The organism is Streptomyces sp. NPDC127038, assembly GCF_042725875.1.
Classification (GTDB): Bacteria; Actinomycetota; Actinomycetes; order Streptomycetales; family Streptomycetaceae; genus Streptomyces.
Map to the genome: position 1 here is coordinate 1 of NZ_JBHXDQ010000022.1, position 45,944 is coordinate 45,944.

The following is a 45,944-nucleotide window of genomic DNA, read 5'->3' on the forward strand; positions in this document are numbered from 1 at the left end:
GCTTGTCGACGACCGGCAGCATCTCCTTGGGAGTGGCCTTGGTGGCCGGCAGGAACCGGGTGCCGAGGCCGGCCGCGGGAATGACAGCCTTGGTGGGCCGGGAAGTCACGTGGTGCTCTTCTCTCTGGTTCCGCACGTCAGGCGCCGATGAGGCCGCGCTCGCCGGTCGGCTGCAGGGGAATGCGTGCCTTGGCGAGAGTGGCGGGCGCAGGGGCGGGGGTCCGCTCGTTCAGGGGCAGTACGGCGGGGGACGGCTGCTGGCCGAGGAACAAGTGGCGCACGACGCGCTCCGCCGCGTTCCCGTCGTCGAACTGCACGAACCGCTCGCGGAACGCGGCGCGCAGCTCGGCGGCCTTGGCGCCGTTCCAGGCTCCCGAACGGAAGACCTCGATCAGCTGGTCCTCGTCGGTCGCGGTCGCTCCCGGGGTCTCGCCCGGCTCGCCGGAGAGAATGTCGAAGTAGACGCCCCGGGCCCGGCGGTAGACCTCCCAGTCGTCCGCGTACGTGACGATCGGGCGGTCGAGGCTCGCGTAGTCGAACATGATGGAGGAGTAGTCGGTGATCAGCGCGTCGGACGCCAGGCAGAGGTCCTCCACCACCGGGTACTTCGACACGTCCCTGATCAGACCCCGCTCCTGCAGCGCCTTCAGCTGAGGGTCGGCACCGTAGAAGTAGTGGGTGCGCACCAGCACGACGTAGTCGGGCCCCAGCTCACGGCAGAAGCGCTCCAGGTCGATGCGGGGCACGTAGCCCTTCTGGTAGTCGCGCACCGTCGGGCAGTAGAGGACGGCGGTCTTGCCCTCCTCGATGCCGAGTTCGCCGCGGATGCGCGCGACGTCCTCGGCGGTGGCCCGGAAGAAGACGTCGTTGCGCGGGTAGCCGTACTCGACCGCCTCGAACGCGCAGGGGTACACCCGCTCCCAGGTCTCCGTGGAGTGCTGGTTGGAGGTCAGGCTGAGGTCCCACTTGTCGGCCCGCTCGAGCATCTTGGCGAAGCTCATGTTCTTGGCGGCGGCCGGGTACTTCTGCTGGTCGATGCCCATCTCCTTCAGCGGAGTGCCGTGATGGGTCTGCAGGAAGACCTGGCCGGGGCGCTTGACGATGTTGTTCGGGAAGTTGACGTTGTTGACGAGGTACTTGGCCCGGGCCAGGACCTCCCAGTAGCGCGGCGAGTTGGCCACCACGTAGTCGACGCCCTCGGGGATGGTGTCCACAGCGTCCGGCCGCACGATCCACACACCGTGGATGTTCGGGGCGAGTTCCTTCGCCTTGTGGTAGATGGCCGCCGGGTTGCAGGCGACACCGCGGTTCCAGTAGGCCGTGTAGACCGCGAGGTTCTCGTCGATGGGGCGGCGCAGATGCAGCCGGTACAGCCGGTTGTACGCGGTCTTGCCGAGCTTCGTCTTGACCTTGACCGCCCGCTGGACCACCTGGTGCCGGGTGCTGGCGGCGGTCGTCACGGCCGCGTACGCGGTGTAGGAGCCGCGCTCCAGCAGCTGGAACCTGACGCCCTGCGAGCCCTCGGGCAGGACGAAGCCCTTCGGCTTGAAACGCTTGTAGTGCGTCGCCGAGAGCTTGAAGAATTCCGCCCGGTCCTTGGGGACGATGCGGTCCTCACGGGCGAGGGTGAACAGGAAGTGGCTGGCCGTGCGCTCGAACAGCATCGCGCGGACCGACTCGAGATGAGGGCGCTCGTCGAGGAACTCGAAGAGGCGGGCGTACTGTTCGAAGATCCCGAAGTGCTTGCGGCCGGGCGTGCGCATGGAGTTGCCCTGGCGGCGCTGGCGGTACTCGACGCAGACGTGGTCGGTGGCGGCGATGCTTTCCGCGGTCAGCATGGTCTTGTAGACCATGAGCGCGTCTTCGTAGATGCCGTCGGTGAAGATGAAGTTGTTGCCGACGTAGAACTCGCGGCGGTAGGCCCGGTTCCAGACGACGGCGAACATGGTCAGGAACTCGGGACGCTCGAGCGCGGTGAAGACGTCGGTTCCCGCGCCCGCGAGGAGTTCACCGGCGGCGCTTTCCTGGACGCGGTTGTTCCAGTAGGTGCGGACGTGGTTCAGCAGCAGGATGTCGGGGTCGCCCGTGACTTCGAGGCGGTCGGCTATCGCCTGCAGCGCGCCCTCGCCGAGGGTGTCGTCGCTGTCCAGGAACAGGATGTACTCACCGCGCGACTTCAGCGCACCGGCGTCCCGCGCCTTTCCGATGCCCCGGTTCTCCTCGAAGTGCACGGGTATGACGCGGCTGTCCAGGGCGGCGTATTCATCGATGATCCGGCCGCAGGCGTCGGGGGAATGGTCGTCGATAACGACTATTTCGAAGTCCCCGAAAGACTGCGAAAGAATGGAATCCAAGCATGCGCGCAGATATCCCTGAACTTTGTAGACAGGAACTACGACGCTTATTTTCGGCGAAGCGTTTCCATTCGCAACGGTCATGCTTGGGACTCCCGGACTGTCGGTCAAACTGAACTGCGCCCCGCTACCGGGGCTACGGTGCAGGGCGCAAGAGGCGCAAGGACGGCAAGATTAATGTTTGCCGAAGTCTACCGTACGCGGCCTCGCGGACCGGCCCCATCGTAGGCTCATCCGTTCCAGGTCAATGGGGGTGTGGCGAGCCTCACCGAGGCCCTGGCGGCGGTCAGACCAGGACCGCCTTGTAGTAGACGCTCGCCTTCTTGCTCTGGTCCGTGTCGGACGTGAAGGAGCTGAAACCGCTGCACAGGCGCAGTGCCTGCGGGTTGTTCGAGTCGGGGATCTGGATGGCCATCCCCTCGGGCTCGCGGTAGGAGAGCGTGTACCCGGCTTTGCTGAGCTTCTGCTCGGTGATGGTACCGGTGTTCCAGTCCAGAGATGTGATGTAGGTGTTGCCGTTCGGTGACACGGATCCGTTCGTTCCGTACGGCGAACCGGCCAGGAGGTAGAGGTAGCTGCCGTAGCTCGCGAAGCCCTGGAAGGTGTCGGTGTAGCCGGGCTGGAGATCGGCGGGCTGGGCGATGTCCGCGAGGGTGGTCCGGCTGCCGGACTTGAAGGCGGCCAGGTCGTACAGACGGAACCGGAAGGCGCCGCTCACCCGGCAGCGGACCGCGAGCCGGTTGTTGACCGGGTCGATGGCGCAGGTGGTGCGGTCGACGCCGTTTTCGAGGGTGTACTGGGTGAGTGCGGGGGAATCGGCGGTGAGCACCGTTCCGTTGGCGAATTCGAACCGGGCGAGCCGGTCGCCCCAGCCCGTGTACGTGGTGCCGTCGGAATTCAGGCTGCGGACATTGTGCGTCTCGGTCCAGACGTAGGCGCCGGAACCGGTGGCCTCGACGCCGATCTGCACACCGTGACCGAAGCCGCGCAGATACATGGTGCCGAGGATGTTGCCGGACGTGTCCAGGCGGGTCAGGCAGAGGTCGCCGTTGGCCTCGCGGTCGGCGCCCGAGTAGATCTGTGTCTCGCCGGGCAGTTGGAGTCCGCCGTCGACCAACTGCACCGTGAAGAGGTGCCCGTTGGTGTTGTCGAAGGCGAAGGACTGGAGTACGCGGGTGCTGCCCAGCGCTACTTCGCGCAGCAGCTCGGTGGACGCGGCGGTGAGGTCGAACCGCTTGCTGGCCGTCACCGAGCCGGGCGTGACGTCGTCCTGCGCGGCGCCGCGGGAACGTGCGAGACCCTGTGCCACCCCGATGGAGACGGCCGGAACGGCGGCCGCGCCGGCGACGATTCCAGCCGTACGCAGAAAGCGTCTGCGATCGAGCATGGTAATTGAACCCCCTGAAGAAAAGAGAAAAGCGCCACGGTCCGCGCCTTTGATGCGCAAATGGGACATGTTGCGTCAAAGGGGAGCTGGCTGGATTGCCGACGGGCCATTAAAGCACCCGGGAATACCGGTGCGGCAGAGATGGCAGTGGCGCGATTTCCCCTTGGTCATGGAGGCGCAAATTCTTCGCCAAGGGGTCCGTGGGATTCGCGGCCTGCATCGCGCTTTGCCTGAATTGACCCGGTTAAGATTCTGGTTAACCTCTGGTCCGCGTGTGTTCGTGACGCGTTGGCTTTGTGTGCCCCCATGTCATGAACCCGTCATTTTGACCGTTTATGGTCGATATTCGACCAGGGGTGGGGTTTCGTGATGCGTGCGTCATACAGACGCGGCTTCGTCGTAGCGGTTTCCAGCGTGCTGTTGTCAGGTCTGGTGTCCGCGCCGGCGTTCGCCGTGGTCGTCGGCGCGGCAAAGCCGAAGGACACGACCGTCAGTGTGTCCGCACGCAAGGGCGCGAAGGTGCCCGGGCAGCAGGCGGAACCGACGATGACCAGGGCGCCGAAGGTCTCTTGGCCGAAGGGGGTGACGGCCAGGGTCGATCTCTCGGCGGTCAAGCCCGGAAAGCCCAGGGCGGTGGCTCCCTCCGGTGCCGTGGTCGACGCCTCGGCCGGCAGCGCCGCGGCCGAGTCCGCCGTCGTCTCGGTCCAGACCCCGACAGCCGCGCAGATCATGAGCGCGGGAGTGCCTCCGCAGTCCGCGTTCACCCGCGCCCGGAAGGGCGCCGTCACCTCGGACAAGGGCGGTCCCGGCCTGGTTCCGTCGGCCCAGGCGCCCAAGGACCTGGACCTCCAGGTCCTCGACCGGGCCAAGGTCGAGAAGCTCGGCGGGATCGGCATGGGACTGCGCCTGACCCGCAAGGACAGGAAGGTCGCGCCCGGGCCGGTCGGCGTCACCATCGACTACTCCGCCTTCAAGAACGCCTACGGCGGTGACTTCGCCTCCCGGCTGCGGCTGGTGCAGATGCCCGCGTGCGCGCTCACCACGCCGGAGGCGCGCGGCTGCTCCCCGGACACCCGCCACTACGTCCCCGTCCACAACGACGTGAAGACGGGCAGGCTGACGGCGACGGTGTACGCCGACGCGGACCCCGCGACGACGGTCGGGACCGATGCCCCGACCTCGCAGCTTCCCGGGACCGAGGCCCCGACCTCGAAGCTGTCCGGCGCCCTGATGTCCGCGGCCGTCACGACGGCCACGGTCACCACGTTGACGACCAGCTCCTCCTCAGACGCCGGTGACTACCGGGCCTCCACGCTGAGCCCGAGCGGCAAGTGGGACGTGTCGACCGGTTCGGGTGCCTTCACCTACGACCTGCCGATCACCGTGCCGAAGGCGCCGTTCGGCGCGACGCCGGACCTGTCCCTCTCGTACAACTCCCAGTCGGTCGACGGCCGTACCTCCGCGACCAACAACCAGGCGTCCTGGGCGGGCATGGGCTGGGACCTGAGCACCGGCTCCATCGAGCGGCGCTACAAGAACTGTTCCCAGGACATCAACAACACGGTCGGCGACCTGTGCTGGCAGTCGCCGAACCACAGCACCGAACCGGACGGCGCCGAGTACACCATCAGCCTCAACGGTGTCGACTCGGCCCTGATCCAGGACGGCAACGGCACCGGTTCCTACCACGTGCAGGACGACCCGGGCTGGCGTGTGCAGCACCTGACCAACGGGCACGGCGCCGACGACGAGTACTGGGTGATCTCCACCCAGGACGGCATGCGCTACTACTTCGGCTGGGGCCGCGCCGAGCGCACCGGTGATGCCACGCACTCCGTACTGACCGTTCCCGTGGTCGGTGACGACGCCGGAGAGCCCTGCCACGACCAGTCCCCGGAGCCCTGCACCCAGGCCTGGCGCTGGAACCTGGACCGTGTGGTCGACCCCAACGAGGTCGAGAACGCGTACTTCTACGACAAGGACACGAACTACTACCGCTCGGTCGTCAACACCGACAAGGCCCGTCAGTACGACGCGGCGAGCTACCTGACGCGGATCGAGTACGGCTGGGCCTCCCAGATCCCCGGCGCGAAGCTGCCGGCGAAGGTCGAGCTGTCCCACGTCGGCCGCTGCGTGGAGCGGATGAGCTACGACGACCCGCTGGGCAAGGAGCCCCCGGCCTGCCCGGCGCTGTCCGAGAAGCCCGCTTCCTATCCCGACGTGCCCACCGACCTGATCTGCCGTGGTCCCGACAACGGCGACGACTGCAAGGGCAAGACGTACTACCCGACGTTCTTCACCACCGACATGCTGTGGGACATCAAGACCTACGTCAGCGACGACGGCACGACGTGGGACCCGGCGATGCAGTACCAGATGAAGTACGGGCTGCCGGACCCCAGCGGCGCTGTCGGCAAGACGCTTTGGCTGGACTACGTCCAGCGCAAGGGCTACGGCGACGGCAACGATCTGCGCCTACCCGTCATCAACTTCAACGGTGAGTGGCTGGACAACCAGGTCGGCTCGTCCACGCTCAACTTCCGCCGTGTGAACAAGGTGTACGGCGACCTCGGCTCGGTGACCAGCGTCACCTACGGACAGCCCGACGCCTGCGACATCAACAGCCTGCCCACCGAGTCCGGCAACACGCAGGACTGCTTCTGGCAGAAATGGTCACCGGAGGGTGACTCCACGACCCATTCGGGCTGGTTCAAGAAGTACGTGGTCACCCAGGTGTCCGTGGACCCGGGTGTGGGCAAGGGCGCCGGGGACGACGGCGACCCCGTACAGACCACGCGGTACGAGTACCACGGCGGCGCGGGATGGCGGTTCACCAACGACCCACTGGTCTCGGACTCCGACGAGACATGGTCGGACTGGCGCGGCTACCAGCAGGTCGAGGTCTTCACCGGCACCAAGAGCAACGCGGCCTCCACCTACTACTGGCTCTACCGGGGCCTGGACGGCGACCGCACCTCCAAGACGGACACCTCCGCGACCCGCAGCGTCACGGCCGTGGACGGTTTCGGCACCTCCTGGACCGACTCCGCCTGGCTGGCGAGCAAGACCCTGGAGTACTCGAAGCGTGACGGCGCCGGCACTTCCCACCAGCGCGTCCGCAAGGAGTACTGGGTCCACGACACGGCCCAGTACGACGGCCTGCCGGACGCCCGCTTCGTGCGCGACAGCCAGACCACGACCGACAACCTGACGTCCACGGGCTGGCGCGAGAGCGTCGTCAAGGACGAGTACGACGACACCAGCTCCACCAGCACCACCTACGGCCTGCCCCTGCGCACCAACGACTGGGGCCAGGTCGACACCGACGACAACCGCTGCACCACTTACGGCCGGGCTTACAACACGTCGAACTTCCCCGATTCCGACGTCAAGCGCTGGATGGTTTTCGAGGACGAGGAGCGTCACTACGACGCGGACTGCGCCGACCGCGCAGCGGCCAACCAGGACGCCTATCAGGTCACGCTCTACGACGGGTCCGCCTCGGTCGCGGAAAACGACGGCAAACTGGTGGACGGCAACGCGACTCAGACGATCGCCTCCACCGACGCGGCGCACTCCCGCACCACCCGGGCGGACTACGACGGCGCGGGGCGCGTCAGAGCCTCGTACGACGGCGAGAACAACAAGACCACGACGACGTACGCGCCGGAAACGACCTGGCCGGACGACGGGGTCACCGTCACCACTCCCGACCCCGACGGCAACGGCCCGGCCACCGCGATGTCCACCACGACGTGGTACTCGCGTCTGTGGGGCAGCCCGTACCGGATACTCGACGCCAACGGGCACACCACCCGGCTGGTGCACGACTCGGTAGGCCGTTACAGCCAGGTCTTCAAGCCGACGGAGATCGCGAACTACCCCGACGGCGCGCCGTCGATGAAGTTCACCTACACGATTCCGACCGCGACCAACAGCGACGGCGTCCCCGACGCGGTCACCGGCGCCCCACGGACCGAGTCCAGCACCCTCCAGTCCGGCACCACCTACGTCGAGTCCTATGAGTACTTCGACGGCCTGGGACGCGCTCGGGAGACCCAGGACCCCTCGCCGGACGGCACAGGCCGCACCGTGCTGTCCGTCCGGTACGACACGTCGGGCAACGTCACCGGAACCTCTGCCGACTTCTACCACTCCGCGGCCCCGGGCTCGGGCATGGTGCTGCCCATGGTCGCCGACCTGCCCTCGTACACCGACCCCGTCATCGACTGGGCCGGCCGGACAACCGAGAGCCGGGTCCTGGTCAACGGCACCCTGCAGGCGACGAGTCACACCCACGCCTACTACTACGGCGACCACACCACCATCGTTCCGGCGACCGGTGAGCGCCGCGACTCCTACACGGACGTCTTCGGTCAGGTCACTAAGGTCGTCGAACACGGGCCGGGCGGTCCGCAGACGACCTCCTACGACTACACCCGCAGCGGCCGGCTGAAGAAGGTCACCGACGCCAAGGGGAACACCACCAGCTACACCTATGACTGGCTCGGCGAGCGTACGGGGACCACGGACCCGGACACCGGATCGTCCTCGACCACATACGACGACAACGGCCAGACCGCCACGACGACCGATGCCGACCACGACACCCTGACGTACGCCTACGACACCTTGCACCGTCCGACGACGGTCAGTCAGGGCACGACACCACTGTCGAAACTGTCGTACGACACCGCCCCCGGCGGCGTGGGGGCGGCGGCGTCGTCCACGTCCTACGCGAACGGCAACGCGTACACCACGACGGTCACCGGGTACGACGACCGCGGTCGCGTGACGGGCAGAAAGTACACGATTCCCGATGACGGCTCCGGCTTCGCCGGGACCTATCAGTTCGGATACGGCTACGACCTCGCCGACCACGCGACCTCGGTGAGCTATCCCGCGCTCGGCGGGCTGCCGGCCGAGACCGTGACCACCAGCTACACGGATCAGGGTCTGGCGTCCCGGGTGGCGTCCCCGCTGGCTGTCTACCAGTCGTCCATCGGCTACGACCGTCTGGGACGGCTCGACGCCCGGACATTCGGCACGAGCGGCTCGGACGCCACGGTCAGCCGCGCCTATGCCTTCGACGACACCGACGGCAGCGGCGCGCTTTCCGGCATCAAGACCACCGTCACCTCGAACAGCACGAGCACGGCGCAGGACGATAGCTTCACGCGTGACCTCGGCGGCCAGATCACCGGCATCACCGACGGCGTGAGCAAGCAGAGCGAGTGCTACACCTACGACGAACTGAACCGGCTCTCCCACGCCTGGACCACGGAGGCGGCCGACCGTTGCGCGGGCGCTGCGGCCCCGGACCTCAGCAGCACACTCGACCCGTACGACAACACCTACACGTACGACGAGATCGGCAACCTCAAGGCGGTCAAGAGAACGACCGGCGCGGGATCCACACTCACCAGCTACAGCTACCCCGGCTACAACGCCGACGGTTCCACGTACACGGCGGGCCAGTCCCGGCCGCACGCGGTGACCAAGGCGGGCAACGACGCCTTCGGCTACGACGACGCCGGGCAGATGACCTCGCGCACGGTGGGGGGAGTCGGCTCCGACCTCCAGTGGAACGCCCAGAACCGGGTCAGCCGCATCACGCAGCACACATCCGGCGGCGACACGGTGTCGACCTATGTGTACGACACGGGCGGGAACGTCCTGCTGCGCACCTCCCCGCAGGAGAACGTGCTGTACCTGGAGGGCCATGAGCTGCACAAGTCCAGTGCCGGTATCAAGGCGACGCGCAGTTACGTCGCGGCAGGTGCCACGGTCGCGATCCGGGCCGCGGACACGTCAGCGAACGGCAAGCTGACCTGGCTCCTGGCCGACGACCAGGACTCCACGTCGCTGCTGATCGCCATGGACGGCACGGTCGTCCGGCGGAAGTACCAGCCGTTCGGTGAGGCGCGCGGCAGCGTGAACCTGCCCTCCTCTACGGACAGGGGTTTCCTCGGCAAACCCGAGGACGACTCCAGCGGCCTGTCGTTGCTCGGCGCGCGCATGTACGACGCGCACCTGGGGCGGTTCCTCAGCCCTGACGAACTCGACAAGCCCTACGCGCCGCAGGAAATGAACGCCTACAGCTACGGGGCCGACAACCCGATCGCGTTCATCGACCCCACGGGCCTGGACAACTGGTGGGCGGACCCCACCATGAACAAGCCGGTCCACAAGGGTGACAAGCCCATCAGCCAGAATCTGGCCAACGAGCAGGGCTTCGGCAACCTCTGCAACGCGAAGAACTGTTCCGGCTACAACCCCAAGGCCAAGCCGAGCTACCTCGAAAAGGCTGGGCAGGCGGTGTTGTCGGCTGCCGCGCTGTACGCCTCGGACAAGCACATCCTGGCCATCTCCGGGAAGAACTCGGTCTCCGGCGCCATCGCCGTCTCGGACGAGGACTGGGAGACGCAGCAGTACCTGGAGGCGTCCCGGAACGTACGCGACGCCATCTTGGCGCAACTGCAGGAGAGGCAGGCCGCCGGGGAGATCAGCAACAGGCAGCTGAAGAGTTTCGCCTCGGTCAGCGTGGCGTGGGACGAGAAGAAGAAAATGATCTATTGGGCCGCCTACAGCGCGCAGAACAGGGGGAAGGGCTCCATGTGCGCCGAGGACTTCTGTGACGCGGAAGCCGTGAAGCACGGCTCGGATCCGGACGATCTGCAGTACGCCGAGGCGGGACGCGGGCGTGGCGGCGAGGCCGACATCTGCGCCCGGTGCCAGGCGAGCCGTGAACTCGAGCAGTTCCGGGCTTCCGGTGCTCGTATGGCCAAGGACGGTCGCCACTACCTCGAGCAGATGGGGGAAGAAGGAGGGGTCGAGGCCGAGGCCGAGGCCATGGCTGAAGCGGAGGCCGAGGCGGAAGGCCTGAGCGAGGGATTCGCCATGGGGATGGAGGACGAGTGACGCTCTCCATTCCGTAGGTGAGGGTCCGACGGGCGGCGTTCAACTTGGCGCCGCCCGTCGTTCCCGGCGGATCCGCCGCGCACCGGCCTTCTAAGTGGCGTCGGAACCGTTGCGCAGCCAGCGCCGTCCAGGCGCGAGGACCGTCCCCGTGGCGGCGAACGACCACGCGCCGAAGCGGCCGGTGGGACCGGTCACCGGACGGGACACGATCTCCTCGAACCAGCCCGCGGCGATACGGGCCAGATCCTCCAGCGATCCGGTCGCCTCGAGCGGTGCGATGTCGTCGCTGGGCTCTGGCCTGTGGGTCGTGTCGTGCAGCCGGGAGCAGAAGAGACGATCACCGGCCACAGTCGCGCCCAAGGTCGCGAGGAGGCGTTCCCCTTCCTGGTCCAGAAGGTCCACGACCAGAATCAGAACCGGTTCCCCGTCGGCCAGCGTCGCCTGAAAGGCCGCCTCGTAAGGGTCGAGCCCGTCGTCCGTCTCCTCGGCCCCGCCGGAGGCGTCCGCGTCCTCCGGCGTGAAGACGAGAACGGCGGTCGACTCGGGCCGGCACTGCGGCCAGGAAAGCGCGGCCTCGCGCACGATCTCGGCAACCCTCTGGTGCGGGCCGCTCACGTCGTCGTCCACATCGAACCAATCGTCATCCACTAGATCAGCTTAGCGGCGGAGCCCCCTCCCCCTGACGTGCCTCCGGCCGTGGGAGGCCCGAGGCGGATCATCTGACGGCGCCCGGTCCACTCACTGGACCTCGGCAGGCCCTTCCTACCCGTTGGCGTAGATTGCTCCGCAGGGTGGGACGCGAAGCGCATGTGAGAGGGGCGGACGACAGGTGGCAAGCGCAAGACACGCCGTGAACGAAGCCCGCAGGATCATCGTCAAAGTGGGCTCCTCGTCGCTCACCACCGCCTCCGGGGGGCTCGACGCGGATCGGGTCGACGCTCTCGTCGACGTCCTCGCCAAGGCCCGCGACGGCGGCGAGAAGGAGATCGTCCTCGTCTCCTCCGGGGCCATCGCCGCCGGCCTCGCGCCGCTCGGACTGCGCCGCCGCCCCAAGGACCTCGCCCGCCAGCAGGCGGCGGCGAGCGTCGGCCAGGGCCTCCTGATGGCCCGTTACACGGCCTCCTTCGCCCGCTACGGCATCCGCGTCGGACAGGTGCTCCTCACCTCCGACGACACCAGCAGGCGCGCCCACCACCGCAACGCCTCGCGCACCCTGGACAAGCTCCTCGCGATGGGCGCCCTGCCTGTCGTCAACGAGAACGACACGGTGGCCACGGACGAGATCCGCTTCGGCGACAACGACCGTCTCGCCGCCCTCGTCGCCCATCTCGTACGCGCCGACCTGCTGATCCTGCTGTCCGACGTGGACGGGGTCTACGACGGCGACCCGAGCAAGCCCGGCACCTCGCGGATCGCGCAGGTGCGCGAGCCCGCCGACCTCGCCGGCGTCGAGATCGGCAGCACCGGCAAGGCGGGCGTCGGCACCGGTGGCATGGTCACCAAGGTCGAGGCGGCCAGGATCGCCGCGGCGGCCGGTATCCCGGTGGTGCTGACCAGCGCGGTCCACGCCGCCGACGCCTTCGCGGGCCGCGACACCGGCACCTTCTTCCACGCCACCGGCAAGCGGTCGGCCGACCGGCTGCTGTGGCTCCAGCACGCCTCCACCCCGCAGGGCGCCCTCACCCTGGACGACGGGGCCGTGCGCGCGGTCGTCGAGCGGCGCACCTCGCTGCTGCCCGCGGGCATCGCGGGCGTCGAGGGCGACTTCACCGCGGGCGACCCGGTCGAACTGCGCGACAGCGCCGGCCGGGCCGTCGCCCGGGGGCTGGTGAACTTCGACGCCAAGGAGATCCCCCAGCTGATCGGACGCTCCACCCGGGAGCTGGCGCGCGAGCTGGGCCCCGCGTACGAGCGCGAGGTCGTGCACCGCGACGACCTCGTCCTGCTCACCCCTTAGAACCTGCGCCCGGTCGTGTGACCGTGGGACACGCCGGAGGGACGGCGGACGTCACCGTGGCCCCATCCGCCCGACCTCGGCACCGGTGCCCCGGGCGCACCGCCGAAAACCGCTGTCCGGTACACCCGTAAACGGCCGAATCCCCCGCCCCCGGCGGTGGACGTTCCGTAAAACCGCCACACGGCGGCTTCTCACCTGCTCAACTTTGTGGCAGGGAGAGTCCGGGACCGGGTACGACCATCGGGTAAAGGAGGCCGTCGTGAGACGAGTGCGCCCTGGGGCGGCGGCGTCCCGCGGTGGTCCCGCCTCCCGTGCGATGGGCGAGGAGCGGGCCCTGACCAGCGTCGCGGCCGGCGACACCTACGGCGGCGAGCGGCCCGCCGACCAGCCCAGGCTCTGGCACGTCACGCTGAGCGTGTCCGGCGGCGAGGCCCCGCTGGCCGAGGTGCGGCGCGGTCTCGAACAGCTCGCCCACGACCACCCCTTCCTGCTGACCAGCCGGTACGCCAACGACCACGCGGAGATCCGCTACTGGGAAGAGGCCCGCGACCTGCACGACGCGGCGGCCGTCGCGCTGCGCCTGTGGGGCGAGCACCGCCAGACCGCCAAACTCCCGCCCTGGGAGATCGTCGGCCTGGAGGTCATCGACCGCGAGACCTACCACCAGCGGATCGCCGAGGGATACGGGCCGCTGCCCGCCACACCCGTGGGAGTTCATCCCTTTTGAGCCCGTCTCGCCGAATGGGACGACCGCGGAACCGGCCCGGCGGGCGCACTACCCTTCCCCCATGACCACGCTCTCGCCGTACGACTCCATGTCCCCGGTGGCCCAGGCCGCCTATCGCGCGAAGTCCGCCGCCGCCGACCTGGCGCCGCTGCCGCGGGCCGAGAAGGACGACGCGCTCCTCGCGATCGCGGACGCGCTGGAGGTCCGTACGAGCGAGATCGTCGCGGCCAACGCCAAGGACATCGCCAAGGCCCGCGAGGCCGGGACCGCCGAGAGCATCATCGACCGGCTCACGCTCACCCCCGAGCGGGTGCGCGCGATCGCCTCCGACGTCCGTGACGTCGTGGCGCTGCCCGACCCGGTCGGCGAGGTCGTCCGCGGCTCCACCCTCCCGAACGGCATCGACCTGCGCCAGGTCCGCGTCCCCCTCGGCGTCGTCGGCATCATCTACGAGGCCCGTCCGAACGTGACCGTCGACGCGGCCGCCTTGTGCCTGAAGTCCGGCAACGCGGTCCTGCTGCGCGGCTCGTCCTCCGCCTACGAGTCGAACACGGCACTCGTACGGGTCCTGCGTGACGCCGTGGGCGGCGCGGGACTGCCCGCCGACGCGGTCCAGCTCGTCCCCGGCGAGGGTCGCGAATCGGTCCGTGAGCTGATGCGCGCCCGCGGTCTGGTCGACGTCCTCATCCCGCGCGGCGGCGCCTCCCTGATCCGCACGGTCGTCCAGGAGTCGACCGTCCCGGTCATCGAGACCGGCACCGGCAACTGCCATGTGTACGTCGACGCCCAGGCCGACCTCGACATGGCCGTGGACATCCTGATCAACTCCAAGGCCCAGCGGCCCAGCGTCTGCAACGCCGCCGAGACCCTCCTGGTCCACCAGGACATCGCCGCGGAGTTCCTGCCGCGCGCCCTGGACGCCCTCGCGGACGCCGGGGTCACCGTGCACGCCGACGAGCGGGTCCTCGCCTACGCCAAGGACTCCCGGGCCACCGTCGTGGAGGCCACGGCCGAGGACTGGGACACCGAGTACCTCTCGTACGACATCGCCGCCGCGGTCGTCGACTCGCTCGACCGGGCCGTGTCCCACATCCGGCTGTGGAGCTCCGGCCACACCGAGGCCATCGTCACCACCTCGCAGCAGGCCGCCCGCCGCTTCACCCAGCTGGTCGACTCCACGACCGTCGCCGTGAACGCCTCGACCCGCTTCACCGACGGCGGCCAGTTCGGCTTCGGCGCCGAGATCGGCATCTCCACCCAGAAGCTCCACGCGCGAGGCCCGATGGGACTGCCGGAGCTGACGAGCACCAAGTACATCGTCACGGGCGACGGCCACATCCGCCGCTGAGGCCCCGGCGGGGCCGCCCCGGGCCCGTTGCCCCGGACCCCGGCGACGGCCCCGTACGGGCGTACGAGGCCTCGGGAGGCGTGCCCGGCGCGCCGCCGTGCGCCGGGGCGCGCGGCGGATCGTCCGCGGCCCGCGGTCCACTCGCGCGCGGGTCCCTCGTGCAGACGAATTTCCGTACCGTCTGCCCAAATTGACCCCTCAGGTCTACTCTGGATCCGTGCCGGAGGACGTGGGGGGCACGCCGTTCCCTGACGGCTGGGAGCCCGACGACGACCACGACCGCGGGGGCGCGGACGAAGAGTTCGCCTCCGTGGTCTTCGACGAGGACTTCGTACGGGCGGCGGCGTTCCACGAACCGACCGCCGTCGAGAGGCTGCTCGCCGCGGCCCAGGCCCGCGCGGAGGCCTCCGAGGCCGAGGCGCGCCGGGCGCACGCCCGCGGCTCCCGCGGCGAGGACGAGCGCTACGAGGACGCCTTCGGCCCCGACTTCGCCCACGATCCCGACCCGGACGACCCGGACGACTCCGAGGTCCTGGAGGGCCGCCACGGCTTCCCGGGACTGTACGGCCGGCCGTACGGCAAGCCGATCCGCTGGCACCGCCCCGTGGCCTGGGTCCTCGCCCTGGTCATGGGCATCGGCATGGTCGCCCTCGCCTTCACCGCGGTCTACCGGGGTGCCTCGTCCGGCGACCGGGACCAGGTCCCCTCACCCGCCTCCTCCGGACTCGAACAGGGCCAGGAGAAGATCATCGGCCCGGGCCCCTCCTCCTCCGCGACCCTTCCCCGCCCGGCGGTGTCGGCGGTCCCGCGGACCCCCTGACCCGGCCCCCTCCGCGGACGCGCGCACCCGCTGACCCGTCTCCTCCGCGCACGCGCGCACCGCCCTGACACGGGTCTTCCCGCCGGGGCGCTGGCGTGCGTCGCACAGCGTGACCGTCCTGGTGGGAACCTGTCAGAACTTGTCGCGCACGACAGCGTTTACCGGAGCCCCCGGAGACCTACTCTGAAGGTATGGGCGGGCCTGGAGACCCACCTGAGGGGACACCCGAGGGTGCTCCCGCCGGTGGCGAGGACGAGTACCGATCCGTCGTCTTCGACGAGTCGTTCGTCCGCGCTGCCCGCCTCCAGGAGTTCTCCGCCCGGGAACGGATGGCCGACCACAGCCCGGCCGTGCGCCGCCGTCCGCCCCTCCAGCGCGGGCTGTCCCGGCAGGCCCTGATCCTCGTCCTGCTGATAGCCGTCGCCTTCGGCACGGCGATCTACATGGGCGTACGGCACCCGTACCCGGCCGCCGTGCCCCAGACGGCCGAACCGCTGCGGATGACGGTGATCCCGCTCGCCCCGCAGACCCCCGTCCCCGGCTCCGCCAGTACCGACCAGCTGTTCGGCAGCAGTCCGGCCGCCCAGTTCCGGATCGGCGCCGAAGGCATCACCCTGCCCGCCGTCCGGCGCACCGCGCACTTCTCCGACAGCGAGGTCGTCACCGCCCTGACCACGGCCAAGGACTACCTCGTGGAGTCGTCCCTCGACCCGAGCGTCCTGACCGGGGGCGCCACCCGGCCCGTACGGATCCTGCTCGACCCGAGCCAGCTCGACCAGTTCGACCAGAGCTTCGTCCAGCCGGCCGCCGACGGACGGCACGCCCCGACCGGCTGGCTGATCCGCTTCGACGCGGCCCGTACGCAGCTCGCCGACAAGGGGATCCGGGTGCAGGGCACCCTCCAGGCCGCCGAGTCCGACGCGAACACCCTGGAGGTCGTCGCCGACCACACCTTCGTCTACGCGCTGAAGCCGGCGGGCGCGGACGCGCGGGCGAAGGCCTCCCTGTTCACCGTCCGGCGCGAGCTGACCTTCCGCTTCGACAGCGACGACCTGCGCCTGCACCAGGCCGAACTGGTCACGTCCTACGTCCAGGCCGGCCCGCTCGCCTGCTCGGACGACTCGGTGAGCCGGCTGCGGCCGCTGCTCGCGGGCCAGACCGCCAAGGCGGGCACTCCGGCCGGCACCGACCCGTACGCCACCGGAAGCGCCACCGCCGTGTGCGGTTCGCTGGCCGTCAGCGCGCAGCCGAAGGTGTGACCGGAGCGCCGGACGGAACCGCCCGGCGCTCCGACCGGTTCCGAGGACGGCGTCCGGCGCCCGGACCGGTTCCGGGGACTCGGGCCGGCACGCCGACCGGTCCCGGGAACGCCGTCCGGTCGCGGTGATCAGTTCTTGCCGTCGCCGTCCCCGCCGCCGTCCGTGCCCTTGCCGCCGGCGCGGTCCTCGGGCTCGGTGCGCCCGTCGCCGGTGTCGCCGCCGGAGGTGTCGGCCGTGCCGTCCTTGGGCGTGCCCGCCGCGAAGCCCCCGAAGCCGCGCCGTACCCGGCCCCCGAGGTCGCCCGCGCCGCCCGCGATGTCGCTGACCAGCTTCATCAGCGGGTCCTTGGAGCTCTTGACGTCGCTCGCGTAGCTGGCCGCCGACTGCCGGAAGGAGTCCGACACCGAGGTGTCCTTGTCCTCGTCGCGCCGCGGGTAGTGGCCGTCCATGATCCGCTGGTAGTCGCGGGACTCCGCCCACTTCTTCAGCTCGGCCGCGCGGACCGCGGTGAAGGGGTGTGTACGCGGCAGCACGTTCAGGATCTTCAGCACGGAGTCCCGCAGGTCGCCCGCGGACTCGTACTCCTCCGCCTGCTCCAGGAACGCGTCCACGTTCATCTCGTGCAGATGGTTGCCGCCCGCGATCTTCATCAGACCGCGCATCGAGGCCCGCAGGTCCTGGCCGGCCAGCAGCCCCGCCCGGTCGGCGGACAGTTCCGACTTGCGGAACCACTCGCGCAGCGCGGTCACGATCGCCATGATCGCGAGGTTCCCCAGAGGGATCCAGGCGACCCGGACCGCGAGGTTGGTGAGGAACAGCAGGATCGTGCGGTAGACGGCGTGACCGGACAGCGCGTGGCCGACCTCGTGGCCGACGACGGCCCGCATCTCCTCCTCGTCGAGCAGCTCGACGAGCCCGGTCGTCACGACGATGATCGGATCGTCCAGACCGATGCACATCGCGTTCGGCTGCGGGTCCTGGTTCACGTACATCGGCGGGACCTTCTCCAGGTCCAGGATGTAACAGGCGTCCCGCAGCATGTCGTTGAGGTGCGCGAACTGGGCGTCCGAGACGCGCACCGAGTCGGACAGGAAGAGCAGCCGCAGGCTCCGCTCGGGCAGCAGGCCGCTCAGTGCCTTGAAGACCGTGTCGAAGCCGCTGAGCTTGCGCAGGGCCACCAGGGCCGAGCGGTCCGCCGGGTGCTCGTAGGCCCGCGAGGAGATCCCCGCGAAGCGCCTGCGCTGCCTGCTCGGCACTTTCTCGTGCCCGTTCCGTTCGTGGCCGCCGTCTGACATGTGTTCCCCCATGTGCGTCTCCGTGCCCGATGTGCCCCCGAGGCAGGGCCCAGCCTAGGCGGAGATACCGTTGTCGGGCAGTACAGAGAAGGAGTCGTACGACATGGAGCACATCCCCGCAGCCGCGTGGTTCACCGAGGCCGCCGCGGCGGCCGACAAGCAGGGTCCGGGCAATCTGCTCCGCGTCGTGCTGATCGTCATGATCATCGGCGTGGTCCTGACCGCCTGGTTCCTGCTGCGCGGCTACAAGCGCGACGACTGAGGTCCGGCCGGAGGCCGGCGGCCGCGGTGCCGTACCCAACGGCGGAGTCGGCGTGTTCGCGGCGTAGGCGCCCGCATACGATGGGCCGACATCTTCATCCCGCCCTCCCCACCTCTCGATCCCGATCGAGCGGGGGGACCCTCATCGGATAGGTCTTGCCGAGATGAGCATCCAGCACACCGCCGCACAGTTGGCCACCGTCGTCGCCGAGGGCGAGAACGGCGGCAACCACGAGAGCCTCAGCCCGTTCCTGACCGGCGGCGGGGCCCTGTTCATCCTGCTTCTGCTGCTGTGGATCACCACGCGCTTCAACCGCGACCGCTGAGCCCCGAGGGCCCGCTCGGGGCCCCTGTCGGCCGGAGCCCCTCGGCCGGGCCGGTAGGGTCTGCACGCATGGGAGAGCAGGACATGCCTACCGGTCCGGCGAATGACACGGAGAGCGGCGCCGTCGGCGACGCCACGGGCGGCGCGGGCGCGGCGGCCGGCGGCGGCCCGAAGCGCCTGGCGACCGGCCCCGGCAACGGCCCCTTGAATCCGGGCAAGCGCCGGCTCGGCGTCATGGGCGGCACCTTCGACCCGATCCACCACGGTCACCTGGTCGCGGCCAGTGAGGTCGCCGCGCAGTTCCACCTCGACGAGGTGGTGTTCGTGCCCACCGGGCAGCCGTGGCAGAAGACCGACCGCATGGTCACCCCGGCCGAGGACCGCTATCTGATGACGGTCATCGCCACGGCCGAGAACCCGCAGTTCTCGGTCAGCCGGATCGACATCGACCGCGGCGGTCCGACCTACACGACGGACACCCTGCGCGACCTGCGCTCGCTCAACCCCGACGCGGATCTCTTCTTCATCACCGGCGCGGACGCGCTCGGCCAGATCCTCACCTGGCGCTACACGGAAGAACTGTTCTCCCTCGCGCACTTCATCGGGGTCACCCGGCCCGGTCACACGCTGACCGACCCGGGCCTCCCGGAGGGCGGTGTCTCGCTGGTCGAGGTTCCCGCGCTCGCCATCTCGTCCACAGACTGCCGTGCGAGAGTCGCCAAGGGCGACCCCGTCTGGTACCTGGTGCCGGACGGTGTGGTGCGCTACATCGACAAGCGTGAGCTGTACCGCGGCCAGTGAGCCGAGAGGGGCACCCGGTGAACGACCGATACGACGGATACGCGGGCGGCGACCAGCAGTACGAGCTCGTCGGCTACGACGAGTACGGGCAGCCGGTGTACCGGCCGGTCCCGCAGCAGCCCGCCCAGGGGTACGACGGCTACGACGCCCGGCAGCAGCAGGGCTACGGCTACGACCCCTACGCGACGGGCCGTCAGGAACCTGCCCGGCCCTACGACACGGGCAGCGGGCCGACCGTGTCGCCCTATGACACGGGCCGGCAGGAGACCGTGTCGCCTTATGACACCGGTCAGCACCGGACCGTGTCGCCCTATGACACCGGTCAGCACGAAACGGTGTCTCCCTATGACACGGGCCGGCAGGAGGCCGTGTCGCCGTACGACACCGGTCAGCAGCCCGCCGTCCCTTCGTACGACTCCTTCGACCCGTTCGGCACCGGCGCGCCCCGCGGCGGCGCGGCGGGTACCGCCCGGGCGCCCTACGACGGCCACGGGCCGGACGTCGGCACGGCGGGCACCGGCCGGCAGCCCCGCGTCGCCGAGCAGACCGCCCGCATCCCGCAGCAGGCCGGACCCCCGCGACAGGCCGGCCCCGCCGAGGACGGCGCTCCCGGGGGCGACCGGGACTACCGCACCGAGCAGTTCGCCTTCGTGGAGGAGCAGGAGGCCGAGTCCGAGGACGTCATCGACTGGCTGAAGTTCACGGAGAACCGCACCGAGCGCCGCGAGGAGGCCAAGCGCCGCGCCCGCAGCCGGATCGTCGCCCTCGTCGTGGTCGCCGCCCTGGCCGTGGTCGGCGGGGCGGGCTACCTCTGGTACGCGGGCAAGCTGCCCGGCACCGCCACGGCGTCCAAGCCGGGGGCCTCGACGCCCGTCGCCGCCCAGAAGCGCGACGTGATCGTCGTCCATCTGCACAACACCAAGGGCGGCGGCACCTCCACGGCCCTGCTCGTCGACAACACCACCACCAAGCAGGGCACCACCGTCCTGCTGCCCAACTCCCTCGCCCTGACGGACGACGACGGCTCGACGACCACGCTCGCCAAGTCCGTCGACAACGACGGCTCCTCCGGCACCCGGGACGCGCTCGACACCGTGCTGGGCACCAACATCCAGGGCACCTGGCGGCTCGACACCCCGTACCTGAACAACCTCGTCGAACTCGTCGGCAACATCGAGGTCACCACCAACGCGGCGGTGCCCGACCCCGACGCCAAGAAGAAGGGCGAGGACCCCCTCGTCAAGAAGGGCACGGACGAGACCCTCAGCGGCAAGATGGCCGTCGCCTACGCCACCTACCGTGCCCCGGGCGAGGCCCAGAACGCCCAGCTGGAGCGGTTCGGGCAGGTCATGCAGGGGGTGATGCGCAAGCTGTCCTCGGACAAGCAGGCCGCGACCACCACCGTGCAGACGCTGGCCCAGATCCTCGACCCGTCCCTGACCGACCAGGACCTCGGCGCCTTCCTCGCCAAGCTCGCCGACCTCGCCAAGGGCGGCGACTACAAGACCGCGCTGCTGCCCGTGCAGACGGACGGCACCCTGAGCGCCAGCGCCTCCAGCAGCGTGATCAAGGACGTCCTGGGCGGCACGGCCAAGAGCCCCGACGCCGGCTCCGCGGTCCGCGTCGGCATCGAGAACGCCACCGGCGTGAAGACGGCCACCAGCCAGGCCCGCGTCGTCCTGGTCAACGGCGGCTACACGTTCCTGGACTCCGGCACCTCCGCCGCCCAGAGCGTGTCCCGGATCACGTACGGCGACGCCGCGAGGAAGGCGGACGCCGTCCAGGTGGCCAAGACCCTGGGTCTGCCCACCAGCAGCGTGACCAAGGGCAAGGCCAGCGGCAACGCGGACGTGTCCGTCGTCCTCGGCCAGGACTACAAGATCACCAGCACCCGGACGGGATGATCCGCGGGTGACCGGCGTCACGCCCCGGGGGACGGCCCCGGGGCGTGGCCGGAGAAACGCGTGGGGTGTCCTCGGCGGTCCGTGAGACCCTTGAGTCGTAACCGACCGCCGACGGAAAGCCGCGTAGTGACCGCCACGGACCGCTCCATCGAGCTCATTCAGACCGCCGCACAGGCGGCCGCAGACAAGCTCGCGCACGACATCATCGCCTACGACGTGAGCGATGTTCTCTCCATCACCGACGCCTTCCTGCTGGCGTCCGCGCCCAACGACCGCCAGGTCAAGTCGATCGTCGACGAGATCGAGGAGCGCCTGAGCAAGGAGCTCGGCGCCAAGCCGGTCCGCCGCGAGGGCGACCGCGAGGCACGCTGGGTGCTGCTCGACTACGTCGACATCGTCGTGCACGTCCAGCACAGCGAGGAGCGCGTCTTCTACGCCCTGGAGCGGCTCTGGAAGGACTGCCCGGAGCTGGACCTGCCCGAGGAGGCCAAGGCCACCCGCGGCAAGGCCGCCGAGCACGCCAAGTTCCAGGCCGAGGAGGACTCCGCCGACCTGGGAGGACTGCGGTGAGCACAGAGGTCCGCGGAGCCGCGTCCGACGAGCGCAAGCCGGGCCGCGGCCGCCGCGTCATCCTGTGGCGGCACGGCCAGACCTCCTGGAACGTCGACCGGCGTTTCCAGGGCTCGACCGACGTCGAGCTGACCGAGACGGGCATCGGGCAGGCCCGTCGTGCCGCCCGGCTGCTCGCCTCGCTGAAGCCCGACGCCATCGTCGCCTCGGACCTCAAGCGGGCCGCGGCCACGGCCGCCGAACTGGCCGCCCTCACCGGCCTCGACGTCACCCACGACGAGGGGCTGCGCGAGACCTACGCGGGCGTCTGGCAGGGGCTGACGCACGAGGAGATCATCGCCCGCCACGGCGAGCAGTACGCCGCGTGGAAGCGCGGTGAGCCGGTGCGGCGCGGCGGGGGCGAGCTGGAGACCGAGGTCGCCGACCGCGCCGCCCCCGTGGTGCTGCGGCACGCCGACAAGCTCCCGGACGACGGCACCCTCGTCGTCGTCAGCCACGGCGGCACGATCCGCACCACGATCGGCCGGCTGCTCGGCTTGGAGTCCCGGCACTGGGAGAGCCTCGGCGGTCTGTCGAACTGCTGCTGGTCCGTCCTAGGCGAGGGCGTCCGCGGCTGGCGGCTCCTGGAGCACAACGCCGGCACGCTGCCGGAGCCGGTCCTCGGAGACGACGACTGAGGGGTGCCGGACGGCTCTCCGTCCGGTCGCCCGGGCCCGCCGGGACCGGATTTCACTTTCCGGCTGGTCGCAGGCTAAAGTTCTTCTTGTTCGGCCCGCAGGGCGGGAAGAACGCAAGGGGCTATAGCTCAGTTGGTAGAGCGCCTGCATGGCATGCAGGAGGTCAGGAGTTCAATTCTCCTTAGCTCCACAGACCGACTCTCCCGAGAGTCGTCGGACAGCTTGAAGAAAGATCCCGCTCCCGTCAGGGGGGCGGGATTTTTCGTTGTCCGTCACCGAGTTGAGGTGTCGTCTCCGGAGAACGCGGCGCGGCGGGCGCAGTTGGCGGGCGGGGCCCGACCGGTCCGTCCGGTGGACGGACGCGGGCCGTGCGTCCCCGCCCGGTCCGCGGGGGCCGTGGCCTTCGGCACATTCTTCGGGAACACGCTTGAGTCAGTTGGGGTCTCCGGGGCGTATACCTGTGCGGACGCGCTCCCGGCGTGCTCGTATGCGCCGCCTGCCGGAGCCCTGACGGGAGCCCGTGTCCGGACTGGTACGCAGGCGTCGCTGACCGTATTGCTCCGGCCGTGGCAGAATCAAACGGCCGGAAGGGGGCGCGGCCCGACGGGAGGGAGTAGCGATGCCTGCCAGCATCCTCGAGGAGGTCGACGATCTCCTCGAAGTGGCACTGAACCGTAAGAAAGCCACCCTCCTCGACTGCCCTTCCTGCGGATCGGTCCACGTTGCCCAGGTTCTCGGCGACAACGGTGGAATCTCCTACGTGTGCACGGCCTGCGGCCACAGCTGGAGCTGATTGATGGGTGCGCACAGGCGGAAATGCGATTGGTGCGGCAGTGGTACGCCGATCGTCCGCGACATGGAGCCGGTCAACCACGACTACCAGTACTGGTGCGAGGAATGCGCACGGGCACTGATCATAAAAGGCGACCCGATCGAGACGTATCGGGAGCTTGAGGGCGAGCCGATCTACGCACGGCTCCTCGACGAGCACTGCACGCTCAAACGGTTCTATTCGTTCGCCACGGCCTGACCTCACGGCCGTGTGACCCCCGGGTGATGTCCGCCCCGGGGGTCTTCGCGTTCCCGGACCCGCCCCGGGGTGTCCGCACAGGCCGCCCGGGCCGCCCTCGGGCTGTCCGTGGGGGCGCCTGGCCGCCCCGGGGCGGGCCGTGTGCGCCCGTCAGCCGCCCGAGGGGGCCAACGGGCCGCCGTGGGGCCCGTGGAGCCCTCCAGGGGCCGCCCGGCATCTTGGCGGGCGCCTCGCCGCTCACGACCCTCCCTGCCCCCGGCGCCGGCCTCTCCCCGCTCCCGAAAAAAGCGACATGAGGCACGAATCGGTACACACGGGAAACGATTTGGTGGTTCACCTGGGGAACCGTGTAATGTTGGCGTCGCCGCCGGGGAAACCGGGCGACACGGTGAAAACGCGGTTCGACCGCGTGGCCACAAGGGGCTATAGCTCAGTTGGTAGAGCGCCTGCATGGCATGCAGGAGGTCAGGAGTTCAATTCTCCTTAGCTCCACAGACGTTGAAAGCGGATCACCCGGTCAGGGTGGTCCGCTTCTTCGTTTCCCGGGCCTTGCCGCCGCGCACCGCCCGGCGGTCGCGTCTCCGGCGCAGTGCCCGCGGTGACCACACGGAACATGCCGAGGGCGGGCCACCCGTTCCGGTGGCCCGCTCCTTCGTGTCAGCGGCCGCTGCCGAGCGCGCGGCGGCCGCGCCCCTGGGAGAGGACCGGCAGGTTCGTGCGCGAGGACGACGCCCCCCGGGTGTCCTCCTCGATGCGCAGGGCGAGCGCCGGGCAGCGCCGCACCGCGCGCAGGGCCTTCGCCTCGGCGAAGGCGGGGACCGGGGCCTGCGCCACGGTCGGGAAGCCGTCGGCGCCCAGCTCGAAGACCTCGGGAAGAAGGTCGGCGCACAGGCCGTGCCCGCGGCACAGCGTCCAGTCGACGAAGATCTTCTGGCGGCTGGGGCCCGCCTCCTGCTGGCCCGGACCGGTCAGGACGCCCATGGGCACCTGTCCGTCCTCGAAGAGCGGCAGAACGCCCTCCACGGGCCTTCCGCAGCCGTTTCCGAGGACGTGCGCGGCCAGGTCGTCCGTGAACGCCTTCAGCGTCGACTCGATGAACATCGCCGAACCGTCCGGGTGGGAGCAGGCACCGCGGCGCTTCACCGACTTGGCGACCTGCTTCACCGCCTCCAGCGCGGCCGGGCCGCCGCCGTTCAGGATGTCCGCCAGGCCGCGCGCCGCGGCGGGCAGTCCGAGGTAGCAGGGGCCGCACTGGCCCGCGCTCTCGTCGGCCAGCCACTGCGCCACGCGCAGCGACTCGCCCAGGGGGCAGGTCTCCTGGGTGATGGGGAGGATCGCGCCGGCACCGAGCGCGCCGCCCACCGCCGCCAGGGAGTCCCGCGAGACGATCGCCTCGTTGACCGTCGCCGCGTCCAGCCACTTGCCGTGGTAGCCGCCGGTCAGGACGCCCTGGGGCATCGCCGGGGCGCCGGCCAGCTGGAGCACGTAACGCAGGGGCACGCCGGTGGGGACCTCGATCACCATCGGGCGCGCGACGGCGCCCGAGACGGTGAGCATGACGGTGCCCGGCTCGTCGTACAGGCCCGTGTTGCGGTAGCGGTCGGGACCGATGCGGGCGGCGATGGCCAGCTGCGCGAACGTCTCGGCGTTCGACAGCAGGGTGGGCGCGCCCCCGACACCCGCCTGGGACGCGCTGACCTTGCGGCCCGGCGGCACCGCGGGGCCGCCGTCGATCGAGCGGATCAGCGACGCGGCCGCGCCGGTCACCATCCGTACGGGATTGCGCTGCACGCGCGCGCGAAGCGGCGAGCCCCTGCGGTTGCTCAGCCCCCGCTCGGCCAGCGCCGCCTCCATGGAGCGCTGCGTGGACTCGCGGGTCACACCGATCACGAGCGTGCGCGCGCCCATGGCCTCGGCGACCAGGAGCGCGCCGTCGAGGATGAGGTGCGGGGCACGGTTGATGAGCACCGTGTCCTTGCGGCAGGCCGGTTCGTCCTCGCTCCCGTTGACGACCACCACCGGGCGGATGCCCTTCTTGATGGCCGACTCGGCCACCGAGCGCAGTTTCTTGCCGAACGGGAAGCCCGCCCCGCCGCGTCCCTTCAGATTGATGTCCTCGGCGAGGCTGGCGAGGTCTTCGCCCCCCAGGGGTTCGAGCGGCCCATGCACTTTGAGGTGCATGGGCAGATCAAGGCGTTCGACCAGGTCGAAACCCGACGTGAGCTGCGGAAGTCCGACCACGCGGACTTCCGGGACGTCGGGCAGGGCCTCGTTCACTTAAAGCCTCCGGAAGGGGCATTCCATGATTCACCGGAGCCAGGAGCGTCGAAGGCGCCCGGCAGTACGTCAGTCGTGGGACCGCTGTCGTACGTGTCGTTGGTGTTGTACGTGCGGTAGGACGTGTTCGTCTCACCGGTGTTGTACACATCACTCGTGCCGTAGCCGCCGGCGGCCGAATTGCCATAGACGGGGGTGGTGTATCCGGTGTCCTGGAGCGGGTCGTACGCCGATGCCGGGGCCTCGCCGACGGGGGCCGACTGGGGGACGGGCCAGGCGCCCTGGGCGGCGCCGTTGCCGACGCGGGGAAACGTCTCTGTGGGCTGCGCGTTCACGGGCATCGGGAACTGCTGCGTCCCCGGGGCCGCCGGCGCGTCGCCGGGTGTCGCCACGGTCCGGTAGGCCGCCGCGAAGCCGGCCGTGTCCGCCGCGGCCTGCGCGCCGCCGAACAGCGTGGACGAGGACTCCTTGCGCTCCTTGCGCGGGGCCTCGGCACCCGCGGAACGCCGCTCGGAGCGGCCGCCGGCACCCTGCTGCGACTCCATCGCTGCGGCACGCGAGGCGTCCAGCTCCTCGCGGAAGCCGCGGGCGCTGCCGCCGCCGGTGAGCGCCAGGATCCGCGCCGCGACCTTGTGCTTGAAGGCGTTCGGGGCGGCGCGCAGCAGGAGCGCGGCCATGACGCCGACCAGGCACAGCTCGTACGAGATCATGAAGAAGGGCTTCGCCGCGCGGCCCGCGAACAGGCCGTGGACCAGGGCCGCGCACAGGGCGGGGTAGGCCAGCATGTGCATGGCGCGCCAGCGGGCGGCGACCACGGCCGGCGCGGCGAACTGATTGCGCAGCGCGCCGGTGATGCCTACGAAGATCATCAGCAGGCCGGCCAGCGAGCCGAGGCCGATGAGTCCGCCGAGGCCCGTGACGCCGAGGCTGAAGGGGATCAGCGCGGCGATCAGGACGGTGTGGTCCAGTGCCAGCTTGACGGTGATGTGGACCAGGAGGAACGCGATCGAGGCGACGGCGGTCACGCGGTGGACGCCCTGCGCGACGATCCGCTGACGGGTGTCCAGGAGGAGCCGGTCCTGGGCGACCAGGCCCCAGATCACCGAACAGGTCAGGGAGACCAGCGACAGGACGCCGGCGCCGAAGTTCAGGAAGTCCTGGACAGCGTTGCCACCCGCCAGCACGATCACGGGTATGAGGACCAGGACGGCAGCTGACGCCGCCCCGTAGGCCGAACGGCCCATCCGGGGAAGCGAGCTGGTGTTACGACGAGGGTTCATGAGGGGTACTCCCTACGGTTCGGGGAAGCGGTCCCGAAGGCGCACTCTAGGTCGAGAACCGGCGCCGAACTCAACGTTTGAGTTATTGCGTTGTTACCAAAGGGCAATGAGGTCTTTGTGTTGTCCGCAAGCGTCCGTTAAGCGAAGTAAAATTTGAACATCGGTCAACGTTTTTTCGGGGTGGCGGAGGCCGCAGCGGGTATCAGCGGTGCCCGCAAGCTCGTCGCGGCCCGCATGGGCGCTGCGGTACCCTGACGCCATGCGTGCCGTACGCCTTCTGCTTAGCGAGCCGCGCTGATCAGTCCCGACCGCTGACGCATCGCGGTCGGCATCAGCGCGGCGTCCCCTCCTGTGCGAGGGGTTTTTTCATTTCTGCTGGCAGAGACGATCGATGGAGCTTTGAGGACATGAGCGAGACGAACACCGCTGCCGCCACCGCCGAGTCGGCCGCGCCGCACCGCTACACGGCGGCCCTGGCCGCCGACATCGAGGCACGCTGGCAGGACTTCTGGGACGCCGAGGGGACCTACGAGGCCCCGAACCCCACCGGCGACCTGGCCGGGGACCCCGAGCTGGCCGCCCGGCCCAAGAAGTTCATCATGGACATGTTCCCGTACCCCTCGGGCGCGGGTCTGCACGTCGGCCACCCCCTGGGCTACATCGCCACCGACGTGTACGCCCGGTTCCAGCGGATGACCGGCCACAACGTCCTGCACACCCTGGGCTTCGACGCCTTCGGCCTGCCCGCCGAGCAGTACGCCGTGCAGACCGGCACGCACCCGCGCGTGTCCACCGAGGCCAACATGGAGAACATGAAGGTCCAGCTGCGCGCGCTGGGCCTGGGCCACGACAAGCGCCGGTCGTTCGCCACGATCGACCCGGAGTACTACAAGTGGACCCAGTGGATCTTCCTGCAGATCTTCAACTCCTGGTACGACGACGAGGCCGACAAGGCCCGCCCCGTCTCCGCCCTGGTCGCCCAGTTCGAGAGCGGTGAGCGTGCCGTCCCCGCCATCGGCGGCACCACGCGCGCGTGGAACGAACTGAGCGCCGGCGAGCGCGCCGACGTCCTGAGCGGCTACCGCCTGGCGTACGCCTCCGACGCGCCGGTCAACTGGTGCCCCGGCCTGGGCACCGTCCTGGCCAACGAGGAGGTCACCTCCGACGGCCGGTCCGAGCGCGGCAACTTCCCCGTCTTCAAGGCCAAGCTGCGCCAGTGGAACATGCGCATCACCGCCTACGCGGACCGCCTGCTGGACGACCTGGACGCGCTGGACTGGCCCGAGGCCATCAAGCTCCAGCAGCGCAACTGGATCGGCCGCTCCGAGGGCGCCCGCGTCGACTTCCCGATCGACGGCGAAGCGATCACCGTCTTCACCACCCGCCAGGACACCCTGTTCGGCGCCACCTACATGGTCCTGGCGCCGGAGCACCCGCTGGTCGAGAAGTTCACCCCGGACGCCTGGCCCGAGGGCACCCACGACGTGTGGACCGGCGGTCACGCCACGCCCGCCGAGGCCGTCGCCGCCTACCGCGCGCAGGCCGCCTCGAAGTCCGACGTCGAGCGCCAGGCCGAGGCCAAGGACAAGACCGGCGTCTTCACCGGCACGTTCGCCACCAACCCGGTCAACGGCGAGAAGGTCCCGGTCTTCATCGCCGACTACGTGCTGATGGGCTACGGCACCGGCGCGATCATGGCCGTCCCGGCGCACGACGGCCGCGACTTCGCGTTCGCGCGCGCCTTCGAGCTGCCCATGCGCTGCGTGGTCGAGCCCTCGGACGACCGCGGCACCGACGCCTCCACCTGGGACGACGCCTTCGCCTCCTACGACGCGAAGATCGTCAACTCCGCCGGCGAGGACATCACCCTGGACGGTCTGGGCGTCGTCGACGCCAAGGCGCGCATCACGGAGTGGCTGGAGCGCCGGGGCATCGGCGAGGGCACCGTCAACTTCCGGCTGCGCGACTGGCTGTTCAGCCGCCAGCGCTACTGGGGCGAGCCCTTCCCGATCGTCTACGACGAGGACGGCGTCGCGCACTCCCTGCCCGAGTCGATGCTGCCCCTGGAGCTGCCGGAGGTCGAGGACTACTCCCCGCGCACCTTCGACCCGGACGACGCGAACACCTCCCCCGAGACCCCGCTGTCCCGCAACGAGGACTGGGTGAACGTCACCCTGGACCTGGAGGACGGCCGCGGCCCCCGGAAGTACCGCCGCGAGACCAACACCATGCCCAACTGGGCCGGTTCCTGCTGGTACGAACTGCGCTACCTGGACCCGCACAACGACCGGCAGCTGGTCGACCCGGCCATCGAGCAGTACTGGATGGGCCCCCGTGAGGGTCAGCCCACCGGCGGCGTCGACCTGTACGTCGGCGGTGCCGAGCACGCCGTGCTGCACCTGCTGTACGCGCGCTTCTGGTCGAAGGTCCTGTTCGACCTGGGCCACGTCTCGTCGGCCGAGCCGTTCCACAAGCTGTTCAACCAGGGCATGATCCAGGCCTACGTGTACCGCGACAGCCGCGGTATCGCCGTGCCGGCCGCCGAGGTGGAGGAGCGCGACGGCGCCTACTACTACCAGGGCGAGAAGGTCTCCCGGCTGCTGGGCAAGATGGGCAAGTCCCTGAAGAACGCGGTCACCCCGGACGAGATCTGCGCCGAGTACGGAGCGGACACCCTGCGCCTGTACGAGATGGCGATGGGCCCGCTGGACGTGTCCCGCCCGTGGGACACGCGCGCGGTGGTGGGCCAGTACCGCCTGCTGCAGCGCCTGTGGCGCAACGTCGTCGACGAGGCGACCGGCGAGGTCACCGTCGCGTCCGCCGAGCCGGACGAGGACACCCTGCGTGCCCTGCACAAGGCCATCGACGGTGTGCGCCAGGACCTGGAGGGCATGCGGTTCAACACCGCCATCGCCAAGGTCACCGAGCTGAACAACCACCTGACCAAGGTGGGCGGCCCGGTGGCGCGCCCGGTCGCCGAGGCCCTGGTGCTGATGGTCGCGCCGCTGGCCCCGCACATCGCCGAGGAGCTGTGGAGCAAGCTGGGCCACGCCGACTCGGTCGTCCACCAGGACTTCCCCGTCGCCGACCCCGCGTACGTCGTCGACGAGGCCGTGACCTGCGTCGTGCAGATCAAGGGCAAGGTCAAGGCCCGCCTGGAGGTCTCCCCGTCGATCACCGACGCGGAGCTGGAGAAGGTGGCGCTGGCCGACGAGAAGGTCGTCGCCGCGCTGGGCGGTGCCGGGATCCGCAAGGTGATCGTGCGCGCGCCGAAGCTGGTGAACATCGTCACCGGCTGACCGGCTGACCGGCTGACCGGCTGACCGGCTGACCGGCCGACGGGCTGACCGGCACGGCAAGGCTCGGCTCGGCGCCGAGCCGGGCCGTGTGACGGCTCAGGGTCGTCCCCTACGGGCAGGTTCGGGGTTCTTTCGGAACCCGGGACCTGCCCGCAGCGTTTACCGTTGAGAGCGCGGCGAAAGTTGCCGCGACCGGTCGGAGGAGGAGTGTGATGGGTACCGTGATCACCGTAATCGCCTTGCTCTTCCTGCTGTTCGTGGTGTTCGGCGCGTACGCGACGGTGAAGGTGGTCGGCGCCGCCAAACGCGGGGTGGACCGCACCATCGCGCAGGCCCGCCGCACGGTCGAGGACACCACCCTGCGTGCCAAGACCTTCGCCCAGCCCGGTCCCCAGGGCGAGCTCGCCCAGCTCAGACTGACGCTGCGCACCTCGATGCGCGCCACCCAGGACGCGCTCCAGGCGGGCGCGGCGGAGGACGAGTCCCTCAAGGAGTCGCTGAGCCTGTTCGAGCGGCTCAGCACCCACGGCCACGAGCTGGACGCCGAGCTCAGGCGCCTGGAGGCCGAGCCCGACCGCGGCACCCTGGCCACCCGGCTGCCCGCCCTGCGCGAGCGCACCCGGCGGATCACGAAATCGGCGGACTCGCTGCGCTGGGCCGCCCGCGACCGGGCCCACCGCTTCGCCGGCGACGACCTGGACACCCTCAGCGCCCAGATCGACGTGGAGGCCGGCGCCCTGCGCCACTGGACCAAGGAGCCGGATCCCGCCACGTCCCGCCCCGACGCCCCCGGCACGGACACCGGCGCCCCCGGCGGATCGTCCCGGCCGACGGACCCGCGCTCCCGCCCCGAGGACGGGGACCGGTCGCAGCGTTCGGCGATCACGCCGCCCGGCCAACGGCCCACCTACCCTTGGCAGAAGAAGCCCCGCCCCGAGAGCACGACATGATCCGGCCGTTCCCGCCGCAGGTGGAAGGGGCCGGGCTGCCGCGCACCCGCCCCGCCAGGTAATCTCCAGCTCATGTCCCGCCATGTCGCGATCGTCACCGATTCAACGGCCTACCTGGCGCCGCGGACGATGGAGCGCCACGGCATCACATCGGTTCCCCTGACCGTGGTCCTCGGGGACCAGGCGCTCGAAGAGGGCACCGAGATCTCGGCCCGCTCACTGGCCCAGGCACTCCAGAAACGGCGTCCCGTCACGACGTCCCGGCCCAGCCCCGAGACGTTCGCCGCGACCTATCGCGAGGTCGCCGCGTCCGGCGCCACCGGCATCGTCTCGCTGCACCTCTCCTCCGAGTTCTCCGGCACCTACGACGCTGCGGTGCTCGCCGCGCGCGAGGCCCCGGTACCGGTGCGTGTCGTCGACACCGGGATGGTCGCCATGGCCCTCGGGTTCTGCGCGCTGGCCGCCGCCGAGTCCGCGGAGGCGGGCGGCTCCGTCGACGACGCGGTCACCGCCGCCGAGAAGCGGGCCGCGGGCATGTCCGCCCATTTCTACGTCGACACGCTCGACTATCTGCGCCGCGGCGGCAGGATCGGGGCCGCGCAGGCCCTGCTGGGTTCCGCGCTCGCGGTGAAGCCGATCCTGCAACTCCACGACGGCCGCATCGAACTCCTCGAAAAGGTCAGGACGTCGTCCAAGGCGATCGCGCGCCTCGAGGAGATCGTCGCCGAGCGGGCGGGCAGCGGGCAGGTCGACATCGCCGTTCACCATCTGGCCGCCCCGGAACGGGCGTCGGCGCTCGCGGACCGTCTGCGGGCGCGCGTGCCGGGGCTCGCCGAGCTGCATGTGAGCGAGGTGGGCGCGGTGATCGGAGCGCACACAGGCCCCGGGCTGCTCGCGGCGGTCGTGTCGCCCCGATGAGGGGAGGGGCGGCCCCGATCCTCGCTCGCGTCGCTCGTGCGGGTGACGGGGTTGTCCACAAGTGGGCCGCTCTCCACCGGAATTGAGCAAGATCATCGCGAGGGTGTCGGGTTGCCGCATCCTCGCCGCATGGCACTTCGATCGAGCACACGCACCGCGACACCGACCAGCGGCCCGGGTCGCGGCCCCGACTCCGACGGCCGCGGCCGCAATCGCCGTCACCGTGGCGACCGGCGGACCCTGACCCGTCACGACGTCCGGACCTCGGCCCGTCGGCACGAGGCCTCGGCGGCGGCTCTCCGTCTGCGCGCCGACGCGCTGTTCACCGAACTCGCCCAGGAACGACGCGAGTCGGGGAGCGGTCCACCTGGGGCGGGCCGCGCGGCCGAGGGTGCTCCGGGGGCGGTCACCTCGTACGAGTCGGTTGCGCGTGAGTCGGTTGCGCGTGAGTCGGCTCCGCGCGATCCGGCTCGGCACCATCCGGCTCGGCACCATCCGGCTCGGCACCATCCGGCTTGGGATGCCCCGGCTCCGCACGATCCGACTTCGCACGAACCGGCTCGGTATGAGCTGGCCCCAGACGGTTTGGTTACGCGGGATCCGGTCTCACACGGCCCGGTCCCGGACGAGCCTGCCGACGGGGTTGGAGGGTGGTGGGGCCGGGCCGGGCTCGCCGTGCGGGAGCGGTTGCCGTTGTGGTTCCAGTCGAGGTGCGGTCTGGAGCGCAGGAGCGTGGCCGCGCTGACCGTGCTGCTGGCCGTGGCCGCCGTCTTCGCCGTGCAGCACTTCTGGGCGGGACGGACACGGCCGGTGCGGGCTCCCGAGGTGGTCGGAGCAGCGGCGCCCTTCGGAGGGAAGTGGGTCGCGGGTGCGGGGCCGGGCGGCCGGCCGGGAGCGGAGTCGGGCGACCCGACCGGGGCTTCGAGCGCGGCGGGTGCCGGCGGGGGTGTGGTCGTCGTGGACGTGGGCGGGAAGGTGCGTGCCCCCGGACTCCGGCGGCTGCCCGCCGGGTCCCGCGTCGAGGACGCCCTGCGGGCCGCGGGAGGGCCACGGCCCGGCACGGACACCGACGGCCTCAACCGTGCCCGGGTCCTGGTGGACGGCGAACAGATCATGGTCGGCGTGACCGCGCCCCCGCCGGGGCCGGGGCCGGGTGGTTCGGGCGGTACGGGGCCGCTCGGTGCCGGGGGATCCGGGGCGGGTGCCGTGCCCGCCGCGCCGATTCCCCTGAACACGGCCACGGTCGACCAGTTCGACAGCCTGCCCGGGGTCGGGCCCGTCCTGGCCCGGCACATCATCGACTACCGCACCGCGCACGGTGGTTTCCGCTCGGTCGACGAGCTCCGTGAAGTGAGCGGAATCGGAGACCGTCGCTTCGCCGACCTCCGCAACCTGGTGCGGCCATGAGGGGTCCGGAGACGAGGGACGCGGGGGAGCCGCAAGCCTCTCCGGCGGGCCCCGAGGAACTTCCCGGAGCCGCTGGTTGGGGCCGCAGCCCGGTGCACGCGGCCTCGGAGAGCCGGCTGGGGGCTTCCCACCCCCGGGTGGAGGGGCCGGTCGACCTCCGGCTCGTGCTGCCCGCCGCCGCGGTCTGGCTCACGGCGGCCGTGAGCGTCGGAGCGTCGCCGGGCGGGGTCGCCGTCGTCGTGGCCGTGTCCCTGGTCGCGGGTGGCGTGCTGCTGGCGGCCGGACCGAGAGACGCGCGGGCGGAGACGGAGGACGAGTGGAAGCACGAGGTGGCCGAGGGGGAGGGCGCCGAGGAGAACAGGGCCAAGGACGGCGATGCGACCAAGGGGAGGGGAGACGCGGGCACGGGACAGGAGCGCGGGGCCTGGCAGGGGCGATCGGCGGGACAGCAGTGTCAGGCCGGAGAGGAGCGATGGACCGGGCAAGGGCGACGGACGGGACGGCTGGGCCGGGGACGGGCGGGGCGACCGGGGTGGTGGGTGTCCGTCGCGGCCCTGCTCCTCTGCGTCGGCGCCGCCGCGGCCTCGGCGGGGCTGCGCGCGGCGGACCTGAGGCGCGGCCCCCTTCCTGCCCTCGCGGAGCGGTCGGCCGAGGTGACCGCCGAGGTGGTGATCACCTCGGATCCAAGGCTCAGCCGGCCCCGGATCAACGGTGACCACATGGCTCCGACGGTTCTGCTGTTCGACGCCGACGTCACGCGGGTGATCCAGTCGGACGGCACGGTGGAGGCGACCCGGACGCCGGTGCTGGTGATCGTCGACGCCCGCCCACGGCGGACCGCGCCCGAGGGTGCGGGCGGACCCGCGCGACGGGGCGCCTCCCGGAACACCGGCGGACGCTCCCCCTGGCTGTCGCTGCTGCCGTCGACCCGGCTGCGGATCGCGGCACGAGTCGTGCCCGCCCTGTCGGACGGGGACGGCATCGCGGTGGTGCTGCGGGTACGGGGGAGCGGGCCGCCGGAGGTGGTGGGAGGGCCGTCCGGTCCGCAGCGGTTCGCGGGCAGGCTGCGCGAAGGGCTGCGGAAGGCGACCGACGGCCTGGACCCGGACGCGCGGGCGCTGCTGCCGGGACTGGTCGTGGGCGACACCTCACGGGTCACGCCCGAGCTGGACAAGGCGTTCAGGGCCACCGACCTCACCCACCTCCTCGCCGTCAGCGGGGGCAACCTCGTCATCGTCCTCGCGCTGTTCATCGGGCCCCCGGGTCTGGCCCAGCGGGTGGAGCGACGGGGCCTCGCCTCCCGGCTGGGGGTGCCGCTCCGGGCGACCGCCCTGCTCGGCGGAACGCTCACGCTCGCCTTCGTGATCGTGTGCCGGCCGGACCCGAGCGTGCTGCGGGCCGCGGCCTGCGGAGCGATCTCGCTGCTGGCCATCGCGACCGGGCGCCGCAGATCGCTGATCCCGGCACTGGCCGCCGCGGTTCTGCTCCTGGTGCTCTACGACCCCTGGCTCGCCCGCAGTTACGGATTCCTCCTCTCCGTCCTCGCGACCGCGGCCCTGCTCACGCTCGCCCCGCGCTGGAGCACGGCGCTCCAACGGCGCCGTGTGCCCGCGCGCCTGGCCGAGGCCCTGGCCGCGTCCGCCGCCGCGCAGGCGCTGTGCGCGCCGGTGGTCGCCGTGCTGTCGGCGCGGGTGAGTCTGGTGGCGGTGCCGTGCAATCTCCTCGCGGAGTTCGCGGTCACACCGGCCACGGTGCTGGGGTTCGCGACACTGGCGGCCTCATCGTGGGCGATGCCCCTGGCCAAGTACCTGGCGTGGTCGGCGAGTTGGCCCGCCCGGTGGATCGCGGGCATCGCGCGAGCGGGGGCGGCCCAGCCGGGTGGGGGAGTGGACTGGCCGGACACATGGACGGGGGCCCTGCTGCTGGCCCTCCTCACCGTCGCCGGTGTGGCCTTCGGCCGGCGGCTGCTGAGACATCCGTTGCCGAGCGGTGTCGCCGTGGTGCTGCTGCTGCTGTTCGTGGTGCAGCCGCCGCCGCTCACCAGGGTGATCACGGGGTGGCCGCCGCCCGGCTGGAGGTTCGCGCTGTGCGATGTGGGGCAGGGCGACACGGGCGTGCTCGCGGTGGGGGACGGCAGCGCGGTGGTGGTGGACGCGGGGCCCGACCCGGTACTGGCCGACCGCTGTCTGAGCACACTCGGCGTCACCAGGATCCCGCTCGTGGTCCTGACGCACTTCCACGCGGACCATGTCGCGGGCCTGCCGGGCGTGCTCCGGGGGCGCTCGGTGGGGGCGATCGAGACGACCGGTTTCGAAGAGCCCCCGGAACAGGCCGAGTTCGTACGGAGGGAGGCGGCCGCACGGCACATTCCCCTGACCCGGGCCGTCGCGGGGGAGCGGAGATGCGTGGGGCGTCTGGACTGGCGGGTGCTGTGGCCGCCGCCGGATCCGGCCGTGCCGCCGGACGACCCGAACGACGCCAGTGTCGCGATGCTCGTGCGGTCCTCGGGGCTGAGACTGCTCCTGCTCGGCGACCTGGAGCCGCCCGCCCAGCGGGCCTTGGCGAGATCGGCGCAGGCCGCGGAACTGGCCGGTGTGGACGTGCTGAAGGTCGCCCATCATGGTTCGGCGTACCAGGATCCGGGGCTCATACGCCGGGTCGCCCCGCGGCTCGCGCTCATCTCGGTGGGCCGGGACAACCCCTACGGACATCCGGCACCCAGTACGGTCGCGGCCCTGCGGGCGGGGGGTGCGGTGGTGCTGCGGACCGACGAGGACGGTGATCTCGCGGTCATCGGTGCGGGCGGAGGGCTCGGTGTGGCGCGACACTGAAGGCATGAATTCCGCACAGGCAGACGCCTACCTCCGCCGTATCGGGGCCGGGCACCCGGCATGGCCCACGTCCGACGTGCTCCGCGAACTCCAGCTGTGTCATCTGCGGACGGTGCCGTTCGAGAACCTCTCGATCCACCTCGGCGAGGAGATCGTGCTGGAGGAGAAGCGGCTGCTGGACAAGGTGGTGGGCGCCCGCAGAGGGGGTTTCTGCTACGAACTCAACGGCGCGTTCGGGGCGTTGCTGGGGGCGCTGGGCTTCGACGTGACGCTTCTCGCGGCGCGGGTGTACGGGGACGACGGGAAGCCGGGGATCCCCTACGACCATCTCGCGCTGCGGGTGCGGACGGTGGACGGGGGCGACTGGCTGACCGACGTCGGGTTCGGGGCGCACAGCCACTATCCGCTGTCGTTCACGGAGCGGGGTGAACAGCGGGACCCCGGCGGGCTGTTCCGGGTCGTGGAGTCCGCGCCGGACGCGGCGGGGGTGCGGGGAGCCGGCGGTTCGCGGGAGCACGAGGACCTCGACGTCATCGTCGGCGACAAGCGGCAGTACCGGCTGGAGGTCCGGCCGCGGGTGCTCGGGGACTTCGTCGTCGGGGCCTGGTGGCACGGCACGTCTCCGCAGTCGCACTTCACCCGGTCGCTGGTCTGTTCGCGGGTCACCGAGGACGGAGGCCGGATCACGCTCAGCGGACGCAGGTTCACTGTGTCGACGGCCGACGGGACGAAGGAGGTGACGCAGCTGGAGACGGACGAGGAGGTGCTGGCCGCGTACCGGGAGCGCTTCGGGATCGAGCTGGACCGGGTGCCGGAGGTCGCGGGGGCCAAGTAGTGGTCCGGAGCCGCGCAGATCACACCCCGCGGAGTCCGAAGTCGGCGTCGGACGCCCCGGGCGTGCCGGAAAATGTCCGGGTGAGCGATGTGAGACATGTACTGGTGCTGCCCGACCGCGACGCCGCGGAGGAGGCGGCGGAGGCCGCCGGCGACCGCTTCGGACTGCCGGAGGAGCCGCAGCTGGTGAGGGACGCCCTCGCGGGCGAGGACGACGCCGAGGACGCGCAGTGGCTGGTGGTCCTGACCGACCCCGAGTCACGGCTGGACCCGAAGGAGCTGGACGAGTTCGCGGCGGAATGGGACGGCTGGCACGAGGAGCCGTAACCCGCCTCGCCCGGCCGGGCCGGGCCCGGGCCTGGCCGAACCGCGCGGCCAGGACCAGCCCAGCCCCACGGCCGGGCCTGCCGCAATCACGCGGGTCGGGCCCAGCCCAGGCACACGGGCCGGGCCCAGCCCGGGCAGGCGGCAAGCCGCAGGGCCGGATGCCCCGGCTCGCCTTCGGCCCGGCCCAACCCGGCCAGGCTCGGCCCCTGGCCCAACCCCGCGTCCCGACCCCCAACCTCAACCCCGGTTCCCGACCCCCAACCCAAAACCCGGGCCCGTCCCCATCCCCACTCCCTGATCCCCACTCCCTGATCCCCACTCCCGTGCTCTCGCCTCGGTCGGTGAGGGTTGTCGGTGGGGCGTGGGATGCTTTCGGGGATGGCCAAGAAGACCGCACAAGACGACCCTCTCGCCCCTGTCACGCTGGCAGTGGGCCAGGAGGATCTCCTGCTCGACCGTGCCGTGCAGGAGGTGGTGGCCGCCGCCAGGGCCTCCGACGCCGACACGGACGTACGGGACCTCACCCCCGACCAGTTGCAGCCGGGCACGCTCGCCGAGCTGACCAGTCCCTCGCTCTTCGCCGAGCGCAAGGTCGTGATCGTACGGAACGCCCAGGATCTGTCGGCGGACACGATCAAGGACGTCAAGGCGTATCTCGGGGCGCCCGCCGAGGAGATCACCCTGGTGCTGCTGCACGCGGGCGGCGCCAAGGGCAAGGGTCTGCTCGACGCCGCGCGCAAGGCGGGCGCGCGGGAGGTGGCGTGCCCCAAGATGACCAAGCCGGCGGACCGGCTGGCGTTCGTGCGAGGCGAGTTCCGGGTGCTCGGCCGGGCGGCCACCCCGGAGGCCTGCCAGGCGCTGGTGGACTCCATCGGCAGTGATCTGCGGGAGCTGGCATCGGCCGTGTCGCAGCTGACGGCGGACGTCGAGGGGACGATCGACGAGGCCGTCGTCGGGAGGTACTACACCGGGCGGGCCGAGGCGTCCAGCTTCACCGTGGCCGACCGGGCCGTGGAGGGGCGGGCCGCGGAGGCGCTGGAGGCGCTGCGCTGGTCCCTGTCGACCGGGGTGGCCCCCGTCCTGATCACCAGCGCGCTCGCGCAGGGGGTGCGGGCGATCGGCAAGCTGTCCTCCGCACGCGGCGGCAGGCCCGCCGACCTGGCCCGTGAGCTGGGCATGCCGCCGTGGAAGATCGACCGCGTGCGGCAGCAGATGCGGGGCTGGACACCGGACGGGGTCGCCATGGCGCTCACGGCCGTCGCCGAGGCGGACGCCGGGGTCAAGGGCGGCGGGGACGATCCCGAGTACGCCCTGGAGAAGGCGGTCGTGGCCGTCGCCCGAGCGGCCCGCTCCGGCCGCCACTGACCGGCCGCCCCGGCAGTACCGCCAGGTTCCTCGCCCGGCCCGCTCCCGGCCGCCACTGAGCGGCCTGACCCGGCCACCCGCCAGGCTCCCCGCGCGGCCCGCTCCGGCCGGCCGCTGACCGGCCCCGTCGACCGGCCGCTGCCGACCGCCCCCGCCGACCAGCCGCCCAGGCCGCCCCGCCCGTTCTCCGCATCGCCCGGGGACCCCGTGGAACACCGAAGGCCCCGCTCGGTCTCCCGGGGAAGGGAGGGGAGCGGGGCCTTCGGTTCAAGCCGGTGGACTCACGCCCGCGTGGCGAACGCAGATCGTGCGTGAATCCGGTACGTCGGTCGGGAGCGGAGAGAGAGGGCCCGCTCGGGTCCGGCCGACGGTCAAGTCAGGGGTCGAGCTCCGGAGAGCTCAGCCGACTCAGCCCTGGAGGGCGGCGACCTTCGAAGCAAGCGCCGACTTCTTGTTGGCGGCCTGGTTCTTGTGGATGACGCCCTTCGAGACGGCCTTGTCGAGCTTGCGCGAAGCCTCGCGCGCCGCGACGGTGGCCTTCTCGACGTCACCCGCGGCAGCAGCCTCGCGGGCCTTGCGGATCGCGGTCTTCAGAGAGGACTTGACGGCCTTGTTGCGCAGCCGCGCCTTCTCGTTGGTCTTGATCCGCTTGATCTGGGACTTGATGTTCGCCACTGATGAGCCTTTACAGGTTCAGGCGCGCGAGACGTCATGTCTCACCCGCCGTTTGATTTTCATGGGTGCGTCTCGTGCTGAGAGGGCATGAGACACAGCCACCCAGGCTACCAGTCCCCGCCCGACCGGCCCAAACCGGCCGTACGTCCCGGTCCCGCGGCCCGTCGCCGATGCCCTGGTCAGGGCCTTCGGACCGGGCGCCGCCGTCCCCCTCCCGCGGCCCAAACCGGTCGCAGTCCGCCGCGCGTGGGACCATGGAACCTACGTATCGATCCGACCCGAGGCGACAGGCGCCTCAAGAGACAGGACCCTGCGTGCCCGCGACCCCTAACAATGCGCCCGAGCCGAGCCGTACCGACCCGGCGCTGATCCGCAATTTCTGCATCATCGCGCACATCGACCACGGCAAGTCCACGCTCGCCGACCGCATGCTCCAGCTGACCGGGGTGGTTGATCAGCGGCAGATGCGCGCTCAGTACCTCGACCGCATGGACATCGAGCGCGAGCGCGGCATCACCATCAAGTCCCAGGCGGTCCGGCTGCCCTGGGCCCCGTCCGAGGATCCGGGCCGCACCCACATCCTCAACATGATCGACACCCCCGGGCACGTCGACTTCACCTACGAGGTGTCGCGGTCCCTGGCGGCCTGCGAGGGCACGGTCCTGCTCGTCGACGCCGCCCAGGGGATCGAGGCGCAGACCCTCGCCAACCTCTACCTGGCGATGGAGAACGACCTCAGGATCATCCCCGTACTGAACAAGATCGACCTGCCGGCGGCCCAGCCGGAGAAGTTCTCCGAGGAGCTCGCGAACCTCATCGGCTGCGACCCCGAGGACGTCCTCAAGGTCTCCGCCAAGACGGGCCTCGGTGTCGAGGCGCTGCTCGACAAGGTCGTCGCCGAGATCCCCGCCCCGGTCGGTGTCCAGGACGCCCCGGCCCGCGCGATGATCTTCGACTCGGTCTACGACTCGTACCGCGGTGTCGTGACGTACGTGCGTGTCATCGACGGGCAGCTCAACAAGCGCGAGCGCATCAAGATGATGTCCACCGGCGCCACCCACGAGCTGCTGGAGATCGGCGTCTCGTCGCCCGAGATGAAGCCGGCCGACGGCCTCGGCGTCGGTGAGGTCGGCTACCTCATCACCGGGGTGAAGGACGTCCGCCAGTCCAAGGTCGGTGACACCATCACCACCCTGAACAAGGGCGCGACCGAGGCGCTCGGCGGGTACAAGGACCCCAAGCCGATGGTCTTCTCGGGCCTGTACCCGCTGGACGGGTCCGACTACCCCGAGCTCCGCGACGCCCTGGACAAGCTCCAGCTCAACGACGCCGCGCTCGTCTACGAGCCGGAGACCTCGGCCGCGCTGGGCTTCGGCTTCCGCGTCGGCTTCCTCGGGCTGCTGCACCTCGACGTGATCCGCGAGCGCCTGGAGCGCGAGTTCGGCCTCGACCTGATCGCGACCGCCCCGAACGTGGTCTACCGCGTCGAGATGGAGGACCGCAGCGAGCACACGGTCACCAACCCGAGCGAGTTCCCCGAGGGCAAGATCGACAAGGTGTACGAGCCCGTCGTGCGGGCGACCATCCTCGCCCCCTCGGAGTTCATCGGCTCGATCATGGAGCTGTGCCAGACCCGGCGCGGCACCCTGCTCGGCATGGACTACCTCTCCGAGGACCGCGTCGAGATCCGCTACACCCTCCCCCTCGCGGAGATCGTCTTCGACTTCTTCGACCAGCTGAAGTCCAAGACCCGCGGTTACGCCTCGCTCGACTACGAGCCCACCGGCGAGCAGAGCTCCAGCCTGGTCAAGGTCGACATCCTGCTGCACGGCGACAAGGTCGACGCCTTCTCGGCGATCACGCACAAGGACGCCGCGTACGCGTACGGCGTCCGGCTGGTCGCCAAGCTGCGCGAGCTGATCCCGCGGCAGGCCTTCGAGGTGCCCATCCAGGCGGCCATCGGCTCCCGGGTCATCGCCCGCGAGACCATCCGCGCCATCCGCAAGGACGTCCTCGCCAAGTGCTACGGCGGTGACATCTCCCGTAAGCGGAAGCTGCTGGAGAAGCAGAAGGAGGGCAAGAAGCGGATGAAGATGGTGGGCTCTGTGGAAGTTCCGCAAGAGGCCTTCATCGCCGTGCTGTCCAGCGACGACAGCGGCGGTTCGGCCAAGGGCAAGAAGTAGCCACGCCGAATCCCGGAATTCAGGGCCCGTCGCGCTTCGGCGCGGCGGGCCCTGTGCTTGTCTCATGGATGTGTCCTGCAAGAAGTGACCGGCCGTCGCCCCTTACGCACCGGCCGGACGCGCTCTAGTCTGATCTCTGCTCGGTAGTTACTCGCGAGTTAAACAACAGCCGCAATTGAGCCAGCCGCACTGCCGCGGGCCCCGGAGGATGTCGTGAGCGACACACAGACCCTGATCGAGAACCGTCCGCCGTCCGTCGCCGCCCTCTTCCTGGAGCGTGTGGCGGCCACACCCGACGCCGAGGCATACCGTTACCCGGTACCGGCCTCCGGCGCGGGACCGGACGAGTGGAGGTCGCTGACCTGGGCGCAGGCCGCGGAGCGCGTCTACGCCATCGCGGCCGGTCTCATCGAACTCGGCGTCCAGCCGGAGCAGCGCGTCGCGCTCGCCTCCTCGACCCGGGTCGAGTGGATCCTCGCCGACCTCGGCATCCTCTGCGCGGGCGCGGCCACCACGACCGTGTATCCGCAGACCAACGCCGAGGAGTCGGCGTTCATCCTCGCCGACTCCGCGAGCCGGGTCCTCATCGCGGAGGACGCGGCCCAGCTCGCCAAGGCCCGCGAGAAGCGCGCCGAGCTCCCCGAGCTCACCCATGTCGTGGTCGTCGACGCGGAGGGCGTCGAGACCGAGGACTGGGTCCTGACGCTCACCGAGCTGGAGGCGCGCGGCGCCGCCTACCTGGAGAAGCACCCCGAGCTGATCAAGGAGCGGGTCGGCGCGATCACCGCGGACCAGCTCGCCACCCTCATCTACACCTCCGGCACGACCGGCCGTCCCAAGGGCGTGCGGCTGCCGCACGACAACTGGTCCTACATGGCCAAGGCGATCTCCGGGACCGGTCTGATCACCCAGGCGGACGTCCAGTACCTGTGGCTGCCGCTCGCGCACGTCTTCGGCAAGGTCCTGACCTCCGGGCAGATCGAGGTCGGGCACGTCACCGCCGTCGACGGCCGCGTGGACAAGATCATCGAGAACCTTCCGGTGGTGCGGCCGACGTACATGGCCGCCGTGCCCCGCATCTTCGAGAAGGTCTACAACGGGGTCGCGGCCAAGGCGCGGGCCGGCGGCGGCGCCAAGTACAAGATCTTCCAGTGGGCCGCGGACGTCTCCCGCGAGTACGCGAAGGCCAGCCAGGACAACTTCCGCCGCACCGGTTCGGCCTCGGTGCCGTTCGCGCTCGGCGCCAAGCACAAGGTCGCCGACGCCCTCGTCTTCGCCAAGATCCGTGAGGCCTTCGGCGGCAACCTGCGCGCCTGCATCTCCGGCTCCGCCGCGCTCGCGCCGGAGATCGGCTACTTCTTCGCCGGCGCCGGCATCCACATCCTGGAGGGTTACGGACTCACCGAGACCTCCGCGGCCTCCTTCGTCAACCCGGGCGAGGCCTACCGCACCGGCACGGTCGGCAAGCCGCTGCCCGGCACCGAGGTGCGCATCGCGGACGACGGCGAGATCCTGCTGCGCGGCCCCGGCCTCATGGAGGGCTACCACAAGCTGCCCGAGAAGACCGCCGAGGTCCTGGAGGCCGACGGCTGGTTCCACACCGGTGACATCGGCGAGCTGTCCGCGGACGGCTATCTGCGGATCACCGACCGCAAGAAGGACCTCATCAAGACCTCGGGCGGCAAGTACATCGCGCCCGCCGAGGTCGAGGGCCAGTTCAAGGCGGTCTGCCCGTACGTCTCCAACATCCTCGTGCACGGCGCCGACCGGAACTTCTGCACCGCGCTCATCGCGCTCGACGAGCCGTCCATCCTCGACTGGGCCAAGGACAACGGCCTGGAGGGCAAGTCGTACGCGGAGGTCGTCGCGGCGCCCGCCACGGTCGCGCTGGTCGAGGGTTACGTGAAGGAGCTCAACGGGGGCCTCCAGCGCTGGCAGACCATCAAGAAGTTCCGTCTGCTGCCCCGTGACCTCGACGTCGAGCACGGTGAGATCACGCCCAGCCTCAAGCTGAAGCGCCCGGTCGTCGAGAAGGCGTACAAGCACCTGATCGACGACATGTACGCGGGTACCCGCGAGGCCTAGCCGCCGTCGGCACCCGGTTTCCGGACCCGCCTCGCGCGGGCCGGAAACCGGTGCCCCCTCCTATCCGTCCCGCCTCCGCCGCATCCGGCCCAGCAGCTCGTCCATCTGCCGTATCTGGTCGCGGAGTCGCGGTACGTCCCGCACGGCACCGGCCGCCAGTTGGGCGTCCAACCTGCCCAGGCGGGCGGCGAGTTCGTCGATCTGGTCCTGTTCCCGGGCCAGCAGGCGCTCCAGTTGACGGTTCTTGCGGTGCAGGTCGAGGAAGACGGTGACCTTGGCGCGCAGGACCCAGGGGTCGAACGGCTTCGTCAGATAGTCGGCGGCGCCCGTCGCGTACCCGCGGAAGGCGTAGCCCGCGTCGGCGTCCGAGCCCGTCAGGAAGATGATGGGCACGTCCTTGGTGCGGTCGAGCCGCTTGATGTTCGCGGCCGTCTCGAATCCGTCCATGCCCGGCATCCGGATGTCGAGCAGGACGACCGCGAACCGTCGCCGCAGCAGCGCCTCCATCGCCTCCTGGCCCGAACGCGCCCGCACCAGCGGTTCGTTCAGCGAGCGCAGGACGGCTTCCAGCGCGACCAGGTTGTCCTCCATGTCGTCGACCAGGAGGATGCTCGCGCCCTCGTCGTCCCTCGTCCCGGCGCTCATGACCGCGGTGCTCGGTTCTGTCCGACTTCGAACACATCCATACCACTGTTCTCACTCATGGCGGCCCACTTCGGTGACTCGGCGCTTATGAGTGCCGCCAGTCTGTCACCCTGGCCGCATCGTCCGAGGTGTATTCGTCCGAACTGCCCAGGGAGCCGCACAGTGGGGGCCATTCCGACGCAACGGGAGACCACGGCGTGCGCACCGGACACGCTCGCACACCGCGCAGGCCGGGACGTCGTGTCACGGACGTCGCTGCCGGGCACTCCGCTGGCCCCCGCCGCCGCGCGCCGGTTCCTCCGGGACACGCTCCTGGACTGGACCGAGTCGGGCCTGCCGGGTGCCGGGATCATCGACGACCGGCTCACCGACGACGCGGTCGTGGTGGTCAGCGAGCTCGTCACCAACGCGGTGGTGCACGCGGGCACCGACGTCGAGCTGCTGTGCCGGCTGGAGGACAGCCCGGCCGACGGGCCGCCGGGCACGGTGGTCGTCGAGGTCTCCGACCACCATCCCTCGCGCGCCATACGGGAGGACGGCGCCGAACCGCCTTACGGGACACCGGAGTACGGGCGGGGCCTGCGCCTCGTCTCCGCGCTCTCCGAGGCCTGGGGGATCACGTACCGTCCGGGCGTCAAGACGGTCTGGTCGAGGCTGCTGACCGCCGGGGCCGCCGGAGCGCTGCCCGGGGCGGACGCCTTCACGGACACCGGCGAGCGGCGCCGGCCCGGCCGCTTCGACGACACGGACGGGCCTCGCGAACCGGGCGGGCGCGCGGGCGCGAGCGGCTTCACGGACACCAACGGTTTCACCGGCCCCACCGGTTTCACGGACGCCGCCGGATCGGCGGGGCCGGACCGTTTCGCGGGACCGGACGGTCTCACGCGCGCCGACGGGTTCGAGGGGCCCGCGGACGGTTCCGGTCGGGCCGGGGCCGGCGCCGCCGCGTACGCCGAGGGGCAGGTGCCGGGGGCCGTGACGCCGGCCGACGGAGAACCGTACGGCCTCGGGCCCGGCACCGGCTTCGGGTCCGGCACCGGCCTCGGGTCCGGCACCGGCTTCGAGTCCGGCACCGGCTTCGAGTCCGGCACCGGCTTCGAGTCCGGTGCCAGCTTCCGATCCAGCACCGGCTTCGGGTCCAGCACCGGCTTCGGGTCCAGCACCGGCTTCGGGTCCAGCACCGGCTTCGGGTCCAGCACCGGCTTCGGGTCCAGCACCGGCTTCGGGTCCAG

33 protein-coding genes, 2 tRNA genes and 1 pseudogene are annotated in these 45,944 nt (G+C 70.7%); 27 read left to right on the forward strand and 9 right to left on the reverse strand.

The annotated features are described in order from the left end of the window. The 3 genes and pseudogenes from ACFWI4_RS17545 to ACFWI4_RS17555 form a co-directional block, all read right to left on the reverse strand. A pseudogene (locus ACFWI4_RS17545) lies at positions 1 to 211 on the reverse strand (hypothetical protein); the annotation flags it as partial. Further along, the gene (locus ACFWI4_RS17550; protein WP_387196777.1) at positions 138 to 2,438 is read right to left on the reverse strand and encodes a CDP-glycerol glycerophosphotransferase family protein; all 2,301 of its coding nucleotides are present in this window, start codon (positions 2,436 to 2,438) and stop codon (positions 138 to 140) included. The pseudogene ACFWI4_RS17545 and the gene ACFWI4_RS17550, both read right to left, overlap by 74 nt. A gap of 202 nt (positions 2,439 to 2,640) precedes the next feature. Beyond that, on the reverse strand, positions 2,641 to 3,741 hold the full coding sequence (locus ACFWI4_RS17555) for a Tat pathway signal sequence domain protein (protein ID WP_387196780.1): 1,101 nt from the start codon (positions 3,739 to 3,741) through the stop codon (positions 2,641 to 2,643). Positions 3,742 to 4,155: 414 nt separating this feature from the next. Here ACFWI4_RS17555 and ACFWI4_RS17560 point away from each other — a divergent pair, with 414 nt between their 5' ends. Further along, positions 4,156 to 10,662: an RHS repeat-associated core domain-containing protein gene (locus ACFWI4_RS17560; protein WP_387196783.1), complete on the forward strand. Its 6,507-nt coding sequence runs from the start codon at positions 4,156 to 4,158 to the stop codon at positions 10,660 to 10,662. 90 nt (positions 10,663 to 10,752) lie between these two features. Here the strand turns inward: ACFWI4_RS17560 and ACFWI4_RS17565 are convergent, their stop codons facing one another. Beyond that, positions 10,753 to 11,289, reverse strand: a complete 537-nt coding sequence (locus tag ACFWI4_RS17565; RefSeq protein WP_387196786.1) for a hypothetical protein — start codon at positions 11,287 to 11,289, stop codon at positions 10,753 to 10,755. 223 nt (positions 11,290 to 11,512) lie between these two features. Here ACFWI4_RS17565 and proB point away from each other — a divergent pair, with 223 nt between their 5' ends. The 5 genes from proB to ACFWI4_RS17590 all read left to right on the forward strand — a co-directional run bounded on the left by proB (position 11,513) and on the right by ACFWI4_RS17590 (position 16,773). Beyond that, entirely contained in the window at positions 11,513 to 12,619 is a 1,107-nt protein-coding gene (proB, locus tag ACFWI4_RS17570) for a glutamate 5-kinase (protein WP_387196788.1), read from the forward strand. Positions 12,620 to 12,887: 268 nt separating this feature from the next. Then, the gene (locus tag ACFWI4_RS17575) at positions 12,888 to 13,346 is read left to right on the forward strand and encodes a hypothetical protein (RefSeq protein ID WP_387196951.1); all 459 of its coding nucleotides are present in this window, start codon (positions 12,888 to 12,890) and stop codon (positions 13,344 to 13,346) included. A 61-nt stretch (positions 13,347 to 13,407) separates the two neighbouring features. Continuing rightward, positions 13,408 to 14,694: a glutamate-5-semialdehyde dehydrogenase gene (locus ACFWI4_RS17580; RefSeq protein WP_385397242.1), complete on the forward strand. Its 1,287-nt coding sequence runs from the start codon at positions 13,408 to 13,410 to the stop codon at positions 14,692 to 14,694. Positions 14,695 to 14,911: 217 nt separating this feature from the next. Continuing rightward, a complete protein-coding gene (locus tag ACFWI4_RS17585; RefSeq protein WP_387196791.1) occupies positions 14,912 to 15,514 on the forward strand; it encodes a hypothetical protein in 603 nt (200 codons plus the stop codon). Positions 15,515 to 15,705: 191 nt separating this feature from the next. Then, the gene (locus ACFWI4_RS17590) at positions 15,706 to 16,773 is read left to right on the forward strand and encodes a hypothetical protein (RefSeq protein WP_387196794.1); all 1,068 of its coding nucleotides are present in this window, start codon (positions 15,706 to 15,708) and stop codon (positions 16,771 to 16,773) included. A 128-nt stretch (positions 16,774 to 16,901) separates the two neighbouring features. Here ACFWI4_RS17590 and ACFWI4_RS17595 read toward each other — a convergent pair whose 3' ends face one another. After that, positions 16,902 to 18,068 (reverse strand): M48 family metallopeptidase, encoded by a 1,167-nt coding sequence (locus ACFWI4_RS17595; protein WP_387196954.1) that lies wholly within the window; start codon positions 18,066 to 18,068, stop codon positions 16,902 to 16,904. A gap of 70 nt (positions 18,069 to 18,138) precedes the next feature. Here ACFWI4_RS17595 and ACFWI4_RS17600 point away from each other — a divergent pair, with 70 nt between their 5' ends. The 10 genes from ACFWI4_RS17600 to ACFWI4_RS17645 all read left to right on the forward strand — a co-directional run bounded on the left by ACFWI4_RS17600 (position 18,139) and on the right by ACFWI4_RS17645 (position 24,128). Next, positions 18,139 to 18,330, forward strand: a complete 192-nt coding sequence (locus ACFWI4_RS17600) for a hypothetical protein (RefSeq protein WP_385397278.1) — start codon at positions 18,139 to 18,141, stop codon at positions 18,328 to 18,330. Between the two features lie 163 nt (positions 18,331 to 18,493). Then, a complete protein-coding gene (locus ACFWI4_RS17605; protein WP_385397234.1) occupies positions 18,494 to 18,655 on the forward strand; it encodes a hypothetical protein in 162 nt (53 codons plus the stop codon). Positions 18,656 to 18,888: 233 nt separating this feature from the next. Then, positions 18,889 to 19,455, forward strand: a complete 567-nt coding sequence (gene nadD / locus ACFWI4_RS17610; protein ID WP_387196957.1) for a nicotinate-nucleotide adenylyltransferase — start codon at positions 18,889 to 18,891, stop codon at positions 19,453 to 19,455. 17 nt (positions 19,456 to 19,472) lie between these two features. Further along, on the forward strand, positions 19,473 to 21,359 hold the full coding sequence (locus ACFWI4_RS17615) for a LytR C-terminal domain-containing protein (RefSeq protein WP_387196796.1): 1,887 nt from the start codon (positions 19,473 to 19,475) through the stop codon (positions 21,357 to 21,359). 126 nt (positions 21,360 to 21,485) lie between these two features. Continuing rightward, the gene (rsfS, locus tag ACFWI4_RS17620; protein ID WP_387196799.1) at positions 21,486 to 21,929 is read left to right on the forward strand and encodes a ribosome silencing factor; all 444 of its coding nucleotides are present in this window, start codon (positions 21,486 to 21,488) and stop codon (positions 21,927 to 21,929) included. Beyond that, positions 21,926 to 22,606 carry a histidine phosphatase family protein gene (locus tag ACFWI4_RS17625; RefSeq protein WP_387196802.1) on the forward strand — a complete coding sequence of 227 codons (681 nt, stop codon included), beginning with the start codon at positions 21,926 to 21,928 and terminating at the stop codon, positions 22,604 to 22,606. The genes rsfS and ACFWI4_RS17625 overlap by 4 nt, the downstream gene beginning before the upstream one ends. 117 nt (positions 22,607 to 22,723) lie before the next feature. Further along, positions 22,724 to 22,796, forward strand: a tRNA-Ala gene (locus ACFWI4_RS17630). A gap of 429 nt (positions 22,797 to 23,225) precedes the next feature. Next, positions 23,226 to 23,399, forward strand: a complete 174-nt coding sequence (locus tag ACFWI4_RS17635; RefSeq protein WP_261702676.1) for a hypothetical protein — start codon at positions 23,226 to 23,228, stop codon at positions 23,397 to 23,399. 3 nt (positions 23,400 to 23,402) lie between these two features. Then, a complete protein-coding gene (locus ACFWI4_RS17640) occupies positions 23,403 to 23,636 on the forward strand; it encodes a hypothetical protein (protein ID WP_037618755.1) in 234 nt (77 codons plus the stop codon). A 419-nt stretch (positions 23,637 to 24,055) separates the two neighbouring features. Continuing rightward, positions 24,056 to 24,128, forward strand: a tRNA-Ala gene (locus ACFWI4_RS17645). Positions 24,129 to 24,293: 165 nt separating this feature from the next. On the opposite strand, the gene ACFWI4_RS17650 is transcribed toward ACFWI4_RS17645, so the two are convergent. After that, positions 24,294 to 25,913: an NADH-ubiquinone oxidoreductase-F iron-sulfur binding region domain-containing protein gene (locus tag ACFWI4_RS17650; RefSeq protein WP_385397225.1), complete on the reverse strand. Its 1,620-nt coding sequence runs from the start codon at positions 25,911 to 25,913 to the stop codon at positions 24,294 to 24,296. Then, positions 25,910 to 27,193, reverse strand: coding sequence for a cytochrome b/b6 domain-containing protein (locus ACFWI4_RS17655; protein ID WP_387196806.1), 1,284 nt, complete (start codon positions 27,191 to 27,193; stop codon positions 25,910 to 25,912). Before ACFWI4_RS17655 ends, ACFWI4_RS17650 begins: the two co-directional genes overlap by 4 nt. Positions 27,194 to 27,600: 407 nt before the next feature. Here ACFWI4_RS17655 and leuS point away from each other — a divergent pair, with 407 nt between their 5' ends. From leuS to holA, 8 genes are all read left to right on the forward strand, one after another. After that, entirely contained in the window at positions 27,601 to 30,492 is a 2,892-nt protein-coding gene (gene leuS / locus ACFWI4_RS17660) for a leucine--tRNA ligase (protein ID WP_387196809.1), read from the forward strand. 212 nt (positions 30,493 to 30,704) lie between these two features. After that, the gene (locus ACFWI4_RS17665) at positions 30,705 to 31,442 is read left to right on the forward strand and encodes a hypothetical protein (RefSeq protein WP_387196812.1); all 738 of its coding nucleotides are present in this window, start codon (positions 30,705 to 30,707) and stop codon (positions 31,440 to 31,442) included. A gap of 72 nt (positions 31,443 to 31,514) precedes the next feature. Continuing rightward, positions 31,515 to 32,360 (forward strand): DegV family protein, encoded by an 846-nt coding sequence (locus tag ACFWI4_RS17670; protein ID WP_387196815.1) that lies wholly within the window; start codon positions 31,515 to 31,517, stop codon positions 32,358 to 32,360. Between the two features lie 732 nt (positions 32,361 to 33,092). Next, positions 33,093 to 33,767, forward strand: a complete 675-nt coding sequence (locus tag ACFWI4_RS17675) for a ComEA family DNA-binding protein (RefSeq protein ID WP_387196818.1) — start codon at positions 33,093 to 33,095, stop codon at positions 33,765 to 33,767. A 92-nt stretch (positions 33,768 to 33,859) separates the two neighbouring features. Next, entirely contained in the window at positions 33,860 to 36,598 is a 2,739-nt protein-coding gene (locus tag ACFWI4_RS17680; protein ID WP_387196821.1) for a ComEC/Rec2 family competence protein, read from the forward strand. 4 nt (positions 36,599 to 36,602) lie between these two features. Continuing rightward, positions 36,603 to 37,433, forward strand: coding sequence for an arylamine N-acetyltransferase (locus tag ACFWI4_RS17685; RefSeq protein WP_387196824.1), 831 nt, complete (start codon positions 36,603 to 36,605; stop codon positions 37,431 to 37,433). 80 nt (positions 37,434 to 37,513) lie between these two features. Then, positions 37,514 to 37,759 (forward strand): hypothetical protein, encoded by a 246-nt coding sequence (locus ACFWI4_RS17690; protein WP_385397195.1) that lies wholly within the window; start codon positions 37,514 to 37,516, stop codon positions 37,757 to 37,759. A 378-nt stretch (positions 37,760 to 38,137) separates the two neighbouring features. Continuing rightward, on the forward strand, positions 38,138 to 39,124 hold the full coding sequence (holA, locus tag ACFWI4_RS17695) for a DNA polymerase III subunit delta (protein ID WP_387196827.1): 987 nt from the start codon (positions 38,138 to 38,140) through the stop codon (positions 39,122 to 39,124). A gap of 408 nt (positions 39,125 to 39,532) precedes the next feature. Here holA and rpsT read toward each other — a convergent pair whose 3' ends face one another. Continuing rightward, a complete protein-coding gene (gene rpsT, locus ACFWI4_RS17700) occupies positions 39,533 to 39,799 on the reverse strand; it encodes a 30S ribosomal protein S20 (protein ID WP_385397191.1) in 267 nt (88 codons plus the stop codon). Positions 39,800 to 40,113: 314 nt separating this feature from the next. Here rpsT and lepA point away from each other — a divergent pair, with 314 nt between their 5' ends. Continuing rightward, positions 40,114 to 41,982, forward strand: a complete 1,869-nt coding sequence (gene lepA / locus ACFWI4_RS17705) for a translation elongation factor 4 (protein WP_387196830.1) — start codon at positions 40,114 to 40,116, stop codon at positions 41,980 to 41,982. Positions 41,983 to 42,195: 213 nt separating this feature from the next. Next, positions 42,196 to 44,067 (forward strand): AMP-dependent synthetase/ligase, encoded by a 1,872-nt coding sequence (locus ACFWI4_RS17710; protein ID WP_387196833.1) that lies wholly within the window; start codon positions 42,196 to 42,198, stop codon positions 44,065 to 44,067. 60 nt (positions 44,068 to 44,127) lie between these two features. Here the strand turns inward: ACFWI4_RS17710 and ACFWI4_RS17715 are convergent, their stop codons facing one another. After that, complete coding sequence (locus tag ACFWI4_RS17715; RefSeq protein WP_387196835.1) at positions 44,128 to 44,712, reverse strand: two-component system response regulator; 585 nt, start codon at positions 44,710 to 44,712, stop codon at positions 44,128 to 44,130. Positions 44,713 to 44,952: 240 nt separating this feature from the next. Here ACFWI4_RS17715 and ACFWI4_RS17720 point away from each other — a divergent pair. Then, positions 44,953 to 45,944, forward strand: a 992-nt coding sequence (locus tag ACFWI4_RS17720; RefSeq protein WP_387196838.1) for an ATP-binding protein, incomplete at its 3' end; no start/stop codon positions are given.

What these genes read in the sequence shown, in the direction of transcription:
- ACFWI4_RS17605 (WP_385397234.1), top strand. Translation starts at nt 18,494, where the DNA reads ATGAGCATCCAGCACACCGCCGCACAGTTGGCCACCGTCGTCGCCGAG.
- ACFWI4_RS17550 (WP_387196777.1), bottom strand. Translation starts at nt 2,438, where the DNA reads ATGACCGTTGCGAATGGAAACGCTTCGCCGAAAATAAGCGTCGTAGTT.
- ACFWI4_RS17635 (WP_261702676.1), top strand. Translation starts at nt 23,226, where the DNA reads ATGCCTGCCAGCATCCTCGAGGAGGTCGACGATCTCCTCGAAGTGGCA.
- ACFWI4_RS17665 (WP_387196812.1), top strand. Translation starts at nt 30,705, where the DNA reads ATGGGTACCGTGATCACCGTAATCGCCTTGCTCTTCCTGCTGTTCGTG.
- ACFWI4_RS17595 (WP_387196954.1), bottom strand. Translation starts at nt 18,068, where the DNA reads ATGTCAGACGGCGGCCACGAACGGAACGGGCACGAGAAAGTGCCGAGC.
- ACFWI4_RS17685 (WP_387196824.1), top strand. Translation starts at nt 36,603, where the DNA reads ATGAATTCCGCACAGGCAGACGCCTACCTCCGCCGTATCGGGGCCGGG.
- ACFWI4_RS17555 (WP_387196780.1), bottom strand. Translation starts at nt 3,741, where the DNA reads ATGCTCGATCGCAGACGCTTTCTGCGTACGGCTGGAATCGTCGCCGGC.
- ACFWI4_RS17655 (WP_387196806.1), bottom strand. Translation starts at nt 27,193, where the DNA reads ATGAACCCTCGTCGTAACACCAGCTCGCTTCCCCGGATGGGCCGTTCG.
- ACFWI4_RS17640 (WP_037618755.1), top strand. Translation starts at nt 23,403, where the DNA reads ATGGGTGCGCACAGGCGGAAATGCGATTGGTGCGGCAGTGGTACGCCG.
- ACFWI4_RS17715 (WP_387196835.1), bottom strand. Translation starts at nt 44,712, where the DNA reads ATGAGCGCCGGGACGAGGGACGACGAGGGCGCGAGCATCCTCCTGGTC.
- leuS (WP_387196809.1), top strand. Translation starts at nt 27,601, where the DNA reads ATGAGCGAGACGAACACCGCTGCCGCCACCGCCGAGTCGGCCGCGCCG.
- holA (WP_387196827.1), top strand. Translation starts at nt 38,138, where the DNA reads ATGGCCAAGAAGACCGCACAAGACGACCCTCTCGCCCCTGTCACGCTG.
- ACFWI4_RS17580 (WP_385397242.1), top strand. Translation starts at nt 13,408, where the DNA reads ATGACCACGCTCTCGCCGTACGACTCCATGTCCCCGGTGGCCCAGGCC.
- nadD (WP_387196957.1), top strand. Translation starts at nt 18,889, where the DNA reads ATGGGCGGCACCTTCGACCCGATCCACCACGGTCACCTGGTCGCGGCC.
- ACFWI4_RS17590 (WP_387196794.1), top strand. Translation starts at nt 15,706, where the DNA reads ATGGGCGGGCCTGGAGACCCACCTGAGGGGACACCCGAGGGTGCTCCC.
- ACFWI4_RS17670 (WP_387196815.1), top strand. Translation starts at nt 31,515, where the DNA reads ATGTCCCGCCATGTCGCGATCGTCACCGATTCAACGGCCTACCTGGCG.